Consider the following 55,821-nt stretch of genomic DNA (forward strand, 5'->3'; position numbering starts at 1 on the left):
CGATGCCTGGCCGCGCTTCCGGCAGCAGCACGTGCCAGATGATGTGCCAGCGTCGGCAGCCCATGGCCTGGGCCGCTTCGATCAGGCCGTGGTCGACCTCGCGCAGGCTGACCTCGGCGATGCGTGCGAAGAATGGCGTGGCCGCGATGGTCAGGGGCACCACGGCAGCCCACACCCCATAGGTGGTACCGACGATCAGGCGGGTGAAGGGAATCAGCGCCACCATCAGAATCAGAAACGGAACCGAGCGGAACAGGTTGACGAAGCCGCCCAGCAGCCGGTTCAGCGTGGGTGCCTGGTAGATGCCGCCCTTGCCGCTGGTCACCAGGACAACCGCCAGGGGAATGCCCAGCAGCAGCGCGATCAACGATGACACGCCCACCATCAGCAGGGTGTCCAGGGTGCCTTGCAAGAGTCGTTCAGCCCACATAGCCCAGCACCTCCACACGGTCGGCCCACAAGGCCGCGCGTTCCACCAATTGTTCACGCCCCAGGGGCGAGTGCGCCACGGCAATCACCAGTTGCCCCAAGGCCCTGCCCTGAATGCGCTCCACGCCACCCTGCAGCAGGCTTACCCGGCCACCCAGGCTGTGGAACAGGGCGGACAGGTCAGGTTCTTCGCCATCGGTACCGTTCAAGCGCAAGCTCAGTACCAGCGCCTCCGTAGGGGATGCTTGCTGTGGGTGCAGGCGCGCTTGCAGCTCGGCCGGCACCCCGTGCTGCAGCGGGGCCAGCAGGGTCTTGCTGACCTCATGTCGTGGGTCGCCGAACACCTGCCACACCGGGCCCTGTTCGACCACCTGGCCTTGCTCCAGCACAACCACGCGGTCACAGATATCGCGGATCACCGCCATTTCATGGGTGATGAGAATGACGGTCAGGCCCAGGCGCCGGTTGATGTCGCGCAACAGCGCCAGGATCGACTCGGTGGTTTCCGGGTCCAGTGCGGAAGTCGCCTCGTCGCACAGCAGAATCTGCGGGTCGTGCACCAGTGCCCGGGCAATGCCCACCCGCTGTTTCTGCCCGCCGGACAACTGCGCCGGGTAGACATGGTGCTTGTCGGCCAGGCCCACCAGGTCGAGCAATTCGGTGACCTTGCGGTGCCGTGCGCCCTGTTCCACGCCGGCTACCCTCAACGGCAGTTCGACGTTCTGCCACACGGTCTTGGCTGACATCAGGTTGAAATGCTGGAAGATCATGCCGATGCGTCGGCGCAGTTGCACCAGGCGGTCTTCGTCGAATTCGCCGATGTCCACCTGGTCGATCAGCACTCGGCCGCTGCTGGGTTGCTCCAGGCGGTTGATGGTGCGGATCAGCGAAGACTTGCCAGCACCGCTGCGGCCGATGATGCCGAAAATCTCGCCCCGCTGGACGCTCAGGTCAATGCCGTGCAGGGCCTGCACGGGCCCCTCCTGGCCCTGGTAGGTCTTGCCCACGCCAATGAAGCGCACGTGGGCGTTGGCCAGTTCCGGGTGAAGCTCGGTGCGCTCGGCGCTGGCCGGGCGCTTGGGCGTACTGTCAGGCAGGCGCTGGGCTTGGCTCATGGTCAACTCCCCCAGCCGGTCTGGTAGAGCTTGCCGTAGGTCTTGTCCAGGGCCGCACGCACCACGGGCGAGTGCTGGTAGATATCAATGAACCTGGCCAGGCGCGGGTCATTCTTGCTCTTGGGCTGAATCACGAACTGGATGACGTATTCGGGGTGGTCGACGCCGTCGAACAGCAACGCCGACTCGGCGTCGAAGGTCTTGGCCAGGCGGATGTAGGCGGGGTAGCCCTGCACCAGGTCGGCGTCATCGTAGGCACGCACCAGTTGCACGGCTTCCACCTGCAGCAGTTTCAGGTGCTTGGGGTTGGCGGTGATATCGTCTTCGGTGGCCTTGTAGCCTACCCCTGGCTTGAGGGTGATCAGCCCGGCCTTGGCCAGCAATTGCAGGCCACGGCCGCTGTTGATGGGGTCGTTGGCGATGGCCACGGTGGCACCGTCAGGCAGCTCGGCGAAGCTTTTGTACTTTTTCGAGTAGAGGCCCACGTTGTTGATGATGCCCGGGGCGTAGGGCACCAGGTCGAAACCGGCGGCCGCCTTGGCGTTTTCCAGGAAGGGAATGTGCTGGAAGTAGTTCACGTCGATGTCGCCGGCGGCGAGGCTGACGTTGGGGGCGATCCAGTCGGTGAACTCCACCAACTGGACTTTCAGGCCCTGTTTGTCTGCTTCGGACACCGCGGCTTCCAGGGGAATGGCGAAGGCGGCGGTGGTGCCGACTTTCAGCGGCGCGTCGGCGGCCTGGGCCAGGCCGGTGGCCAAGCCCAGGGTGAGCAGTAAGGTGGCGATCTTTTTCATGCTGTTCGTTCCAATGCGATACGGTTTGGCCTGGTTGCGTGTGGGGCCAGGCAGTGCGCGATACCCGGCATACCGCGGCGTTGCGTTCCTGCGCCCGGATCAGGCGGTCAGGTGTCTGAATTCGTTGGCGATGTGGCGCTGGGGTAGCCGTGCGCCTTGCTCGAACAGCTTCTGGCGCAGTGGCCCTTCGGCGTACTCGGTCTTGTAGCGCCCACGGCGTTGCAGCTCCGGCACCACCAGGTCGATGAAGTCCACATAGCTTTCCGGGGTCACGGTGCGCGCCAGGTTGAAGCCGTCCAGGCCGGTCTCGTCGAGCCAGGCGATCAGTTCGTCCGCCACCTGTTGCGGCGAGCCCACCAGAGTGATGTAGCGCCCGCCCAGAGCGTGCTGGTCGAGCAGCTTGCGGCGGGTCCAGTCGTTGTTCTGCAAGTGCTTGGTGGCTGACTGAATGGCGTTGCTCTTCACGTACTGAATGGGCTCGTCCAGCTCGTATTGGGCGAAGTCGATGGCTGTGGAACTGGCGAAATGCGCGACACCAGCTTCGGCACTGGCGTATTCGAGGTACTCGGCATGCTTGGCGCGAGCCGCTTCTTCGGTGGCCGCGACGATCACCGTCAGGCCCATGAACACCTTCACGTCGTCGGCCTGGCGCCCGGCGGCCACAGCACTGGCGCGTACCTTGTCGACTTGGGCGCGAGTGCTGGCCTTGTTCTGGCCACTGATGAACACGCACTCGGCATGGCGCCCGGCGAACAGCAGGCCGCGGTCCGACGCACCGGCCTGGAACAGCACGGGTGTGCGCTGTGGCGAAGGCTCGCACAGGTGGTACCCCTCCACCTGGTAGAACTCGCCCTGGTGGCGAACCTTGTGCACCTTGCCCGGCTCTGCGTACACCCGCCGAGCCGGGTCGTTGGCCACCGCATCGTCGGCCCAACTGCCTTCCCACAGCTTGTACAGCACTTGCAGGTACTCGTCGGCCTGGTCGTAGCGGCGGTCGTGCTCCACCTGCTCGCTCAGGCCCATGGCCTTGGCGGCGCTGTCCAGGTAGCCGGTAACGATATTCCAGCCCACCCGGCCGCGGCTCAGGTGGTCCAGGGTCGACATGCGTCGGGCAAACAGATAGGGCGGTTCATAGGTGAGGTTGGCGGTCAGGCCGAACCCCAGGTTCCTTGTCACCGCGGCCATGGCCGAGACCAGCAGCAGCGGGTCGTTGACCGGCAACTGAATGGACTCGCGCAACGGCACGTCGATGCTGTTCTGGTAGACGTCGTACACACCGACGATATCGGCGATGAACAGGCCGTCGAACAGGCCTCGTTCCAGGGTCTGGGCCAGCTCGGTCCAGTACTCGAGGGTCTTGTACTGGGTGGAGGTGTCCCGCGGGTGGGTCCAGAGGCCGTGGTTGATGTGCCCGACGCAGTTCATGTTGAAGGCATTGAGCAGGATTTTCTTCGCGGTCATCAGATGGTCCCCCGCAGCGGCGGCTTCTCGTCGTTGAGGTAATAGTTGCCGATGGCGTGGTACTTCCAGCGCACCGGGTCGTGCAGGGTGTGCACCCGGGCATTGCGCCAGTGGCGGTCCAGGCCATGTTCGGCGAGGGTGGCCTGGCTGCCGGCCAGCTCGAACAAGGTGGAACCGGCGGCCAGCGAAATCTCGGTGTTGATGGCGCGGGCCTCGGCCACGGCGATGGAGGCGGCCGCCACGCTGTCGGCGGTGCTCTGGGCCTGGGCGCGGTCCAGGTACTCGCCGGCACGCTCCAGCAGGGCTTCAGCGGCGTGCAGGCGGATGGCCAGGTGGCCGATGGTCTTCAGGCTCAACGGATCGTCCACGGCTTTCTCGATGCCGGAGTCGATCCACGGCCGGGTGCGGGTGCGCACGAAGTGCAAGGCGTCCTCGTAGGCCGCCCGGGCGATGCCGGTGTCGATGGCGGCATGGAGTATCTGCGCCAGCGGGCCTACCGGGGTCGGGCGTTCGAAGGCGGTCTGGAAGGGAACCACGTCGCGGGCCTCCACGTAGACATTGTCGAACACCACTGAACCGCTGCCCGTGGTGCGCTGGCCGAAGCCACTCCAGTCGTCGATCACTTCCAGGCCCGCGCTGGCCCGGGGCACGAAGGCCAACTGCTGCACACCTTGCTCGTCCACCACCGAGGTGGGGATGCGCTGGGCATACAGGGCGCCGGTGGCGTAGAACTTGCGGCCGTTGATGCGGTAGCCATCGCCGTCACGGCTCAGGCGGGTGGTGCGGTCGTGGGCAGTCCTGGTGCCCAGTTCCGCCAGGGCATTGCCGAAACGCTGCCCGGCCAGCACCTCGGCGTACAGGCGCTGCTGCTGTTCAGGGCTGCCGTTGGCCCGCAGCACTTCCAGGGCGTAATAGTGATTTTGCGGGATCTGCCCCAGCGAGGCATCGGCCTGAGCAATCAGGGCTACGACCTGGGCCAGGGTGACGTTGGACACCCCAGCGCCGCCAAAGGCTTTCGGCACGCTGATGCCCCATAGCCCCGAGCGGCTGAACAGCGCCAGTTCGTCGTGGGGCAGGCGCCGCTCGCGGTCGCGCGCAATGCTGTCCTGGCGCAGCGTTTGAGCCAGCGCGCGGGCCACGTCCAAGGCTTGGGCATCGGACTGGATAAGGGCCACCGGCCCCAGGTTGGGGGTGAATGCGTTCATTGCGTTCTCCAGTGGTCTGGTCAAATCCAGGAATGGCGTGCAGGGCGGCTGCCGTTCAGGTGGTAGGCGCCCACCGCGTGGTATTTCCAGCGCACCGGGTCGTGCAGGGTGTGCACCCGGGCGTTACGCCAATGGCGGTCGAGGTTGAATTCGGCAAGGGTGGCGCGGCTGCCGGCCAGTTCCAGCAGCTTCTCGCTGGCCAGCAGGGCGATTTCGGTGGTCAGCACCTTGGCCTCGGCCACGGCAATGGAGGCAACGGCGGCAGCGTCGGCGTCGATGACCCCGGTGCTGATCCGGTCCAGCACCTGCCCGGCTTTGCGCAGCAGGGCCTGGGCGGCGTGCAGTTCGAGCTTGAGGCGGCCGATGTCGGCGATCACGTACAGGTCGTCGCTGGCACGTTCCACGTTGGCGTCGACCCAGGGGCGCGCGCGCTCGCGGACGAAGGCGATGGCATCGTCGATGGCGCCTTCGGCAATGCCTGCGTCGATGGCGGCCTGGATCAATTGCGACACGGCGCCCTGCAGGGTCGGGGTGTCAGCGGCGCGCCAGCTTTGCACAACCAGTTCCGCGGCTACTGGCACGTTGTTCAGCAACACCGTGCCACTGGCGGTAGTGCGCTGGCCGAAACCAGACCAATCGTCGACGATGCGCAACCCAGCGGTGCCACGCGGCACGAACGCCAGCACTTGGCGGCCGTCGTCGTCCAAGGCTTTCACCGCCACCCAATGGGCGAACAGGGCGCCGGTGGAATAGAATTTCTGGCCGTTGATGACATAGCCGTCGCCCTGGCGGGTAATGCGCGCCTTGATTTCCAGGGTGTTGCGCGTGCCTTTTTCCGGGCCCGCGTTGCCGATGCGTGCCCCTTGCAGCACCGAACCGAACAGCTGCTGTTGCTGAGCTTCGGTGGCTACGCCCGCCAGCGTGTGCAGCAGGCCGAACTGGTTCTGCGGAATTTGCCCCAGCGCCGGGTCGGCAGCGGAGATGATGCGGAACACGTCGGCGATGGTGACGAATGAAAGTTGTGGCCCACCGAAGCGGCGGGGAATGGAAATACTGCCCAGGCCGCTGCGGCTGAATTGTTCGAGCTCGGCCCAAGGCAGCTGCCGCTCACGGTCGCGGGTGGCGGCGCCGGTTCGGGCAAGGGCGGCCAGTTCATGGGCGGCCGCCAGGGCCTCGGCGTCGCTGCCCAGCACGTGGGCGGGCAGCAGCGGTGGAGGGGTGTCCAGATCCGACTGGATATCGTTGTTGCTGACCATACCGTCCTCACGTCATGAATAGCGCCGCGTTGTCGCGGCGGAAAATGCGTTGGTCCGGTGGTCCGGTTCATATACCCTAATCGTGTATAAATTTTAAATATACTAACGTTTGGGAATATCAATAGAAGCTGAGTCGCGGTGCACGCGTACCTGCCTGGCGGGGGCCCAGCCAGACGGGTTGCCGACCCGATCGAGGACGCAATAGGTGGCTTCCTGGTAATCATCCAGCCCTGCTTCGCGGATCAGCGCCTTGGGAATTCGACCATTCACGGGCAGGCCGACCTGGCCCGGCAGCAGGGCTGGCAGGTCCAGGCGCAAGTCGCCCCAGCGCAGGGTCACGCGGTCCTCGGCGGTCATGTTCAGCCAGGGTTCGATGGTGAATGCCATGCCGCGCTTGATCCGGTTCAGGCACAGGCCTTCGTGCAGTACTCGCTCGGGCAGGTGCAGGGGGGCGAGGAACTGGTTCACCGGGTCGTGCGCCAATGGTGCGCCGGGGCACAGCAGTTTCACGGGCACGCACAGGCTGGGTGACTTCTGCGCGCGGTGGCCCACCCGCAGCACGCGGTAATGCAGGTGCGCTTCACCGTCCTCGATGAAGCTGGGTGGCAGCGGCAGGCGCAGTACCTGCCCGGCCATGGCCGAGCGGGCGCAGACAAAGGCATCGTTGCAGAACAGTTCGACCAGGTCGCCGTCGTTCATGGCGGGGTAGGGGGCGATGGTGGCGCTCAGGTGCCCGGCGGTGTGCACGCCTATGCCGTGGGGGCACTGGGGCAGGGTGGGCGGCGAGAGTTCAGATCCGTTGAACAGGCGCATGGCAAATCTCCTTCAAGGCATGGCGGCAAATGGGCCGCGGTCCTTGATAGGGGGTTGCTGGCGAGGGTTCAAGGTGGGAACGCTGCCGTCGCTCGAACTCAGACGCGTCCTACAGCAACGACGGGATGCTGCCGGGGGAGCTTGAGAGTCGCCTGTAGGAATGGGCAACGCTCGGGAACGGCCACCGCACCGGCTCGGGTACACCGAGGCCGCCGGTTCCCGAGCTGCGCCCGGTCCTGCAGGGAGTCCTGTTGCGCGATTGCATCAGCCCGCCAGGAACTTGCTGAGGAACTGCCGGGTACGCTCCTCCCTGGGGTTGGCGAACAACGCCTTGGCGTCACCCTGTTCGACGATCACGCCCTTGTCGAAGAACACCAGCCGGTTGGCCACGTCCCGGGCAAAGGCCATTTCGTGGGTGACGATGATCATGGTGCGCTTCTCCTCGGCCAGGCCGCGGATGGTCGCCAGCACTTCGCCCACCAGCTCCGGGTCCAGCGCCGAGGTCGGTTCGTCGAACAGAATCACCTGGGGCTCCATGGCCAGAGCGCGGGCGATGGCCACCCGTTGCTGCTGGCCACCGGACAGCTTGCGCGGGTAAGCGCCTTCCTTGCCCGCCAGCCCGACCTTGGCCAGCAGCTTGCGGCCCAGGGCCTCGGCTTGGGCGCGCGGGGTCTTCTTGACCACCACAGGGCCCTCAATCACGTTTTCCAGCGCCGTGCGGTGCGGGAACAGGTTGAAGTTCTGGAACACGAAGCCAACCTGCTGGCGCAGGCGGCGGATCAGGCCCTGCTGCTGGGCGACCTTGCTGCCGTCGATCTCGATGTCGCCCATGCGGATACGGCCGCTGTCCGGCGTTTCCAGCAGGTTCAGGCAGCGCAGGAAGGTGGTCTTGCCCGAGCCGCTTGGGCCGATGATGGCGACGACTTCGCCGGCCTCCACCCGCAGGTCGATCCCCTTGAGCACCGTGGTGCCGTTGAATTGCTTGGTCAGTTGTTCCACCACGATCATGGCGTCAGGACTCCTGGTCATGGCGGTTTACGCGTTCTTCGAGGCGGTTCTGCAGGATCGACAAGGCGCTGGCCAGCACCCAGTAGATCAAGGCAGCGGCCAAGTACATGGTGAACACTTCGAAGGTGCGGGCAGTAATCAGCTGAGCCTGGCGGAACAGTTCCGGCACCTGGATGGTGGCCGCGAGCGCGGTGTCCTTGACCAGGGAAATGAAACTGTTGCCCAGCGGCGGCAACGCGGTACGGGCGGCCTGGGGCAGGATTGCCCGGCGCATGGTCTGGCCGCGAGTCATGCCGATGCTGGCGGCTGCTTCCCACTGGCCGCGGTCTACCGAGCTGATCGCCGCGCGCAGGATTTCACAGACATAAGCAGCCATGTTCAGCGAAAAGCCGATCAGGGCGGCCGGCAGCGGGTCCAGTTCCACACCGATCTGCGGCAGGCCGTAGTAGATCACGAACAGTTGCACCAGCAACGGCGTGCCGCGGAAGAACGACACGTACACCCGGGAAATTCCCCGCAGCAGCATGAACCGCGACAAGCGCATCAGCGCCAGGCCGAAGCCCAGCAGCAAACCGAAGAACATGCCACCCAGGCTCAGGGCGACGGTGAAGTACGCGCCCTTGAGCAAAAAAGGCGCTGAATCCAGCGCCAGTTTCAGACTGTCTTCAATCATTTGGTGACATCAGCGTTGAAGTACTTCTGCGACAGCTTGGCCAGGGTGCCGTCGGCGCGCAGTTTGTCGATGGCCTTGTTGATGGCGGCCAGCAGTTCCGGCTCACCCTTGCGCAGGGTCACGCCGGCTTCCTGGCGGGAGAACGCCGGGCCCGACACGGCCAGGGTGTCGTTGGTCTTGCTGATCAGCTCGAAGGCGGCCAGGCGGTCGACCAGAATGGCGTCGATACGGCCCACGCGCAGGTCCTGGTACTTGGTAGGGTCATCGTCGTAGGTCTTGATGACGGCGCCGGGTACGTTTTCCTTCAACCACTGCTCGTAGTTGGTGCCCAGGCCCACGCCGACTTTCTTGCCGGTCAGGTCGTTGGCAGAAGCAATCTTGCCGGCGTCTTTCTTCTGGGTCAGGGCCTGGATGCCGGACACGGTGTAGGGTTCGGAGAAGTCATACTTCTTCTTGCGCTCTTCGGAGATGGTCACCTGGTTGATGGCCACGTCCAGGCGCTTGGAGTCGACGGCCGCGAGGATACCGTCCCACTTGGTCGGCTCCAGTTTGGCCTTCACACCCAGCTCCTTGGCCAGCGCCTGGGCGAACTCGACCTCGAAACCGCTCAGCTTGCCGCTTTCGTCGACGAAGCTGAAGGGTGGGTAGGTGCCTTCAAGGCCGACGCGAATCTCGCCGTTCTTCTTGATGGTATCGAGTTCATCGCCGGCCACGGCCTGGCCGATCAGTGCCGAGCCCATGACCAGGCCCATGCTGGCGATGAGGAGGTTGCGACGCAATGAAGAGAAAGTCATTTGATGCCCCATATGTTGTTTTGGCGGGAAGGCAAAAGCGTCCTGGCGATTGCTGCGGCGAGATTATCGCCGCGTCTATTTATGGCTGAAAATACTAAAAAAATCACAAGTATTACTTTTTGCTATATCAATTGTTCCATACGCTTGGGTAAGCGAACAACGCCGGGGCACCGCCCGTGTGCAGGAAAATCACTGGGCCGTCGTCCAGGCGCTGGCGGCCGATGCCATCGAGCAAACCGGCCATGGCCTTGCCTGTATAGACTGGGTCCAGCAGCAGGCCCTCCTGATTGGCCACCAACTTGATGGCCGCGAGCGTACCGGCGTTGGGTTCACCATAGCGCGGGCCGAAGAACTCATCCCACAACTGCACCTTGAAACTGTCCGGCAGCGGCACGTTGAGCAACTGCGCGGTGCGCTCGGCCAGGCCTTGTACCTTGGGGCGCTGGGCTTCATCTGTGCGCGACACGGTGACGCCGATCACCGGAAGGTCGGGCAGCGACTCGCTGAGCCCAAGGGCCAGGCCGCTGTGGGTGCCAGCGCTCCCGGAGGCCAGCACCACGGCGGCGAAGTCCAGCCCGCTGGCCTTGATCTGCTCGGCCAGCTCCAGGCCCGCGCGCACGTAACCCAGGGCGCCCAGGGCATTGGAGCCCCCGATGGGCACCAGGTACGGCTTGCGGCCGCTGGCGATCAGGCGCTGGGCCAGGGCTTGCAGTTGTTCATCGGCATTGTCGAGGTTCTCCACCTGTTCGACCTTGGCGTCGAACAGGTCCAGCAGCAGGCGGTTGCCGTTGCCCAGGTAGCTGCTGTCGTCAGTGGCGATGGGGTTCTCCAGCAAGGCGACGCAGCCCAGGCCCAGTTTGGCCGCGATGGCTGCCGTCTGTCGCACGTGGTTGGACTGGATGGCGCCAGCGGTGATCAGGGTGTCGGCGCCTTGGGCCAGGGCGTCGGCGGCCAGGTATTCGAGCTTGCGCAGCTTGTTGCCACCCATGGCCAGGGGGGTCAGGTCGTCACGCTTGACGTAGATATCGCGGCCTACCCATTGGGACAGTCGCTCGAGCTTTTCCAGCGCGGTAGGGGCGCCGAGCAGTTCGAGGCGGGGAAAACGGGCGAGCGATTGCGTGATCATGGGGATTCCGGCAGTGGTGGGAAAGGGGACTATAGGCAGGCGCCGTGCCTGCGGCAAGCCTGGCACGGTGGGCTGCGTGGAACGCAGCCCTGCGCATATGTTCAGATGTTCACCGCCGCGCAGAATCCGTTCTTTTTGCGGTGCGACAATCTACCGTAGAGTGGGCGCCGATCAGGCGGCCATATCAGGAGAACCCAACGTGAGCGACAAACCCCAAGGGGCCAACGGCCATTGGCAATTGCAGTCCATCGTCGGCCAGTTGCGCGGCGCGCGCGAGCAGTGGCGCAGTGCGAACGGGCGCAGCAGTGGTGAGCAGGGCGGGCGGCAGCTGCCTTCGCGCGAAGCGGTACGCGGCATTCTCGAACACCTGTGTGGTGCGCTGTTTCCCATGCGCCTCGGCCCGGTGGACCTGCGCGAGGAGAGCGAGGACTTCTACGTTGGCCATACCCTGGATGCCGCGCTCAATGCGCTGCTGGTGCAAGCGCGCCTGGAACTGCGCTACGCCGCCCGCCACCAGCAACGCCAGGAAGACGTGGATGCCCACGCCCTGCAACTGATCCAGGGGTTTGCCGCGGCGCTGCCACAGTTGCGCAGCTTGCTCGATACCGATGTGCTGGCCGCCTACCACGGCGACCCGGCGGCGCGCAGCGTCGACGAGGTGCTGCTGTGCTACCCCGGTATTCTGGCGATCATCCACCACCGGCTGGCGCACCACCTGTACCGCGCCGGCCTGCCGTTGCTTGCGCGCATCAGCTCGGAGCTGGCGCATTCGGCCACGGGTATCGACATTCACCCGGGCGCGCAGATAGGCCCCAGCTTCTTCATCGACCATGGTACCGGCGTGGTGATCGGCGAAACGGCGATCATCGGCGAGCGCGTGCGCATCTACCAGGCTGTGACCCTGGGCGCCAAGCGCTTTCCCGCGGATGAGTCGGGCAACCTGCAGAAAGGCCACCCGCGCCACCCGATCGTCGAGGACGACGTGGTGATCTACGCAGGGGCTACCATTCTGGGGCGCATCACCATCGGCAAGGGGTCGACCATCGGCGGCAACGTCTGGCTGACCCGCAACGTACCCGCGGGCAGCAACGTGACCCAGGCCAACCTGCAGCACGATGACGGCACCCAGAAGTAGCGCCGCAACCCGGGCGCTGATTTGGTAGGGGAACGGTTGTGTGGTTAAATTGAACGGCTGTTCAATTTAAAAGATGTTCGCGATTCGCGTTCTACAGGAGGTCAACCCTTGCTGAAAACGCTCTATTCAGCCCATTCCCCGTCCATCGAGGTGCACTGCAAATGAGTGCCTCGTCTTCTCCCGCCAGCGGCAATGTCCGCATGAACCCACCGGTGTTCTACTTCGCCGCCAGCTTCATCCTGCTGTTCGGCATCGTCGTCATCGCTTTCCCGCAACAAGCCGGGGCCTGGCTTACCGCCGCGCAAGCCTGGGCCGCCAACACCGTTGGCTGGTACTACATGCTGGCCATGACCCTGTATCTGGTCTTCGTGGTGGTCACCGCCTTGTCTGGCTACGGCAAGATCAAGCTCGGTGCCGACCACGACGAGCCCGAGTTCAGTTACCTGTCATGGGCCGGCATGCTGTTCGCCGCCGGCATCAGCATCACCCTGTTTTTCTTCTGCGTCTCTGAACCCCTCACCCACATGCTTACCCCGCCGCAAGGCCAGGGCGGCACCGAGGCGGCCGCGCGCCAGGCCATGCAGTTGCTGTTCCTGCATTGGGGCCTGCACGGTTGGGGCGTGTTCGCCTTCGTCGGCATGGCGCTGGCGTATTTCGCCTATCGCCATAACTTGCCGCTGGCCTTGCGTTCGGCCCTGTACCCGCTGATCGGCAAACGCATCAACGGCCCCATCGGCTACGCGGTGGACGGCTTCGGCATCATCGCCACGGTATTCGGCCTTGGTGCCGACATGGGTTTCGGCGTGCTGCACCTCAATGCCGGCCTGGACTACCTGTTCGGCGTTGCCCACAGCCAGTGGGTGCAGGTGATCCTCATCACCCTGATGATGGGCGCGGCGATCATCGTCGCAGTCTCGGGTGTGGACAAGGGCGTGCGGGTAATGTCCGATATCAACATGCTGCTGGCCTGTGCCCTGCTGTTGTTCGTGCTGTTCGCCGGGCCTACCCAGCACCTGCTCACCACGCTGATCCAGAACGTCGGCGACTACCTGGGCGCACTGCCGTCCAAGAGTTTCGACGTATACGCCTACGACAAACCCAGTGACTGGCTGGGTAATTGGACGGTGTTCTACTGGGCCTGGTGGATTGCCTGGGCACCGTTCGTGGGCTTGTTCATCGCCCGCATCTCCCGTGGCCGTACCATCCGCGAATTCGTCTTCGGTGTACTGCTGATTCCGCTGGGTTTCACCCTGGCGTGGATGTCGATCTTCGGCAACAGCGCCATCGACATGGTGCTGCACCACGGCATGACGGAACTGGGCCAGTCGGCCCTGGCCGACCCCGCCAAGACGCTGTACCTGTTACTGGAAACCTACCCCTGGAGCCGCACGGTGATCGCCGTCACGGTGTTCATCAGCTTCGTGTTCTTCGTCACCTCGGCCGACTCCGGCACCGTGGTGCTGTCGACGCTGTCTGCCCGTGGCGGCAACGCCGACGAAGACGGGCCAAAATGGCTTCGGGTGTTCTGGGGCGTGATGACCGCGCTGGTCACCAGCGGGCTGTTGTTCGCAGGCAGCATCGACTCGCTGAAATCGGCAGTGGTGCTGACCTCCCTGCCGTTCTCGCTGATCCTGCTGGCGATGATGTGGGGCCTGCACAAGGCGTTTTACCTGGAGTCCCAGCGCAAGATCGCGCAGATGTACTCCCTGGCCCCGGTCGCCACCAACGCCCGTCGCGGCCGCGGCGGCTGGCGCCAGCGCCTGAGCCAGGCCGTGCACTTTCCGTCGCGCGACGAGGTGTACCGCTTCATGGACACCCTCGTGCGCCCGGCCATCGAAGAAGTGTCGGCGGTGTTCACCGAGAAAGGCCTGAAGGTGGTGACGCAGGAAGACCTCAGCCACGACCAGGTCAGCCTGGAAATCGGCCATGGCGAAGAACGCCCGTTCATCTACCAGGTGCTGATGCGCGGCTACTTCACCCCCTCGTTCGCCCGCGGTGGCATGGGCACGAAGGAACTGAAGAACCGCCGCTACTACCGCGCCGAGGTGCACCTGGCCGAAGGCAGCCAGGACTACGACCTGGTGGGGTACAGCAAGGAACAGGTGATCAACGACATCCTGGACCAGTACGAGCGGCACATGCAGTTCCTGCACATGGTTCGTTGAGGTCGGGAATCGATTGACCTGGGCGCGCGCGGCCGACACTTGCAGCGAATCTGGCCGCGCCCCAGGCACCATGCACCGGGCGCCGGAGTCAGGCGCTTTCTCGCTCGATCAACCGGCATTGCAGCAGGTTCAGACGCTCCACTGGCGCTTCCCCCAGGCTCTCCAGCACCCGGGTGGCCGCCAGCACACCGATTTCCAGCGCGGGCGGTTTGATGGTGGTGAGGCTGGGCATGAGCATTTCGGCAAAGGGGTAGTCGCCGAAACCTACCACCGCGCAGTCCTGGGGAATCCTGAGCCCCGCGCGCTGGCCGGCCAGCAGGCCACCGGCCGCCAGGTTGTCGTTGGCGAAGATGATCGCCTGGGGCGGCTTCGCGCTGGCCATCAGCGCCTGCATGGCCTGCTTGCCGGCCTCGAAGGGCGCCAGGTCTGCCTGCGGGGCGAACACCTGCGGTTCGAGCCCCAGTTCGTTCATGGTCGCGGCATAGCCGTCACGCCGTTCCAGGGCGCTGAAGTCCCCGGCCGCGCTGTTTTGCACGAAGGCGATGCGCTGGTAGCCCTTGCCATGCAGGTAGCGGGTAGCCGTGACGCCTACCTGGTGGTGAGAGAAACCAATCTGCACCGGGCTGCGCTCAGGCCGGTAGTCCCAGGTCTCGATCAACGGGATGTCCGCTTCGGCAATCATCTTTTCCGTCGCCGCACTGTGGAAATGGCTGGTGAGCACCAGTGCCGCCGGTGCCCAGCCAAGGAAGGCGCGCACTGCGCTCTCTTCCTGTTCCTCGGAAAAATAGCTCGATGCCAACAGTACCTGGTAGCCATGGCGGCTGAGGGTATCGCTGAAGCCCTGGATGGTGTTGGCGAAGATCGGCCCTGAGATGTTGGGTATCACCATGCCGACGATCTTGCCCCGCGCCGACGCCAGCCCGCCCGCTACCAGGTTGGGCACATAACCCAGTTCCGCCACCGCCGCGGCAATGCGTTCGCGGCGCTCGGGCGACACCTGCTCCGGCTGGTTGAAGTAGCGCGACACGGTGATGGCCGAGACCCCGGCGTGGCGGGCCACGGTATCCAGGGTGACGCGGCCGGCGCCACGGCGTTTGCGCTTGTCATCGGTCATGGGCAGCTCATAAAACCTAAAAGAATATAAAAGTAATTTTTCAGTATTGGACGGTCTATTCACCCATTGCTGATACTGACGATGTTAGCGCTAACAAAGTGCTTTGTCTGCTACTCGCTCGAGCGAATGCCCAAGACACCTTTTCTGCGAACAACGACAGACGCAGTGGCCGTAGAGCCACGGCCAGGGCACAACCTTCGAGCAGGGCATCCGACATGTACAACCGATTTGGGGATCGTTTCAAGACCACCGCGCTGGTTCAGGCCTTTGGCTGGACCCTGGCCGCCTGCGCGGCCATGCCACTGGGCGCGGTACAGGCAGCGGATGCCACCACCACGGCTGACAGCAGCGCCGAGCCGGTGCTCAAGTCGGTCACCGTGACCGCCACCCGCCGCGAAGAGTCGTTGCAGAAAGTGCCCGTGGCTGTGACCGTGTTGGACGGCGAACAGCTGGGCCGCGAGAACCGTACCAATATTGAAAGCATCGTCCAGCAGATCCCCACCGTGAACTTCCGCACCGGCGCCTCGAACAAGGACACCTCGCTGTTCATTCGTGGCGTGGGCACCATTTCCACGTCGCCGGGCGTCGAACCCACCGTGGCCACCGTGGTCGATGGCGTAGTCTACGGCCGCCCCGGCATGGCCACCCTCGACCTGCTGGACCTGGAACGCATCGAAGTGCTGCGCGGCCCCCAGGGCACCCTGTTCGGCAAGAATGCCTCGGCAGGCGTGCTCAACATCACCACCAAGGCGCCTACCGACGAGACCCACGGCTATGTGGAGCAGTCCTACTACCAGGGCAACGAAAGCCGGACCCGCTTCGGCATCGGCGGCACGCTGATCCCCGGCACGCTCAAGGGCAACCTCACCACCCTGGTCAGCAGCTACGACGGTAACGTCGACAACAAGGCCAACGGCCAGGAAGTGAACGGCTATAACCGCAAGGGCGTGCGCGGCAAGCTGGAGTTCACCCCCAATGACGACGTCAAGCTGACCCTGTCGGCCGACTACATGAACTCGGGCAGCGATGCGCCCAACGGCGTGGTCAGCAGCACCAGCAGCACCGCCTTCGCCAATGCCCTGTCGCCGGTCAACGCCACCTCGCACAACCGTGACATCAACAGCGATTACCGCACCCATGTCGATGACATCAACAAGGGCCTGTCGGCGCAACTGGACTGGAACCTGGGCGACTACACCCTGACCTCCATCACCGCCTGGCGCGGCTGGAACAACGACCAGTGGCAGGATGCCGACCGCCTGTCCACCGTCAGCACCGCGTTCCCGGGCATCGAAGACAAGGGCACCCTGGACTACGACCAGTACAGCCAGGAAATCCGCCTGGCTTCGCCCAAGGGCGAGTTCATGGAATATGTGGGCGGCCTGTACTACATGCACGCCAAGGACAAGGAAACCTACGGGCGTACGCTGATCACGCCGACCGCCACCAACAACGGCCTGGCCAACTACAGCACCACCAGCGACAGCTATGCGATCTTCGGTGAGAACACCTTCAACTTCACCCCGTCGTTCCGCGGCATCGCCGGCTTGCGCTGGACCCACGACGAACTGAAATACGATCACGACCGCGTGTCCTCCTCGGCAGTGGCCGTGAACGGTATCAACCCCAGCACCAGCAGCTCCGGCGACACCAACGCCGAAGGCTGGTCGGGCCGCCTGGGCTTTCAGTATGACCTGAGCGACAACGTGACCAGCTACGTCACCTATTCGCGCGGCTACAAGGGCCCGGCCTACAACGTATTCTTCAACATGCAGCCGCGTGACACCCAGGCGCTCAAGCCGGAGACCTCCAACACCTGGGAAGTGGGCCTGAAGGCCACCAGCTGGAACAACCGCCTGACCACCAACCTGGCCGTGTTCCACAGCGACTATGACAACTACCAGGCCAACTTCTACGACACCGTGGCCGGCCAGGTGGTGACCCGTTTGATCAACGCCGGTACCGTCAGCACCGAAGGTGTGGAGGGCGACTGGGCCTTGCAAGCCACGCGCAACCTGAAACTGTCCGGTGCCTTCGCCTACACCCATGCACGCATCGACCAGTTCAGCTGCCCGGCCGGCGCCGCCGCATCCTGCGACGTCAACGGCAAGACCCTGCCGTTCAGCCCGGACTGGAAGACCTACGTGCGCGCCGATTACGACATCCCGCTGGACAACGGCATGGATATCGAGCTGGGCACCGACTACAACTGGCAGAGCGAAGTGCAATACGACATCAGCCAGAACCCCGACACCAAGCAGGGCGCCTATGGCATCTGGAACGCCAGCGTCGCCCTGGCCGACTACAACAGCGGCTGGCGCGTATCGCTGGAGGGCAAGAACCTGCTCGACAAGTCTTACTCGCCACTGCTGGCCAGCGGCACGGGTTACGTCTACCGCGCTGTACCGCGCGATGACCAACGTTACTTCGGCATTCAAGTACGCAAGGACTTCTAAAGCATGAGCCAGGCACCACGACAACTGAAACTGGGCGCGTTCCTGATGGCCACCGGGCACCACGTGGCGGCCTGGCGGCATCCTGACGTACCGGCCAATGCGGGCCTTGATTTCAAGCACTACAAGCACTTGGCCCAGGTGGCGGAGCGGGCACGGTTCGACACCCTGTTCGTGGCCGACAGCGTGGCGGCGGCCACCGGCGATATCGCCAGCCGCATGGCCCGCTCCGATCACTTCGAGCCGCTGACCCTGCTGTCGGCATTGAGCGCGGTGACCGAGCACATCGGCCTGATCAGCACGGTGACCACCAGCTACAACGAGCCCTACCACGTGGCGCGCAAGTTCGCTTCGCTGGACCACCTGTCGGGCGGGCGAGCGGGTTGGAACCTGGTGACTTCCGATGCCGCCGCCGAGGCGCAGAATTTCGGCCGTGACGAACACATCGGCCATGCCGAGCGTTACAGCCGTGCGCGGGAATTCCACCAGGTGGTCACTGGCCTGTGGGACAGCTGGGCTGATGACGCTTTCACCCGCGACAAGGCCAGCGGCCAATACTACGACGCCGCCAAGTTGCACGTGCTCAACCACAGCGGCGAACATTTCAAGGTCAAGGGGCCGCTCAACGTCGCCCGTTCCCCGCAAGGGCGGCCAGTGATCGTGCAGGCCGGCTCTTCGGAAACCGGTCGCGAGCTGGCGGCGCAAACCGCCGAAGTGGTCTTTACTGCCCAGACTTCGCTGGCCAATGCCCAAGCCTTCTACAGCGACCTCAAGGGGCGGTTGGCCAAGTTCGGCCGCACGCCTGACTCGTTGAAGATCATGCCAGGCGTATTTGTGGTCGTCGGTGAAACCGAAGTCTTGGCGCGGGAGAAATTCGAAGCGTTTCAGGCTTTGGTCGAACCCGAAGTCGGCGTGGCGTTGTTAGGGCGTATGCTCGGTAACTTCGACCTGTCTGGCTACCCGCTTGACGGCCCGTTGCCCGAATTGCCGCTGACCGACAGTGGCCAGCAAAGCCGGCAGAAACTGCTGACCGAGCTGGCCGGCCGCGAGAACCTGAGCCTGGCCGAGCTGGGCCGCAAGATCGCCGGTGGCCGCGGGCATTACAGCCTGATCGGAACCCCGGTGCAGATCGCCGATCAGTTGCAGGAGTGGTTCGAACAAGGCGCGGCGGATGGTTTCAACGTGCTGGTGCCACATTTGCCGGGCGGGCTGGAGGATTTTGCCGATCATGTAGTGCCCGAGCTGCAACGCCGCGGGCTGTTCAGAACCGAATACGAAGGCACCACGTTGCGCGAGAACCTTGGCCTGGAAAAACCTGCCAATCAGTTTGTGTGAGCGTTGCCCCGGCCCCCACAAGTGCCTTATCGAAAAAGAGAGGAATCGATGACTTACCTTGCTGCCCAGGACCGCTACGAGTCCATTCCCTACCGCCGCGTCGGCCGCAGCGGCCTGGTGCTGCCGGCCCTGTCCCTGGGCCTGTGGCACAACTTCGGCGACAGCACCCCCATCGACACCCAGCGCGCGCTGCTGCGCACCGCGTTCGACCTGGGCATCAACCACTTCGACCTGGCCAACAACTACGGCCCGCCCTACGGCAGCGCCGAGATCAACTTCGGCCGCCTGCTGCGTGAAGACTTCAAGCAGTACCGCGACGAACTGATCATCTCCAGCAAAGCCGGCTGGGACATGTGGCCAGGCCCATACGGGCAGGGCGGCGGCTCGCGCAAATACATCCTGGCCAGCCTCGACCAGAGCCTGCAGCGCCTGGGCGTCGACTATGTGGATATCTTCTACTCGCACCGCTTCGACCCCGACACCCCGCTGGAAGAAACCGCGGGCGCGCTGGCCACTGCCGTGCAACAGGGCAAGGCGCTGTACATCGGCATTTCCTCGTATTCCGGGGTCAAGACCCGCGAAATCGCCAAGCTGTTGCAGGAATGGAAAGTGCCACTGCTGATCCACCAGCCGGCCTACAACCTGCTCAACCGCTGGGTGGAGAAGGACCTGCTGGACGTCACCGAAGACCTGGGCGCCGGTGTCATCGCCTTCACTCCGCTGGCCCAAGGCTTGCTGACCGACAAATACCTCAACGGCGTGCCGAAAGACGCCCGGGTGAACAAGCCCGGCGGTGGTTCGCTGCTGCAATCGCACCTTTCGGAAAGCAACCTGGCGCACATCCGCTCGCTCAACGAAATTGCCCAGCAGCGCGGCCAGAGCCTGGCGCAACTGGCGTTGGCGTGGACCCTGCGCGACCCGCGTGTGACCTCGGCCCTGATCGGTGCCAGCCGCCCCGAGCAGATCATCGAGAACGTCGGCGCCTTGAAAAACCTGTCGTTCACCCAGGAAGAACTGGCGGCCATCGACCGCTTCGCCGTCGAAGGCGGCATCAACCTGTGGGAAAAGCCATCGCTGGCTGAGTGACCTTTCCAAGCCGGGGAATTTTTCGTTCCCCGGCCCTGCCTTGCGAGATTCCAGATGAAACCACTAGCACGCCTGGCGGCCGGCCTGTCCCTGCTCGCCCTGACCTTCAACGCCCTGGCCGACCCGGCCGCGCTGCGCATCGGCTACCAGAAGGGCTCCATCGCCCTGGTGCTGGCCAAGGAACACGGCCTGCTGGAAAAGCAGTTCCCGCAAACCAACGTGCAGTGGATCGAATTCCCCGCTGGCCCGCAGATGCTGGAAGCGCTCAACGTGGGCGCCCTGGACGTAGGCTCCACCGGCGACATCCCGCCGCTGTTCGCCCAGGCGGCCGGTGCGGATCTGGTGTACATCGGCGCGGAACCTTCCAAGCCTGCCGCCGAAGTCATCCTGGTGAAAAACGACAGCCCGTTGCATAGCGTGGCCGAGCTGAAGGGCAAGAAAGTCGCCTTCCAGAAAGGCTCCAGCTCCCACAACCTGATCCTGCGCGCGCTGAACAAGGCCGGCCTGACCTACAAGGACATCCAGCCCATCTACCTCAGCCCCGCCGACGCCCGCGCCGCGTTCGAGCAAGGCAGCGTAGACGCCTGGGTGATCTGGGACCCGTACTCCTCGCTGGCGCTGAGCGAAGGCCACACCCGCAAGCTGGCCGACGGCACCGGCCTGGGCCTGTCCGGCCCGCTGTACACCGCACGGCGCCAGTACGCCGAGCAGAATGGCCCCTTCATTCACAGCCTGCTCGACGAACTCAGCCAGGCCGAAGCACTCACCCGCAGCCAGCGTGACGAGAGCATCAACGTGCTGGCCGGCAACATGAGCCTGCCCAAACCGGTAGTGGCGCAGTACATCGACAACCGCCCGCCATCGCCGATCTCGCCGATCGACGACACGATCATGGCGGCGCAGCAGGTGACGGCGGATCTGTTTTATCAGAACCGGTTGTTGCCCAAGCATGTGGATGTCAGCAGCGCTGTCTTGAAATAGGACCGCGTCGTCCCCTTCCCGAGCTTCGCCCGGTCCCACAGGATTGAACTGACCCCCAAAAGTTGGACACCCACATCCAACTTTTTGGGGTCAGTTCAAGATGGGTGTGCGCGCCCATGTGGGACCGGGCGAAGCTCGGGAAGCGGGCACCACAAATGTTGGGATTTTTCCCACGGTGTTATCGGAAGTGGCCGGGTAGTGATGCCTGGGGCATCGCCCTATAGTCCTCTGCGTTGCTGAGCATCAGCGACCGGGCGTGCAAGCCTGTCCAGAAACTTAGTCCCGTCATCGCACAGCAGGCAGTAGAATTGCCTGCTGTGTTCGTTATGGTGGCTATGTGTGGGAGACCTTCGGGTCTGCCGGCTCTGGACCGGTCTTGCACACCTGCGCATAGCTGCCACCTTAATCGCGTGCAAGCGAAGGTGGCTCTCAACTGTCCAGAGTATTTGCCATGACCAACCAAGACGCCTCACCCCCGATCTTCCTGATCAACCCCGACTGCCCCGACCTAGACCTCTTTGAATTCGCCACCCGCCGCTTCCAGGCCGTGCGCAATCTCATGGAATGCCTTTCCTGCATGAATTCATGCTCGATCGAGGGCAAGGACCTGAATGTGGTTGCCGACGTGGCCTGTCACCTGCTCCAGGAAGGGTGCGACGTACTGGAGCGTATGCATGGCTTGATTGGGGTTGAAAGGTAGCCGCACGCCGGCTCTGACTGATCGTGGGAGAGTAATCCTCATGGTCGTGAGGATTTTAGGTTTTCAGCAAGCAATTTGATTAAAAACCTCATGATCGTGAGGATTTTTCCTTGCATACCGGGAGGGCGAATCGCCTGAGGTGTCTCAGAACGGCGCATCACCCAGAATCGTCGCCCGCTGCATCACCCGCCGCGCTGGCCGGTAATCATCCACCGCGTAATGCTGCGTGCTGCGGTTGTCCCAGAACGCCACGTCGTTCTCCTGCCAGCGCCAGCGGACGAAGAACTCCGGGCGGGTGGCGTGGGCGAATAGCAACTTCAGGATGGCGTCGCTTTCCGCCGGCTCCAGCTCGTTGATGCGGGTGGTGAAGCCATCGCTGACGAACAAGGACTTGCGCCCGCTTACCGGGTGGGTGCGAATCACGGGGTGGCTGATCGGCGGGTTCTTGCGGCGGGCTTCTTCCCAGCGCGCCAGGTCTTGCGGGGTGCTGCCAAAGCGCTCCAGCGGGAAGGACTTGGTGAAGTCATGGGTAGCGGTCAGGCCGTCCAATAGCCGCTTCAATGGCTCGGAAAGCGCCTCGTAGGCCGCGATCCCGCTGGCCCACAGGGTATCGCCACCATACGGCGGAATCAGTTTGGCACTCAGTACCGCGCCCATGGCCGGGGTGGGCAGGAAGGTCACGTCGGTGTGCCAGATGGCGTTGTCGCGTACGTCTGTCACGGCGGTGTCCAGGATCAGCACTTCGGGCTGTTCCGGCACGTTGGGGTAAATGGGGTGAATGTGCAGGTCGCCGAACTGGGCGGCGAAACGCGCTTGCTGTTGGGGTGTGATCGGCTGGTCGCGGAAGAAGACCACGTGGTGCTTGAGCAGCGCCTGCTCGATGGCATCGCGGTGCTCGGCCGTGATCGGCTGGGCGATGTCGATGCCGCTGATGACGGCGCCAATGGCAGGGCTGATAGGGGTGATGGTCAGGCTCATGGCTATCTCGTTATTCAAGGTAAGCGGCGATCGATCAATGACTTTGGCCGTGCCAGGGCACCAGTTTGCGTTGCAGGGCGCGCAGGCCCATTTCCAGGGCGAAGGCGATGACGGCGATTACCAGGATGCCCAGGATCACCACGTCGGTGACCAGGAACTGCGCCGCTGACTGCACCATGAAACCCAGGCCGCTGGTGGCGGCGATCAGTTCGGCGGCCACCAGGGTCGACCAGCCCACGCCGAGGCCGATGCGCACCCCGGTGAGGATATCGGGCAGGGCGCTGGGCAGGATCACGTGGCGGATCAATTGCGCACGGGTGGCGCCCAGCGACTGCGCGGCACGCAGCTTGGCCGGGTCCACGGTGCGCACGCCGGTGGCTGTGGCGATGGCGATGGGGGCGAAGATGGCCAGGTAGATCAGCAGTACCTTCGACAACTCGCCAATGCCGCACCAGATCACGATCAGCGGCAGGTAGGCCAGTGGCGGAATCGGGCGGTAGAACTCGATCAGTGGGTCGAAGATGCCGCGGGCGATGCGGTTGGTGCCGATGGCGATGCCGATGGGAATCGCGGTGAGGATGGCGAAACCCAGGGCCAGGCCGATACGGCCAAGGCTCGCGCCCAGGTGCTGCCACAGGGTGGCGTCCATGTAGCCTTCGGTTGCCAGCAGCCAGCCTTTCTGCAGCACGGCGATGGGCGAGGGTAGGAACAGTGGCTCGATCAGGCCGGTGGCCGTGACCGCCCACCACAGGGCCACCAACGTCAGCAGGGTCAAGGTGCTGATGGCACGAGTGCTCAGTTGGCGGCGCGTTTTCACCGGCCTGGTTACTGCGGGCTGAGCGGTGGCGGGGATGTCGTAGCTGCTCATGCCGGCTCCTGTTGCAGTGCGGTACGCTGGGAAAACACGCGGGACAACACGTGTTCGCGGGTTTCGATGAAGCGCGGGTCGGACTTGATCGACCGCGCCGATTCGCCGGCGCCGTAGCGTTGGCCGAAATCCAGGTGCAGGCGTTCGACCACCTGGCCCGGGTTGGGCGCCAGCAGGATCAGGTCGGTGGCCAGGAACACCGCTTCTTCGATGTCGTGGGTAATCAGGAACACCGGCTTGGCGGTGCGCTTCCATACTTGCAGCAGCAGCTCTTGCATCTGCTCGCGGGTGAAGGCGTCAAGGGCGCCGAAGGGTTCGTCCATCAGCAGCACGCGTGGGTCTGCAGCGAGGGCGCGGGCCAGGCCTACGCGCTGTTTCTGGCCGCCCGAAAGCTGCCAGACCCGCCGGCTGCCGAAGTCGGCCAGGTCCACCAGGGCGAGCATTTCCCGTGCCCGCTGTTCACGTTTCTCGCGGGGCACGCCGGCCAGCTCCAGGCCGAAGGCAACGTTGGCGAGGACGTCCTGCCAGGGCAGCAGGGCATCGTCCTGGAATACCACGCCGCGTTCGGCGCTGGGGCCCTTGACCGGTACACCGTCGAGGGTAATGCGCCCGGCGCTGGGCTCCACGAAACCGGCGATCAGGTTCAGCAGCGAGGTCTTGCCGCTGCCCGAGGGGCCCAGGGCCACCAGCAGTTGCTGCGGGCCGAGGGCCAGGTTGATGTCGGCCAGCACCGGCGTGCTGGCGCCGGGGTACTGTGCGCTGATGCGCTCGAGTTGCAGCAGGGCCATCGATATGGACTCCTTTTGGCCAGTGGCATTTCAGGCAAGCGGCCGGATTATTGAACGAACTGCGCGCTTACGTACGGGGCGTAGTCGGGCAGCACGGCGTCGACCTTGCCTTGTTCCTTGAGAAAGGTGGCGGTATCGGTGATGGCCTGGGTGGTCGGCGCGCCCAGGGCGGTGACCTGGTCAGCCGCCAGCGGGTAGACGTTGCCCTGCAACAGCAGCGGAATATCAGCGGCCTTGGCACCGGACAGCTTCACCAGCTTGGCGACGTTGCCCTGGTTGGCCAGCCAGGCGTTCGGGTCTTTGCGGTAGTCGGCGTAGGCGTCCAGGGTCACCTTGGCGAAGGCCTTGACGATCTCGGGGTGCTTGGCGGCGAAGTCCTTGCGCACTATCCAGGCGTCGAAGGTCGGTGCGCCGACCTTGGCCAGCTCACCCGAGGTAATCAGCACCTTGCCGCTCTCCTTGGCCACGCCCAGGGCCGGGTCCCAGACGTAGGTGGCGTCGATGTCGCCACGCTTCCAGGCGGCAATGATGGCCGGTGGATCAAGGTTGAGAATGGTGACTTTCGACGGGTCGATCTTCCACTGCTTCAGCGCGGCCAACAGGCTGTAGTGGCCGGTGGACACGAACGGCACGGCGATTTTCTTGCCGACCAGATCCTGCGGGCTGTTGATGCCCGAACCGTTACGGGCTACCAGGGCCTCGGCGGCACCGATCTGGGTGGCGATAAGAAAGGTTTCAACCGGCAGTTGGCGGGTAGCGGCGGCCGCCAGCGGGCTGGAGCCTACATAGCCGATCTGCACGTCGCCCGAGGCAACTGCGGTGATGACCTGCGAGCCGCCGTCGAATTTGCGCCAGTTGATCTTCGACTGCGTGGCCTTTTCATAGGCACCATCGGCTTGGGCCACTTTGGCCGGGTCGACGGTGGTCTGGTAGGCGACGGTGAAGTCCGTTGCCTGAGCCATGAACGCGGCGCCTGCCAGGGAGAGGGCCGCCAGCAGGCGAAGGGGGTTGAGCACAGACATGGTGTAGCTCCTCATCAGGCGGCCGGACGGCTAGGGTGATGAGGAAGACTAAATGATCTAAGAATCGCCAAATAAATAACGTTTTAGCATTAGCTTATGTTTGGTTCTTCTTGCGCTACCCCTGTACTCAGGGGTGCCAGATACCTACGGCGCGGGTATCGACCGCTTTGGGCAACAGCCCGGCGGCAAAGAACGCGTCGGCGATTTTCTGTTGTTCGCCCAGTTGGTCGGGCTGCACCGCTTGTACCTGGTAGGTGCGGTGCAGGTTGGCAGCCTCTACCGTGGCGCTGTCGAGGTTGCCCCACAGCGGCCCGAGAATGGTGGCGGCCTTGTCAGGGTTGGCCTTGGTCCATTCGCCAGCCTTCTGCAACTCGGCGAACACGAGTTTGAGCACTTCAGGGTTGGCCTTGGCATAGGCAGTGCCGGTCAGGTAGTAACGCTTGTATTGGGCCAGGCCGGTGCCATCGGCCAGGGTGCGGGTAGGCAACTGGCGCTGCACGCTGGTGAGGAAGGGTTCCCAGGTAACCCAGGCGTCGACCTTGTTGTTTTCAAACGCTGCGCGGCCATCGGCGGGGGTCAGGTACGCCGGCTGGATGTCACTGAACTTCAGGCCTGCCTTGTTCAGGGCGGCGATCAGTAAGTAGTGGGTGCCAGCAGCCTTGGTCACCGCTACTTTCTTGCCCTTCAGGTCGGCCAGCGACTGCACGGGGCTGTCCTGGCGCACCACGATGGCTTGGGCCTGGGGCGACGCCGTCTCCTGGGCGAAGTAGGTGAGGGTGGCACCCGCGGCCTGGGCGAATACCGGCACGGTGTCGGCGACGTCGGCGCTGATGTCGACGTTGCCCACGTTCAGCGACTCCAGCAGTGGCAACCCGCTGGGAAATTCATGCCAGCTGACCTCGATGCCTTGCCGGGCCAGATCTTTCTCCAGCGTGCCTTGCTGCTTGAGCAAGGTGATCAGGGTCGAGGACTTCTGGTAGCCAATACGCAGCGTTTCCACCGCCTGTGCCGAGGGGGCCAGGATGAACAGGCTGAGGGCGGCGATTAAAAGATTTTTCATATATGGACGCTGGCCGGACATGGGCACCTCGAAGCGCACTGGCAGTGCAGGTGGGGAGGGTGACGGAATGTCCGGTGGTCCGGTGTTTTGAAAGCTAAACGATCTAAAAAATATTTTGCAAAGACTGTTTAGTCATTAGCTTAGAGGTCGATACAGCATCGAGACCGCAGGTTTGGGTAAAGCCATGGTGTTATTCCAAAATGGTCTGATAAAAGATGAAACAATTCATTTTGGACTTATGAAATATTATTTACCCTTGGGCGTCACAAAATGGACATAGACCATCGTCGTAAAGCGACCTAGAGCGATTGACGCGGTGTTCACAACCTGGCGCTAATCGCCACAACTCCAGCGCAATGGGCAGCAGATCCATGACTGGGGCAACACAAGAATTAGAATCATTACAGGAGCAACCCATGTACAAGTCCTCCCTGGCTCTGGCCGTGGCTGTCGGCGTGTTGGCATCTCAAGCCAACGCTGAAGGCTTTCTCGAAGACAGCAAGGCCACGTTGAAGCTGCGCAACTACTACATCAACACCGACAACCGCGACGCAGCGGCGAAAACCGCGACCGGCGTACAGAGCAAGAACTCTGAGTGGGGCCAGGCGTTCCAGCTGGAGTACCAGTCGGGCTATACCGCGGGTACCGTCGGCTTTGGTATCGATGCGCTGGCGCTGCTGGGCGTGCGCCTGGATTCGGGCGGTGGCCACAACGGTGCTACCTCGACTTCCTACGGCGGCACGGTATTCCCGAGCAAGTCGGATGGCGATGCAGTGGATGATTTCACCAGCCTGGGCCTGACCGCCAAGGCCAAGATCTCCAAGACCGAGCTGAAGGTCGGCACCTTGCTGCCCAAGCTGCCGGTCATCCAGTACAACGACGGTCGTCTGGTGCCACAGACATTCCAGGGCGAGCAGATCACCTCCAACGACATCAAGGATCTGACCTTGATCGGTGGCCAGGTCGAGGCTGTGAAGGGCCGTAACTCAAGCAACGACGAAAACCTGGCGATCAATGGCGCTTCGCCACGCACCGCCAGCAGCAACAAGTTCTACTACGCCGGTGGTGACTACAAGATCACCAAAGACCTGCTGTTCCAGTACTACTACGGTCAACTGACCGATTTCTACAAGCAGCACTTCGTGGGCCTGACCCACAACTGGGCCATCGGCCCGGGCGTGCTGAAGTCTGACCTGCGTGCGTTCCACAGCACCGACGATGGCAACAACGCCAACGACCCGCTGTTCTACTCGTCCGGCCGCTACGTGGGCAACGTGTCGGGCAAAGGCCCGGTCGACAACAACCTCTACAGCGGCCTGTTCCTGTACACCGTTGCCGGTCACACCTTCGGCGGTGGCTACCAGGTCAGCAACGGCAACTCCGACTTCCCGTGGCTGAACCAGGGCGATGGTTCGTCCAACGGTACCATCACCGACATGCAGATCCAGAAGTTCGGCCGTTCCGGCGAGCGTACCTGGCAGGCACGCTACTCGTATGACTTCTCGGCCATCGGCTTCCCTGGCGCGACCGCCGGCCTGGTCTACCTGCGTGGCGACAATATCGACACCGTCGGCACCAACCGTGCCGTCAGCGGCAGCGGCCGTTCCGAGTGGGAACGCGACCTGACCCTGGCCTACGTCGTACCGCAAGGTACCTTCAAGGGCCTGGGCCTGATGTGGAAAAACGCCATCTGGCGCAACGACATTCCTGGTCAGCGCGACCAGGACGAGAACCGCGTGATCGTCAGCTACTCGATCCCGCTGTTGTAAGCCTGGCTTGAAAGCGAAGCCCGCCCTTTGGCGGGCTTTGTTTTGCGCAAAATTTCATATTCCTTTCAGTGCTTAATAAATCGATATTTATTCTTTTTATTTGGTCTACGCTGAGTGCACAGTGGAACCCATAAACGCACCCTTGAAGGAGCAAGTACACATGAGCATCCGCCTCGGCGATATCGCCCCCGACTTCGAACAGGATTCCAGCGCCGGCAAGATCCGCTTTCACGAGTGGCTGGGCAACAGCTGGGGCGTGCTGTTTTCCCACCCGGCCGACTTCACCCCGGTGTGCACCACCGAACTGGGCTTTACCGCCAAGCTCAAGGACGAATTCGCCAAGCGCAATGTCAAGGCCATTGCCCTGTCGGTAGACCCGGTGGACTCGCACCACAAGTGGATCGAGGACATCAACGAAACCCAGAACACCATCGTCAACTTCCCGATCCTGGCCGATGCTGACCGCAAGGTTGCCGACCTCTACGACCTGATCCACCCCAACGCCAACGACACCCTGACGGTGCGCTCGCTGTTCGTGATCGACCCGAACAAGAAAGTGCGCCTGACCATTACCTACCCGGCCAGCACCGGCCGCAACTTCCACGAAATCCTGCGGGTAATCGATTCCCTGCAACTCACCGACAGCCACAAGGTGGCCACCCCGGCCAACTGGCAGGACGGTGACGAGGTAGTGATCGTGCCGTCGCTCAAGGACGAGGAAGAGATCAAGCAACGCTTTCCCAAGGGCTACCGCGCCGTGAAGCCTTACCTGCGACTGACCCCGCAGCCCAACCGCTGATTCATCCTCCCACGACAGGGTTTCGAGCCGTTGATGACGGCTCTTTTTTTGCCTGAAAAATCATATTCATTTAGCGAATAACCAAATGAAAAAATATGATTTATAGATATATAAAAGGCCTGTTATGGTCACTCCCATCTCGCCGACCGCGAGGCCTTTTGGACGGTTAAAGGAAGCGTAACCCATGCTGGTTGTATCTCTTGGTGGCAGTCCCAGTGTGCGCTCGCGTTCTGGCGTATTGCTTGAACAGACCCGCCAGTGGCTGCAACGTCACGGCGTTGAAGTGGTGACTTTCCAGGTTCGCGATTTTGCCGCCGAAGACCTGCTGCACGCCCGCTTCGACAGCCCCAAGGTACTGGACTTCCTGGAACTGGTGCAGAAAGCCGATGGCCTCATCGTCGCCACCCCGGTATACAAAGCGTCGTTTTCGGGCGCGTTGAAGACCCTGTTGGACCTTTTGCCTGAACGGGCCCTGGCCAACAAGGTGGTATTGCCAATCGCCACGGGCGGCAGCATCGCCCACATGCTGGCGGTGGATTACGCCCTGAAGCCGGTATTGGCCGCGCTCAAGGCGCAGGAAATGCTGCAGGGGATCTTTGCTGACGACAGCCAGATCGCCTACGGCGAAGGCAGCGCCGCCGCCCAACTGGCGCCAGCGCTGGGGCAGCGCCTGGAAAATGCGCTGCAGGAATTTCACTACGCACTGAGCCGTCGGCCACAGCCGCTGGACCCGAACCTGCTGAACGAACGATTGCTGAGCGCGCGCTGGAGCATTTAAGTGCGAGCTGGCTTGCCGGCTCCCACAGGTAACACATTCAATTCACTGGCCTTACTCGCCCGCCAACGGGCAAGCAGGTGCAGCCATACACCCAATAGCAAAGGAGCGGCGCTATGCGCACAGTCTTTTTGCGTCGCGGGCTGGTCGCTCTGTTTGCTGCGGCTGTGTCGTACGGCGCCATTACCCAGGCCCAGGCTGACACCCTGCGCATCGGCTACCAGAAATACGGCACCCTGGTGCTGCTCAAGGCCCGCGGTTCGCTGGAAAAGCGCTTGGCCGCCCAAGGCGTGCAGGTCCAATGGACCGAATTTCCCGGCGGCCCGCAGTTGCTGGAAGGCCTCAACGTAGGCTCCATCGATTTCGGCGTGACCGGCGAAACCCCACCGGTGTTCGCCCAGGCCGCAGGCGCCGACCTGCTCTACGTGGCCCACGAGCCACCGGCCCCCAGCAGCGAAGCGATCCTGGTGCCCAAGGATTCGCCGATCAAGTCGGTGGCCGATCTGAAAGGCAAGAAAGTGGTGCTCAACAAGGGCTCCAACGTTCACTACCTGCTGGTGCGCGCCCTGGAAGACGCGGGCCTCGAATACACCGACATCCAGACCGTTTACCTGCCCCCGGCCGACGCCCGCGCCGCGTTCGAGCGTGGCAGCGTCGACGCCTGGGTCATCTGGGACCCCTACCAGGCGGCCGCCGAACAGCAGTTGCAGGCGCGCACCCTGCGTGATGGCAAAGGCCTGGTCGACAACAACCAGTTCTACCTGGCCACCAAGCCATACGCACAGCAACACCCGCAAGTGATCGCTACCCTGGTGGACGAAGTGCGCTCGGTGGGCGAGTGGTCCAAATCCAACCCCGAACAGGTGACCAAAGAAGTGGCGCCGCTGCTGGGCTTGCCGGCTGACATCACCCTGACCTCGGTCAAGCGCCAAGGCTTCGGCGCCGAGTTCATCACGCCTGACGTGGTCGCTGCCCAACAGAAGATCGCCGACGCCTTCTACCAACTCAAGCTGATTCCCAAGCCGCTGAGCATCAAGGATGTGATCTGGACGCCACCGGCCAAGGTCGCCACCGCCCCGTGATTCGTACTGCGGGCCGGTGCGCCGCGCCGGCCCTAGCCACCCTTAGGAGACAACTCCAATGAGCCTTAACATTTTCTGGTTTCTTCCCACCCACGGCGACGGTCATTACCTTGGCACCGCCGAAGGCGCTCGCGCTGTGGACCATGGCTACCTGCAACAGATTGCCCAGGCTGCCGACCGCCTGGGCTTCGGTGGCGTGCTGATCCCAACGGGCCGGTCCTGTGAGGATTCCTGGCTGGTGGCAGCGTCGTTGATTCCGGTGACCCAGCGGCTCAAATTCCTGGTGGCCCTGCGCCCTGGCATCATTTCCCCGACCGTGGCGGCCCGTCAGGCCGCGACCCTGGACCGCCTGTCCGGGGGGCGTGCGCTGTTCAATCTGGTCACGGGGGGCGACCCTGACGAGCTGTCTGGCGACGGCCTGTTCCTCAGCCACGAGGAGCGCTATCAAGCCTCGGTCGAATTCACCCGCATCTGGCGCCGCGTGCTGGAAGGCGAGACCGTCGACTACGACGGCGAACACATCAAGGTCAAAGGCGCCAAGCTGCTCTACCCACCGGTTCAGCAGCCGCGCCCACCGTTGTATTTCGGCGGCTCCTCCGAGGCTGCCCAAGACCTGGCTGCCGAGCAGGTGGAGTTGTACCTGACCTGGGGCGAGCCACCGGCCGCCGTGGCCGAGAAAATCGCCGAAGTGCGGGAGAAGGCCGCCAAGCTGGGCCGTACCGTGCGCTTCGGCATCCGCCTGCACGTGATCGTGCGCGAAACCAATGCCGAGGCCTGGGCCGCGGCCGACCGCCTGATCTCGCACCTGGACGATGACACCATCGCCCGCGCCCAGGCTTCGCTGGCACGCTTTGACTCGGTGGGCCAGCAACGCATGGCGGCCTTGCACGGTGGCAACCGCGACAACCTGGAAGTCAGCCCTAACCTGTGGGCGGGCGTGGGCCTGGTGCGCGGCGGTGCCGGCACGGCGCTGGTGGGCGATGGTCCGACCGTGGCCGCGCGGGTCAAGGAGTACGCCGACCTGGGTATCGATACGTTCATCTTTTCAGGCTACCCGCACCTGGAAGAGTCTTACCGCGTCGCCGAGCTGCTGTTCCCGCACTTGGACGTGCAACGCTCTGAACAGCCGCAAGGCGCCAACTACGTGAGCCCTTTCGGTGAGATGGTCGCTAACGACATTCTGCCCAAAGCCGCGTCCCAGAGCTGAGGGCTGGTCATGAACAAAATTATCCACAGGCTGGCGCCCTGGGCGCTGCCGGTATTGTTGCTGGCGGTTTGGCAGTTGTCGGTGAGTGCCGGCTGGCTGTCCACGCGCATTCTGCCGGCGCCCAGCGCGGTCGTGGCGGCCGGTGTCGAATTGGTGCGCAGCGGTGAAATCTGGACCCACCTGGCCATCAGCGGCTGGCGCGCGGGCGTGGGCTTTGTCATCGGCGGCTCGCTGGGGCTGGTACTGGGCTTCGTCGTAGGCCTGTCGAAATGGGGCGAGCGCCTGCTCGACAGTTCCATGCAGATGATCCGCAACGTGCCGCACCTGGCGTTGATCCCGTTGGTGATCCTGTGGTTCGGGATCGACGAGTCGGCGAAGATTTTCCTGGTTGCCCTGGGCACGCTATTTCCCATTTACCTGAATACCTACCATGGCATCCGCAACGTCGACCCGGCATTGGTGGAAATGGCACGCAGCTATGGTTTGAGCGGCTTCGCGCTGTTCCGCCAGGTGATCTTGCCGGGGGCACTGCCTTCCATTCTGGTAGGTGTGCGCTTTGCCTTGGGTTTCATGTGGCTGACCCTGATCGTCGCCGAAACCATTTCCGCCAGTTCCGGCATCGGCTACCTGGCCATGAACGCTCGTGAGTTCCTGCAGACCGACGTGGTAGTGCTGGCCATCGTTCTCTATGCCGTGCTGGGCAAGCTTGCCGATTTGGCCGCCCGTGGCCTGGAGCGTGTGTGGCTGCGCTGGCACCCGGCTTACCAGGTTGCCAAGGGAGGTGCGGCATGAACGCGCTGAAGCAACAACCGCCGCGCCTGCTGCAAGGCATTCCGCTGGCACTGGACCGTTTGCAGAAGAGCTTTGGCAGCCGCCAGGTGCTCAAGGACATCGACCTGCACATTCCGGCTGGGCAATTCGTGGCCGTGGTCGGCCGCAGCGGCTGCGGCAAGAGCACCTTGCTGCGCTTGCTGGCTGGGCTCGACAAGCCCAGCGCCGGCAAGCTGCTGGCAGGCTCGGCGCCGTTGAGCGAAGCCCGTGACGACACCCGCCTGATGTTCCAGGAAGCGCGCCTGCTGCCTTGGAAAAAGGTCATCGATAACGTGGGCCTCGGCCTGAAGGGTAACTGGCGGCCCAAGGCCCTGGAGGCGCTGGAAGCCGTGGGCCTGGCCGAGCGCGCCAACGAGTGGCCGGCAGCCCTGTCGGGCGGCCAGAAACAACGTGTGGCCCTGGCCCGCGCCCTGATCCACAAACCACGCTTGCTGTTGCTCGATGAGCCGCTGGGCGCGCTGGATGCCCTGACGCGTATCGAAATGCAGCAACTGATCGAACGCCTGTGGAAGCAGCATGGCTTCACGGTGCTGTTGGTGACCCATGACGTGGCCGAGGCGGTTGCGGTCGCCGACCGGGTCATTCTGATCGAAGACGGCGAGATCGGCCTGGACCTCACTGTCGACTTGCCACGCCCACGTACCCGCGGCTCGCACCGCCTGGCGGCGCTGGAAACCGAAGTACTCAACCGTGTGTTGTCGCTGCCGGGCACACCGCCCGAGCCGGAACCCACGGCCCCGTTGCCCACGCAATTGCGCTGGGCACTCTGAATCACACCCCTCGTTTGAACAGGAAGAACCTCATGACTATCAAAGCGATCAACGTGCGTAACCAGTTCAAGGGCACCGTCAAGGAAATCATCGAAGGCCCGGTGCTGTCGGAAATCGACGTGCAGACGGCTTCAGGTATCGTCACTTCGGTGATCACCACCCGTTCGGTCCGTGAACTGGAACTGGTGATCGGCAGTGAAGTGATTGCCTTCGTCAAATCCACTGAAGTGTCGATCGCCAAGCTGTAACCGCGGCTGCGTCATGTTCAACCCCGCCGGGCGTGCGCCCTGCGGGGTTTTTTCGTTTCCATTTTCAGGAAACATTTTCTCACGCGTGATGTGTTGCAGGTTTCTGCAGACGGTGTATGTTTATCACATGTGATACGGAATCGACCCGATGGCAAGCAAGGCTGGCAACGACAAGGCAACGGTAAAGAAGGCCCCCGCGGAGAAGAAAACCTCCAGCTTCTACATGAAGAAAATGCGGGCCGGGCTGGCCGATGCCGGGTATGTGAAACATGAAGCCTGGGTGCTCCCGGAGAACCGCGGGGTGCTCAAGCAGGTTGAAAAACAGCTCCGCCAGCCTGTGATGGCCGGCACTTTCAAGTTGGAGGAACACATGACCACAGCGGAGAAATGGACCCTCGACCGCCTTCACCAGGCCTTCCAGGCCCTGGATGAAGTGGCGTCGAAGGAAATCACCCTGACCCTGGTGCAAGGGGCCGAACAAAGCCTGAAGCTGGAAATGAACGAGTACGGCGGCCTGCCGATTCACATTGCCGTGGTGGGCGAGCAGATCATCGTCGACACGGTGCTGGTGGATGTCGATTCCATCAAGGACGTGGCCCGTTTCAACGACGCCGTACTGCGCAGCCGCGAGCTGTTCCCGCTGTCGTCCATCGGCCTGGAAGTGATGCCCAACGGGCAGACTGTGTACAACATGTTCGGCGCCTTGAGTGCCAGTTCGAGCCTGACCAACGTGGTGACCGAAGTGTTCACCCTGGTCGACAACGTACAACGCGCCGCCGAAGCCTTCGAAGGCTTCTTCAAGTAACGCCAAGGAGTAACGACATGAGTAATCAATCCATCTGGAGCAAGTTGTTCACGGCGCTGCGCGGTGGTGCCAGCGAGGTGGGCGAGTCCATCGTCGACCAGCAGGCCCTGCGTATCCTGGACCAGGAAATCCGTGACGCCGACACTGCCCTGGCCAATGCCAAGCGTGAACTGGTGACCATCATGGCCAAGCACAAGCTGGCCACCGACCGCGTCGCCCAGTACGACGCCCGTATCGGCGACCTGGAAAGCAAGGCGCTGGCTGCGATGAAAGCCGAGCGCAACGACCTGGCCCACGAAGTGGCCGAAGCCATCGCCGTGCAGGTCAACGAGCGTGAGGCCGAGCACAAGCAGGCCGTGGAGTTCGGCGGTTACGTCGAGAAGATGCGCAAGGACATCACCAAGGCCGAGGCCCGTATCAAGAGCCTGCGCCAGCAGGTAGACGTGGCCAAGGCGCGTGAAAGCGTGCAGAAGGCCCAGGTCAGCGCTTCCATTGCCAGCGGCGGCGCCAACGGCAAGCTGGAAACCGCCGTGGGCACCCTGAACCGCCTGCAGGCCAAGCAGGAGCAGCGCGCTGCCGAACTCGAGGCCCAGGACCAACTGGCCGAGGCCTCAACCGGCAATGACCTGGAGCGCAAGCTCAAGGAAGCCGGCATCGTCCCGGACGCCGGCAGCGCCGACGCCATCCTGGAGCGTCTGCGCAAGCAGCAGGCCGGCCAGTAACTTCCTTCTGCAGGACCGGGCGAAGCTCGGGAAAAGAGCCCCGCATGATCGCTGATACAGCGCGGTGCCTTCTTCCCGAGCCTCGCCCGGTCTTGCGGGGTTTGGCATCACAGGGAGAGCGCAGTGATCACTGCCAAGGATTTCCAGCCGGTACTCTGGCTCGCCGGGGTGATGTGTGGGGTGCAGGTGCTCAACCTGCTCTCCGGCTACAGCCTGAACACCTACGGTCTGTTGCCGCGTTCGGCCCAGGGCCTGCTGGGTATCATCAGCGCACCGTTCCTGCATGGCTCGCTGTGGCACCTGCTGGGCAACCTGGTGCCGTTCATCGTCCTGGGTACGCTGGTGGCCAAGGATGGTGTCGGCCGGTTTCTCGCCGCCAGCGGCCTGATCATCGTGGTCGGTGGCCTGCTGGTGTGGCTGTTCGGCCGTGGCTATTACCATGTAGGGGCCAGCGGCTGGGTGTTTGGCCTGTGGGTATACGTCGTGGCCCGTGCCTGGTTCCACCACAGTTGGGCCAATCTCTTGTGTGCCGCGGCCGCGATGCTGCTGTACGGTGGGCTGGTCTACGGCTTTCTGCCACGCTATGGCGTTTCGTTCGAATCCCATATCGCCGGTGCGGTGGCGGGGTTCGTGGCGGCACGGGTGCTTTTGCGCAAAGAAGAAGGAGTCTGAAGATGGGTTGGTTCAAACAGTTCATGGGCCTGGAAGCACCCGCCGGCAAGCCGCAGGCTGCGGTGGAGGGCGCCCTGGGCCTGGCCCAGGGCCGCTCGGTTAGCTTCGACGGCACCCTCAAGCTGCTGCTCGACGGTGCCAGCAAGGTGATCATTCCGCCCACCCAGCAGATCTTCAGCGTGGGCACGGTGGACCTGGGCCAGTCCCAGTGGTTGAACCGCTATTACATGGACGACGAGGACTACTGGCTGCAGGTGCATACCACGGGTGACCGCGATGGCCAGGTCGAATCGGTGATCCTGTTCAACTACCTGCGCTACGCCACCATCAGCAGCAACGACGAGCTGCAGCGGTTGGCGGGCCCCAACAGTGACATCGGCCTGCCCACCTATAACCTCGACGGCGTGCAATACACCCGCGAGTGGGGCACCGAGGCTGGGCAAACCGAACTGACCGACCTGCGTGAACGGGTCGTCAACCCCAACGAGTCCTACGTGGTCGAGCACCGCGCCATGCTGTACGCCCGTGACACCGGGCTGACCGACCGCCGCGAATTCCTGCTGTTCTCGGTGGAACAGGACGAGGAGGGCACCGTCAGCCTGAGCGCCTCGCTGGGCATTTCGCTGTACCCCACCGACTTGAACATCCTCTGACATCCATAGGGACATGCCATGCTAGAAGCACTTTCGATTTCGCTGAACCCCACCGCCGTGCTGGGGTTCCTGTTGTACGTGGTGGGGGCGGGGATCTTCCTCGTGCTGTTCCAGTTCATCTACACGCGCATGACCCCGCACAAGGAGTTCGAGCTGATTCGCGAGGGCAACGTCGCCGCTGCCATCGCCTTGGGCGGCGCCATCATCGGCTTCGCGATTCCGGCCAGCAACGTCATTGCCTACTCCATCAGCCTGCTGGACTTTGTGGTCTGGGCACTGATCGCCGGTGTGGTGCAGCTGTTGGCATTCTTCGCCGCCAGCCTGGTGCTCAAGGGCGTATCGGCGCGCATCCAGCGCGGTGAGGTAGCTACCGGTATCTACGTGGCCGCCGTTGCGATCAGCGTCGGCATGCTCAATGCCGCCTGCATGACGCCCAACACCAACTGATCGCGGAGCCAGGGATGAAACGAAGCAAGTACGTACAACTCTCACTGGCTGCCTCGGTGGCGCTGGCGGTGGCCGGCTGTGGCGCGCCGGAGAAGACTTACCAGGTGAAGAAAACCTTCGACTTCAAGACGGTGGCCGAATGCACGGCGCAGAAGTTTCCCGTGGACGTGTGCTCGGATGCCTATATCGCCGCGCTCAGCCAGCACCGCAAGATTGCCCCGGTGTACGACAACAAGGCGGACTGCGAAGCCGATTTCGTGCCGGACTACTGCCAGGTCGACTCGGCCGGCAAGTACATGCCCCAGCTGGGCGGTTTCGAGGTGGATGCCGACGGCACCGTTACCCAGTCGCAGCTGGATTCGGCCAAGGCCGAGGTGGCCCGCAGCGGCGGTGACAGCAGCGGGGGCGGCTTCAATGGCAGCGGCCTGCTGACAGGTCTGCTCATCGGCCACATGCTGAGCAGCAGCACCGGCAATTTCAGGTCGGCGCCGGTGTACCAGTACCGTGACGACCGTGGCAATTACGCCAGCTCCACCCTGGGGTCGCGCATCAACAGCGGCGCCACGTTCTCGCGCTCCCGTCAGAGCGAGTCTGGCAACGGCTATAGCAGTGGTGGCGGTAGCTTCGGGCGTATCAACGCCAACCCGGTGTCGGTCCGCCAGGCCACCACCCGCGGCGGTTTCGGCAGTTCGGCCACGGCCCGCAGTGGCTGGAGCGGTTCGTCGTCGCGCAGCAGTTTCGGCGGTTGAGGGCAGCATGAAGAAAATAGCCATCGCCGAACGCCCCGACTGGAAACAGACCGCCGAACGCCTGGGCTTCATGTTCCATACCATCGATGGCGAGCCCTATTGGGATGAAAGCGCCTACTACCAGTTCACCCTCAAGCAGATCGAGGACGACCTGGAAGACCCGACCCAGGCCCTTCATGAACTGTGCATGGACCTGGTCAGCGAGGTGGTGAACAGCGAGGAGAAACTGGAACGCCTGGCCATCCCTCCGGCGTTTCACGACCTGGTGCGCACCTCCTGGCGCGAAGGCCACCCGCACCTTTACGGGCGCATGGACTTCTCCTACGACGGTACCGGCCCGGCCAAGTTGCTGGAGCTGAACTACGACACCCCCACCAGCCTGTACGAGGCAGCGGCTTTCCAGTGGGGCTGGCTGGAACAGTGCCTCGAGCGCGGCATGCTGCCGGCTTCGGTGGACCAGTTCAACAGCATCGACACGCGCCTGCACGAGGCCTTCGCCGCGCTGAACATCCAGCGGCCGTTCTATTTCGCGTCGATCAAGGGCTCGGTGGAGGACAAGGCCACCACCGACTACCTGCGGTTGGTGGCCGAGAAAGTGGGCATCGAGTCGCGGCACATCGACCTGGAAGACATCGGCTTGCTCGACGGCCGCTTCGTCGACCTGCAGGACCGCTGGATCCCCCACCTGTTCAAGCTGCACGCCTGGGAGTTCATCTTCCACGAGCCTTTCGGCGCGGCCATCGCCCAGTGCGACACCCAGTTCATGGAGCCTGCCTGGAAGGCGATTCTCTCCAACAAGGGCATCCTGCCGATGCTGTGGGAAGCTCACAAAGGCCACCCGAACCTGCTGGAAAGCCACCTGGATACCAACCCGCGTTCACCGGTGCCCAAGGGCTGGGTACGCAAGCCGTACTTCTCCAGGGAAGGGGCGAACATCGAGCTGCGCACGCCTGATGACCAGTTGCACGTGGTGGATGGCCCGTACGACGATGCGCCCTATATCTTGCAGCGATTAGCACCACTGCCCAAGTTCGGTGACAGCTACACGCTGGTAGGTTCATGGGTGATTGGCGACCGCGCCGCGGGAATCGGTATTCGCGAAGATGACAGCCTGATCACCAAGGATACCAGCCGGTTCCTCCCGCATTTGATCCTGGACTGAAGCCCGGCAACGGCGCTACGCCGATCTTTTAGGCAGGAACGGCGGCAGGTACAGCCCCAGGTAAGCATCGAACACCCGCATCCCTTCCTCCGCCATGCGTGGGGTAATCTGCCCATGCAGCTGCACCGACCGCGCGTATACCCGGTCGCCCAGCTCCATGGCCAGGGCAAACACATCCACGTCTTGCGGCAAGCTCGGCAGCTGGAAATGCCGGTCGAATACCTGGTGCATGAGCACCCCCAGTTCCAGGTCATGCTGGCGGTCAGCCTGGGTGACCTCGGCCAGCCCATGCTGGGCCAGAATCAACTGGCGGGCCGCGGCGTCCTGGCTGTAGATGACCAGCATGCGCTCTTCCACCAACCGCGACAGGTCGCGCCATTCACGCAGTTGCTCGTGATTTACGGGCTCCAGCAGGCAGGCGCGGAAAGCGGCATGAACATCTGCCGTCAGCGCTTCCAGCAGCGCCGGGACGCTGGCGAAGAAGTGGTAAACCGATGACGGCGGGATCTCCGCGCGCTCGGCGACGCTGTAGATCGACAGGCTGCCCACCCCCTCACTGGCCAGCAGGGCGCGCGCCGCCTCGAGAATCGAGTCGATCCGTGCCTGGCTGCGGGCGCGGGGTTTGCGGGGCGTGGCGGTGCGGGTCATGAGGTTCTCCATTTCGGCCACGCATTGTAGGGTTTTGAACCGGCGTCGTCTGCTTCCCGAGCTTCGCCCGGCCCCACGCCGGGCAAGTGCTCTGTGGGAATAGCCAATCCCGAGGCAAAAAAAACCGCAGGCCTTGGCCTGCGGCGTTTTTTTGCACCGGCTTACACCGTATGCAGATACCAGTTGTACTCAAGGTCGGAGATGGAGTGCTCGAACTCCTCCAGCTCGCTTTCCTTGCACGCCACGAAGATATCGATGTACTTCGGATCGATATACCGTGCCAGGATCTCGCTGTCGTCCAGCTCGCGCAGGGCGTCGCGCAGGTTGTTGGGCAGGCTCTGCTCGTTCTGCTCGTACGAATTGCCTTCCACCGGCTCATTGGGCTCGACCTTGTTGGTCAGGCCGTGGTGCACGCCCGCCAGCACGGCGGCCATCAGCAGGTACGGGTTGGCGTCGGCACCGGCCACACGGTGTTCGATGCGTACGGCGTCCGGGGTGCCGGTAGGCACGCGCAGGGCCACGGTGCGGTTGTCCAGGCCCCAGCAGGGCGAGTTCGGCACGTAGAACTGGGCGCCGAAACGGCGGTACGAGTTGACGTTCGGGCACAGGAACGCCATCGACGCTGGCAGGGTCTCGAGCACACCGCCGATCGCGTGACGCAGCGCGGCGTTCTGCTCGGGATCCTCACTGGTGAAGATATTCTTGCCGTCCTTGTCCAGGATCGAGATATGCACGTGCAGGCCATTGCCCGCCTGGCCCGGGTAGGGCTTGGCCATGAAGGTGGTGTCCATCTCATGGTCGTAGGCGATGTTCTTGATCAGGCGCTTGAGCAGCACGGCGTAGTCGCAGGCCTTCATCGGGTCGGCCACGTGGTGCAGGTTCACTTCGAACTGCGCCGGAGCACTTTCCTTGACGATGGCGTCTGCCGGGATGCCTTGTTCCTTGGCGCCTTCCAGGATGTCCTGCAGGCAGTCCACGTACTCGTCCAGGTCGTCGATCAGGTACACCTGGGTCGAGTGCGGGCGTTTACCGGAAATAGGTGAGCGCGGCGGTTGCGGGCGGCCGTTCACGTTCTCCTGGTCGATCAGGTAGAACTCAAGCTCGAAAGCGGCACAGATGGTCAGGCCCAGCTCGTCGAACTTCGCGACCACTTGGCGCAGCACTTCGCGCGGGTCGGCAAAGAAGGGTTCGCCTTCCAGTTCGTGCATGGTCATCAGCAGCTGCGCGGTAGGGCGTTTCTGCCAGGGCTCGTTGGAGAGGGTGTCGGGAATCGGAAAGCAGATACGGTCTGCGTCGCCGATGTCCAGGCCCAGCCCGGTGCTTTCCACCGTAGAGCCGTTGATGTCCAGGGCGAAAAGCGAGGCGGGCAGGTTGATGCCTTTCTCGTAAACCTTGTGGAGGCTGGTGCGTTCGATGCGCTTGCCACGCACCACACCATTCATATCTGCAATCAGAAGGTCGACGTACAGAACCTCAGGATGTTCCTTAAGGAATGCGTTCGCTTCGTTGAGCTGAACGGCACGCGGGGGTACCGACATGATGCAACACCTTTGTTGTTAAAAATATCAATCATTGGGCTTTTGCTGTTTCAGTCAATCCGAAAGCCATCATGAAGTCAAGCGAGCCTCGGTTTGCCCTGAAATGGCGCCTGAAAGCCATTTTTGCCGCTTATTGGGGCGTTTTTTACGTCCGTGAACGCCCTCAAATGAATTATTCAACAGCCCGTGTTGTATTTTTTACGGGGGTGTTGTGAAAAAAAATGAACAACGCTAAGCTCGTTTGCAACCCATAACGCCAATAATACCGGGGGACTTCATGGCACGCCTGCCGACAATCGGCGTCACCGCCTGCATCAAGCCAGTCGGGCTGCACGCCAGCCATACCTGTGGTGACAAATATGTCCGCGCGGTCGCCGTGGCCGCCGAAGGCTTGCCGATGATCATTCCCGCGCTCGGCGAACTGTTCAAACCGACCCAAATACTTGACGGGTTGGATGGCATTCTCTTTACCGGCTCGCCTTCCAACGTGGAGCCGCGCCATTACGCCGGTGCCGACAGCGCGCCCGGCACGCTGCACGACCCTGAACGCGATGCTACCACTCTACCGCTGATTCGCGCGGCCGTGGCCGCTGGCGTGCCGGTACTGGGCATTTGCCGAGGTTTCCAGGAACTGAACGTGGCCCTGGGCGGCTCGCTGCACCAGAAGGTTCACGAAACCGGAACCTTCATGGACCATCGTGAGCCCAAGGACCAGCCGGTCGAGGTCCAGTATGCCCTGCGCCATGCGGTAGCTGTCCAGCCCGGCGGTGTTTTACAGGCCATTGGCTTGCCCGCGCAGTTGCAGGTCAACTCCATCCACGGCCAGGGTATCGACCGCGTGGCCCCGGGTTTGCGTGTGGAGGCCGTGGCGCCCGATGGCCTGGTCGAGGCGGTTTCGGCCGAAGGGGCCAAGGGTTTTGCACTAGGCTTGCAGTGGCATCCCGAATGGCAGGTGCTGGATAACCCGCACTACCTGGCCATTTTTCAGGCCTTTGGCCAGGCCTGCAGACAGCGTGCGACCCAACGCGACGCAGCCGCGTCCAGGACTGCTATCTAGCCCCTGAGGTATTTATGCGTACCAGCCTCGACCAGCTCACCGATTGGTTGAAAGAGCACAAGATCACGGAAGTCGAATGCCTGATCGCCGACCTGACAGGCATCACGCGTGGCAAGATTTCACCCACCAACAAGTTCATCGCCGAGAAAGGCATGCGCTTGCCGGAAAGTGTTTTGTTGCAAACCGTTACCGGCGACTACGTAGAGGATGACATCTACTACGACCTGCTGGACCCAGCCGACATCGACATGATCTGCCGCCCCGACGAAAACGCCGTGTTCGTGGTGCCCTGGGCCATCGAACCGACCGCCCAGGTGATCCACGACACCTACGACAAGCAGGGCAACCCCATCGAGCTGTCGCCGCGCAACGTGCTCAAGAAAGTCCTGAAGCTTTACAGCGACAAGGGCTGGCTGCCCATCGTGGCGCCAGAGATGGAGTTTTACCTGACCCGCCGCTGCGAAGACCCGGACTTCCCGCTGCAACCGCCCGTGGGCCGCTCGGGGCGCCCGGAAACCGGCCGTCAGTCTTTCTCCATTGAAGCGGCGAACGAGTTCGACCCGCTGTTCGAGGATGTCTATGACTGGTGCGAGCTGCAGCACCTGGACCTGGACACCTTGATCCATGAAGACGGCACGGCGCAGATGGAGATCAACTTCCGTCACGGCAACGCCCTGCACCTGGCCGACCAGATCCTGGTGTTCAAGCGCACCATGCGCGAGGCAGCGCTCAAGCACAACGTGGCCGCCACGTTCATGGCCAAGCCCATGACCGGCGAGCCCGGCAGTGCCATGCACCTGCACCAGAGCATCGTCGACATCGAGACCGGCAAGAACATCTTTTCCAACGATGACGGCAGCATGAGCCAGTTATTTCTGCACCATGTGGGCGGCCTGCAGAAGTTCATCCCCGAATTGCTGCCTTTATTCGCCCCCAACGTGAATTCCTTCCGCCGTTTCCTGCCCGACACCTCGGCGCCGGTGAACGTGGAGTGGGGTGAGGAAAACCGTACCGTGGGCCTGCGGGTGCCCGATGCCACCCCACAGAACCGCCGCGTGGAGAACCGCCTGCCGGGCGCCGACGCCAACCCGTACCTGGCCATCGCGGCCAGCCTTCTGTGCGGCTATATCGGCATGGTCGAAGGCATCGAGCCCAGCGCGCCAGTGCAGGGCCGTGGTTACGAGCGGCGCAACCTGCGCCTGCCGCTGACCATCGAGGACGCCCTGGAGCGCATGGAAAACTGCAAGACGGTAGAGAAGTACCTGGGCAACAAATTCATCATCGGTTACGTCGCGGTCAAGCGCGCCGAACACGAGAACTTCAAGCGCGTCATCAGCTCATGGGAACGTGAATTCCTGCTGTTCGCGGTGTGATCAACACGGGGCGTGCCCCGTTGAGGAGAAGGCAATGAGCAACAAGAATTCGCAAACCCAAGCGTGGCAGGCCCTGAGCGGCGAGCACCACCTGGCGCCTTTCAGCGACTACAAGCAGCTCAAGGAAAAAGGCCCGCGCATCATCACCAGGGCCAAGGGCGTGCACCTGTGGGACAGCGAAGGCAACAAGATCCTCGACGGCATGGCGGGCCTGTGGTGCGTGGCCGTGGGCTATGGCCGCGATGAGCTGGCCGAGGTCGCGGCAAAACAGATGCGCGAACTGCCGTACTACAACTTGTTCTTCCAGACCGCCCACCCGCCGGCGCTGGAACTGGCCAAGGCCGTTTCCGAAGTCGCGCCAGCGGGCATGAGCCATGTGTTCTTCACCGGCTCCGGCTCCGAAGGCAACGACACCGTGCTGCGCATGGTCCGCCACTACTGGGCGCTGAAGGGCAAGCCAGAGAAGAAGGTCATCATCAGCCGCATCAACGGCTACCACGGCTCCACCGTCGCCGGCGCCAGCCTGGGTGGCATGGTGGGCATGCACGAACAGGGCGACCTGCCCATTCCGGGCATCGTCCACATCGCCCAGCCCTACTGGTTCGGCGAAGGCGGCGACATGTCCGAGGCGGAGTTCGGCACCTGGGCCGCCGAACAGTTGGAGAAGAAGATTCTGGAGCTGGGCGTGGACACCGTCGGCGCCTTCATCGCCGAGCCGATCCAGGGGGCGGGCGGCGTGATCATTCCGCCACAGACCTACTGGCCGAAGATCAAGGAGATCCTGGCAAAGTACGACATCCTGTTCGTCGCCGACGAGGTGATCTGCGGTTTCGGCCGCACCGGTGAGTGGTTCGGCAGCGATTACTACGACCTCAAGCCCGACCTGATGACCATCGCCAAGGGCCTGACCTCCGGCTATATACCAATGGGCGGGGTAATCGTGCGCGACGAAGTGGCCAGGACTCTCTCCGAAGGGGGCGATTTCAACCACGGCTTCACCTATTCCGGCCACCCCGTGGCGGCTGCGGTGGCCCTGGAAAACATCCGGATCCTGCGCGACGAAAAAATTATCGAGCGGGTTCGCGAAGAAACGGCACCGTATTTGCAGAAACGTCTGCGTGAGCTGAATGACCACCCGCTGGTGGGCGAAGTTCGCGGGCTGGGGCTGCTGGGGGCCATTGAGCTGGTCAAGGACAAAGCCACGCGCCAACGTTACGAGGGGATGGGTGTGGGCATGATTTGCCGCAACTTCTGCTTCGACAATGGCCTGATCATGCGCGCCGTGGGCGACACCATGATCATTGCACCGTCGCTGGTGATCACTCGCGAGGAAATCGACGAGCTGGTGACCAAGGCGCGCAAGTGCCTGGATCTGACCTTGCAGGCTTTGAATAGCTGAGTGCTAGTCTTTGCCTGGTTCGGGGGGCTGAAGAAGGTTGCTCTTTTAATTGAAAGGGCGCCTTGGACCTTGCCAGACTAGCAGCTGTTGCAGTTGCCCCGGCTACTGGACAGACGGAATTAAAAAAATACTGGAGCTGACGCATGAAGATATTTGGCAAGACCCTCCTCGCCATGTCCCTGATGGGTGTGATGGCTGGTGCTGCGCACGCCGATGACAAGGTTCTGCACGTGTACAACTGGTCCGACTACATCGCGCCGAACACCATCGCGGACTTCGAGAAGGAGTCGGGGATCAAGGTCGTCTACGACGTATTCGACAGCAACGAGACCCTGGAAGCCAAGCTGCTGGCTGGCAAGTCGGGGTATGACATCGTCGTGCCTTCGAACAACTTCCTGGCCAAACAGATCAAGGCGGGCGTCTACCAGGAGCTGGACAAGTCCAAGCTGAGCAATTATGGCAACCTGAACAAGGACCTGCTCAAGGCAGTTTCCGTCAGTGACCCGAACAACGCCCACGCCTTCCCGTACATGTGGGGCACCATCGGCATCGGCTACAACCCGGAGAAGGTCAAGGCCGCCCTGGGCGCCGACGCCCCGGTCAACTCCTGGGACCTGGTGTTCAAGCCGGAGAACGCTGCCAAGCTCAAAGGCTGTGGCATCAGCTTCCTCGACTCGCCGACCGAAATGATCCCGGCCGCGCTGCACTACCTGGGCTTCAAGACCGACACCCAGAACAAGGACGAGATCAAGAAAGCCGAGGACCTGTTCCTCAAGATTCGCCCATCGATCGCCTACTTCCACTCCTCCAAGTACATCTCGGACCTGGCCAATGGCAACATCTGCGTCGCCATCGGCTACTCGGGTGACATCAAGCAGGCTGCTTCCCGTGCCAAGGAAGCCGGTGACAAGGTGCACGTGAACTACAGCATTCCGAAGGAAGGCGCAGGCAGCTTCTACGACATGGTCGCCATCCCCAAGGATGCCGAGAACGTCGAAGGCGCCTACAAGTTCATGAACTTCATCCTGCAACCGAAAGTGATGGCTGAAATCAGCGACGCCGTGGGCTACCCCAACGGCAATGCCGCGGCCACGCCGCTGGTGGCGAAGGAAATTTCCAGCGACCCGGGCATTTACCCGCCGGCTGACGTACAGGCAAAACTGTACGCCATCGCCGACCTGCCGGCCGCCACCCAGCGCATCCTGACGCGCACCTGGACCACCATCAAGTCGGGCAAGTAAGCCGGCTGTGATGCCCTGGGTACTGCGCCGAGTTATCCGGCGCAGTACCGCAGGCCTCTGAATTTGAAATAGTTTTTGCGACTCAGCGTTATCAAGGGTAAGTTGCGCGCCGGTTTTTTCAAACGGTTGGCACGATGCCGCCTGCCATGGGCAGGCATGAATGTAGTCACTTGTTGCATTTTATTTTGCAAGGCCGTGCCCGCCGGGCCTCGCCAGAGGCCTATCGTGCACATTTGTAATGGAGCCGACGTCGTTGGCCGTTTCATACGACCTGAAGGAACAGGCTGCAAGAATCCAAGGTCTGCCTATCCGGGGCGGGCTGTAAAATTTTGTTGGGAGTTTCGTTAATGGCAGTTGCCTCCGGTGCCTATAAGAAAGCCCTCGAGGGCGATCAGCAACCTAAACAGGTGCTGGTCAAAATCGACCGGGTCACCAAGAAGTTCGACGAGACGGTTGCGGTCGACGACGTGTCGCTGCAAATCAACAAGGGTGAAATCTTTGCCCTGCTCGGCGGCTCCGGCTCGGGTAAATCCACCTTGCTGCGCATGCTGGCCGGTTTCGAACGGCCGACCGAGGGGCGTATCTACCTCGATGGCGTGGACATCACCGACATGCCGCCCTATGAGCGGCCGATCAACATGATGTTCCAGTCCTACGCGCTGTTCCCGCACATGACCGTGGCGCAGAACATCGCCTTCGGCCTGAAGCAGGACCGGATCCCGGCGGCCGAGATCGACGCCCGCGTGGCCGAGATGCTCAAGCTGGTACAGATGACCCAGTACGCCAAGCGCAAGCCACACCAGTTGTCTGGGGGCCAGCGCCAGCGCGTGGCCCTGGCGCGCTCGCTGGCCAAACGCCCGAAACTGCTGCTGCTCGACGAGCCCATGGGCGCGCTGGACAAGAAACTGCGTTCGCAGATGCAGCTTGAGCTGGTAGAGATCATCGAGCGCGTGGGCGTTACCTGCGTGATGGTGACCCACGACCAGGAAGAGGCCATGACCATGGCCCAGCGCATCGCCATCATGCACCTGGGCTGGATTGCCCAGATCGGCAGCCCCATCGATATCTATGAAACGCCTACCAGCCGCCTGGTGTGCGAGTTCATCGGCAACGTCAACCTGTTCGAAGGCGAAGTGGTGGACGATGCCGAAGGCCACGCGTTGATCCACAGCCCGGAGCTGGAGCGCAACATCTACGTGGGCCACGGCATCAGCACCTCGGTGCAGGACAAGCACATCACCTACGCCATTCGCCCGGAAAAACTGCTGGTCACCGTCGAGCCGCCTGCCGGTGAGTACAACTGGTCGCGCGGCAAAGTGCACGACATCGCCTACCTGGGCGGCCACTCGGTGTTCTACGTGGAGCTGCCGTGCGGCAAGCTGGTCCAGTCGTTCGTGGCCAACGCCGAACGCCGCGGTGCGCGGCCAACCTGGGATGACCAGGTATACGTGTGGTGGGAAGACGACAGCGGCGTGGTACTGCGCTCATGAATACAAAAAACATCAAACGCATCTTGCATCGAATAACGCCCGGTGGCCGCCAACTGGTGATCGGCGTGCCGTTCCTGTGGCTGTTCCTGTTCTTCATGCTGCCGTTCTTCATCGTGTTGAAGATCAGCTTCGCTGAAGCGGACGTGGCGATCCCGCCGTACACCGAGATCTACACCTACGTCGACCAGAAGATCCAGTTGCTGCTGAACCTGGCCAACTACGCGATGCTGGGTGATGACGACCTTTACATCTCGGCGTACCTGGGTTCGCTGAAAATGGCCTTCTTCAGCACGCTGTTGTGCCTGGTGATCGGCTACCCCATGGCCTACGCCATCGCCCGTGCCCGCAAGGAAGCACAGACGGTGCTGCTGCTGTTGATCATGATGCCGACCTGGACGGCCATCCTGATTCGCGTGTATGCCTGGATGGGTATCCTGAGCAACAACGGCCTGCTCAACGCCTTCCTGATGTGGCTGGGGCTGATCGACCAACCGCTGCAGATCCTGAACACCAACCTCGCGGTGTACATCGGCGTGGTCTATTCGTACCTGCCGTTCATGATCCTGCCGTTGTTCGCCAACCTGGTGAAGCACGACGAAAGCTTGCTGGAAGCCGCATCCGACCTGGGTTCAAGCACCTTCAACAGCTTCTGGAAGATCACCGTGCCGCTGTCCAGGAACGGCATCATCGCCGGCTGCATGCTGGTGTTCATCCCCGTAGTGGGCGAGTTCGTGATCCCCGAACTGCTGGGCGGCCCGGAAACCCTGATGATCGGGCGCGTGCTGTGGCAGGAATTCTTCAACAACCGTGATTGGCCGGTGGCGTCTGCCCTGGCGGTAGTGATGCTGGCGATACTGATCGTGCCCATCCTGCTCTTCAACCGTAGTCAGGCCAAAGAGATGGAGGGCAAGGCATGAAGCGTTTCAGTTTTTCCAGCCTGATGCTGGTGCTGGGCCTGGTGTTCATCTATGCGCCCATGGTCATCCTGGTCATCTACTCGTTCAACGCCTCCAAGCTGGTGACGGTATGGGGCGGCTGGTCAGTGAAGTGGTACGTGGGGCTGGTGGACAACACCCAATTGATGGGCTCGGTGGCCCGGTCGCTGGAAATCGCCTGCTACACGGCGATTGCCGCGGTCATACTGGGTACCCTGGCGGCGTTTGTGCTGACCCGCGTGGCGCACTTCAAGGGCCGCACGCTGTTTGGCGGCCTGGTGACCGCGCCGCTGGTGATGCCCGAGGTAATCACCGGTCTGTCGCTGTTGCTGCTGTTCGTGGCCATGGCCCAGGCCATCGGCTGGCCGCAGGAGCGCGGCATCGCCACTATCTGGATCGCCCACACCACGTTCTGCGCCGCCTATGTGGCGGTGGTGGTGTCGGCGCGCCTGCGCGAGCTGGACCTGTCCATCGAGGAAGCGGCCATGGACCTGGGGGCGCGCCCCTGGAAAGTGTTCATGTTGATCACCATCCCCATGATCGCGCCTTCACTGGCGGCGGGTGGCATGATGTCGTTTGCCCTGTCGCTGGACGACCTGGTGCTGGCAAGCTTCGTATCGGGCCCGGGCTCCACTACCCTGCCCATGGAAGTGTTCTCGGCCGTGCGCCTGGGCGTGAAGCCGGAGATCAATGCCGTGGCCAGTCTGATCCTGCTGACGGTGTCGATCTTCACCTTCCTGGTCTGGTTCTTCACCCGCCGAGCCGAAGAGCGCCGCAAGCGCGCGATTCAGGCGGCCATCGAAGAAGCCGCGGCCGACGGCTGGAAACAGCCCGACCCGCGCCGCGCGCAAGCGCCGGCAGCCGCATGACACAAGGCCCTTCGGGGCCTTGTTCGTTACAAGGCATTGCCATTTCCTGTGGAACCGGCAGGTCGTGGATAGCGTTCTACCTCGCCGGTACCAGGTTCAGGGTACTGACCGTTCCGTTGGCCACATCCGCCGGGTCAATCAGCACCTGATGGTATTTGCCATCGATGTAGTCCTGGGCCTGATCGTTGTAATGCGCATCGAACAGCACCCCGCTTTGCCCCACCGGGTTGATGGTGGTGGCATGGGCCGGGTCGGCGAAGTCGATGACACGACGGGTCGAAGGCCCATAGCTGACGTGCCACGGCGCAGGTCCCAGCCGCCCGGAAAGGTTGTTCGGTACCTCGTGGCTGCCCGGCGCCGCGAACGGGCCGATGTTGAACAAGCGGTCCAGCGGTTTCTGGCTGCCAAGCGGGTGTTCATGGGTCAGGGTATGAGCCTTGCCCCATTGCCATTGGCCAGGATCGTCGCCCAGGGTGGCCTTGAGTTGGCGAAGGGCATTGCCCCAGGCCAGTTTGACGATATCGGCGCGGGTCGCGTGGGCCGCCGAGGCGCGGTCAGTCCACCAGGGTGAATTGGCATCCGCTGCCAGGCGTGGCAGGGCCGTGTCCAGTTCACGGGTTGACAGCAGGGTATCGAACATTGCATCGCCAAGTTCATCATGCATGGCGGCATAGGTGAGGTCGTACAGAAATTCGCTGAAGACCGTGGCCGGGACCGAGTCCAGCGGGTAGTCGCCCTGCCAGCGCCCCAGTTGCTCCACCAGCACCTTTTCCCCGGGGTCGGTCACTACCTGGCGCAGCACGGGCAGCAATGGCGTCAGCACGCGCTGGGCGTAACCTGTGCGGGTGCCCAGTTGCAGGGCCTGGGCGTGGGCGCTATCCCATTTCACGCTGTTGTCGCTCAACTGGCTGGACAACTGCTGGCCACGATCGGCCAGGTTGTAATAACCGGGAATCTCGATGCCCTGCGGCGACACCGGCTGGAAGTTGGCGGAAACGATGAAGCCCCGGGCCGGGTTTTCTTCCTGGGGGTTTGCCGTGAAGGGGTAGAAGCCCAGCTTGTCGGCATCGTGGCCGCTGCCATCGAGAATGAACATCGGCTGTACCCCGGCCGGGCGGATGGGCAATTGCGCCGCCGCCCACCAGCCGATATCGCCCTTGGCATTGGCCCAGATGAAATTCAGGCCTGGCGCCTGCACCTTGACCGCCGCGCCGCGCATCTTGGCCAGCGTGTCGGCGCGGTTGATTTCGTAGAAACCTTCCAGAATGGGGTTCTCCGACTCCAGGAAGGACCACCACATGGCGATCGGCGTGGTGGGCGCGACTTTGCCCAGCGCATCGTTGACGATTGGCCCGTGGGGCGAACGACGCAGGGTGATGCTGACCGGTTCCTGGCCCTTGACCGCTATCTGTTCGCGGGTGGTCTGCAGGTCCACCCACTGGTCGTGGTACCAGACCTGGTTGGGGTTGGCCGGGTTGACCTTTTCGGCCACCAGGTCCAGGTCATCATTCTGGAACATGGTCAGGCTCCAGCCGAAGTCCTTGTTCTGCCCCAGAGTGGCGAAGGCCCCGAGGGCCTGATGGTAGCCATACAGGTCGAAGCCCGGCGCCGACAGGTGTGCCTCATACCATACCGACGGTACCGAAAAGCGGATGTGCGGGTCGCCCGCCAGCAGCGGTTTGCCGCTGGCGGTGCGCGTGCCGGCAATGGCCCACGCGTTGCTGCCTTCGAACTGTGGCAGGCCGGCTTCTTCCAGTACTTGCTGACTGACCCGGGCCACGCTATTCAGGCTTTTCCAGTCATCGGCGGCCAGCGGCAGCGCGCCCTGCGGGTGCCAGTCGATGTCGAAGACCTTCAGGTAATCGGCGCCCAGTTGGTCACGCACGAACGTCAGCATCGGCTCGGTGCGAAAGGCGGCGGCGAAGCTGTAGGCCATGTAGCCGGTGACGCTGAAGATGTCCTGGGCAGTGAACGGCCGCGGCGTGATGCCCAGCACATCGAACTCCACCGGCCGGGGGTGGCTGGCCTGGTACTGGTTGATGCCGTCCAGGTAGGCCTCGATCGCCAGCCAGCTGGGGGAGTTGCGGTCCTCACGGGCCAGGGCGACCTCGGCCTGGTCGCGAATGCGCAGGCTGCGGAACAGGGTATCGGTGGGCACCAGCTTGGGCCCCAGAACTTCGGCCAATTCGCCGCGGGCCAGGCGGCGCATCATTTCCATCTGGAACAGCCGGTCCTGAGCCTGCACGTAGCCCAGGGCGCGATACATGTCCGCCTGGTTCTGCGCCTGTATATGCGGCACGCCGCGCGCGTCATAGCGCACGCTGACGGCCGCCTGCAGGTGCTGCAGGGCCATTTCGCCGCTGCGCTGTGGCTGTTTGCCGTGGATGTACCAGCCAGTGCCGGCGGTTGCGGCCGTGATCAGGACAGCGAGGACGGTGAGGCTGCGTTTCATTGGAAATCCTTTTGATGCCGCGTCAGGGCCCGGCGCTATCCCACGCGCAGTAACAGCCTTGGGCCAGGGTGTGAGTGGCATTCACCGTGCGCCCTTCGGTCAGCGCCTTGAGAATGGGCTCGATGAAGCTGTTGCTTGAATCGCAGGTCGCGCCTTCGCTGTAGGGGCCGAAGTAGGCGAGCTGGCCTTTCTGGTCCCAGATTGCCACGGCGGGGCTGGCCGGCACGCCTTCGCTGCCATGGATGGCCGCAAGCGCCTTGAAACTGTCCAGATCGGCCGGTAGCTGGCCATGGCTGCCGGCTTTCTGCACGCTGTAGAAGCTCACGCCCTGGGGGCCAAAGTGAGCCTGAAGTTCGCTCAGGTGCTGCTGGTTGGCCACATTGCACGGGCAGGCGGGGTCCCAGAAATGCACCAGGCGAACCGGGCCTGGGCCGGCCAGCGCCGGGGGCAGTCGCAGGCGGTCGCCCTCGAAAAGTGTGGCGTGTTCGCTGAACGCTCGGATGTAGCGGGACTCGAACCACTCATAGGCCAGCCACAGGGTGGCCACGCAGATCAGGGCCAGCAAGGTGAGGAGCAGGGTTTTGCGGCGCGAGGCAGACATAAAGGCTCGACCCGGAACAGGACACCCAGCTTGCCATGCCCGGCCATACAGAAGAATATCGGAGGTGTGTTTATTCGCTTACCGCTGCGAGACCTTATGCCTGCCACGTTTCGGCCAGACGCGCTCCGCGCTGGTCTCAAGCCCCTGGCCGCCCGTGTGCCACTGTCCGAGGAGGCCAGGGCGTACCAGCGGTTCTATGGTATCGACCTGCCGTGCCAGACCTGGCTCGGCCGTTTCGAGGCGGCCGGTTATGAGCTGGTAAGCCAGGTATGGCTACCGCCATCACCGGTCGCGACATTGGTGTTGCTGCATGGCTTCTACGACCACATGGGCCTGTACCGGCATGTGATCCGCTGGGCGCTGGACCATGGTTTCGCGGTGATCTCCGGCGACCTGCCCGGCCACGGGCTGTCCAGCGGCGAGCGCGCGCGTATCGATGACTTCGACGACTATCAGGCCGCGCTGCATGGCCTGTTCGCGGAAGCCGCCAGCATCGGCCTGCCACAGCCCTGGCACCTGCTGGGGCAGAGCACCGGGGGCGCCATTGTCCTCGACCATTTGCTGTACCACGGCCTGGACAGCCCGGCCCAGGGCCAGGCGATTCTGCTGGCGCCGCTGGTGCGCCCGCGTGGCTGGCGCTGGTCCCAGGTCAGCTACCGGCTGCTCAGCCCCTTCGTCAGCGGCATTGCCCGGCGCTTCAGTGAAAACACCAACGACCCTGAATTCATGCCCTTCCTGCAGGCTGACCCGCTGCAGCCCATTCGCCTGCCAACTGCCTGGGTAGGCGCGCTGGTCAACTGGGTGCCGCGGATAGAAGCCGCGCCCGTCAGCACGCGCTCGCCGCTGATTGTGCAGGGCGATGCAGACATGACGGTGGATTGGGAGCACAACCTTGGTGTGCTGCAGGCCAAGTTTCGCAGCCCCCAGGTATTGATGCTGCCGGGGGCACGGCATCATTTGGCCAATGAAGTGGTGCCGATCAGGGAGCGATATTTTTCATTCGTGGATGAGTGGCTGGGGCGCTGACCCAATCATTTGGCTCCGCTCCTGAGTGGTCTCACGTTCCAGGCTTTGGCGGAGTGAGACTCGACGTACTCTGCCCCACCGCCAGACTGGCCCGCACTGCCGCCAACGCCGCCTTGTAATAGGCCTGCCCTTCGGGCGATTCGGCGAAGTTGGCGAATTCTTCCAGCTCCGGGTCCGACAGGTCGCGGTACACATACAACAGGGTGTTATCCAGTTCGGTACCGATCTGCCCCATCAGGCGCTGGCGCTGGCCGTCGAGCATGCCCTGGGCCTGGTCGCTGCCCAGCAGGCCGGGGATCATCTGGCTGAGGCTGTCGGCGGCGACGCCGGCGATGGCCAGGCTCACTTCGGCGCCGGCTTCGCGGGCGGGCAGGGCGCGGGACAAGTGGCCAATGATCAGTGCGCGGGTATCACTGACCTGCATATGGGGCAGGCCCTGGGCGTTCTTGGCCAGTTGGTCGCGGCGGGTGGCCAGCAATTCGGCGGCCACCACTTTGCGCCCCAGCGGCGACTGGAAAAAGGCCAGGGCCGGGCTCGGGTCGGCGAGGGTCTGGCGCAGCCGGGCCTCGGCGCGCTGGTCCATGGCCTGCGGGGCGAAACGCTGGTCGCTGTTATTGACCAACGCCTGGAATACCGCAGGGGGCAAACTGTTCTGGTAGCGCTGCTGGGCTGCTTTCAGGGCGTCGGTGAAATGCGCCCGCTGCTCTGGCCAGCCAGCGACCTTGTACAACTGGTCGTGACTGTCTGCCCACGCAGGCAGGGTGCAGCACATGATCAAAAGGAAAAACAAACGGCGCATCAGGGACTCCTGTCGGCAGGCCGCCATTGTCCGTGGCCGGGCAGGGCTTTGTCGAGAATTCGTGTCAAGCGTTGCAACATAATCGACGTGCTGCGCGTCGGGGGCCAAGTGGCTCTGTCCGTTTCGCAGGCACATGGATACTATGCGCGGCATGCAAATATCCTCTGATCATCCGCTGCTGCTCTCTATCGTCGACGACCTGGCCGAGCGCGGTTGGTCGCAACAGGATTTGTTCCTGCCCCACGACCTGACCGCAGCGCTGGCGGCCGAATGCCGGCAGCGCTCTGCCCAGGGCGAACTGGCGCCTGCCGCCGTCGGCCGTGGCCCTGCGCAGGAAATTCGCGAGGGTATTCGTGGCGACCGAATCCAGTGGCTGGAACCGGGCGAGTCGTCTGCCTGCGACCAATACCTGGAACTCATGGGCGCCCTGCGCGAGGCCCTTAACCGTGGGCTGTTCCTGGGGCTTGAGGATTTCGAGTGCCATTTCGCCCTCTACCCACCGGGTGCCTTTTACCGCAAGCACCTAGACCGCTTCCGCGATGATGACCGGCGCATGGTGTCGGCCGTCGTCTACCTCAACGAGGCCTGGGCCCCGGGGCATGGGGGCCAACTGCGTATGTACCTTGACCAGGAGCGCGAGCACGACGTTGCGCCGAGCGGCGGTTGCCTGGTGGTGTTCCTGTCGGGCGAAGTACCCCACGAAGTACTGCCGACCACGCGTGACCGCCTGTCGTTGACGGGCTGGTTCCGCCGCCGTGGCAACGAGCCATTCTGATATGCACAAGATTCTTGTCAGCCGCTGCCTGCTGGGCCACCGGGTTCGTTACGACGGCGGTGCCAGCGGCCCCTTCGACCAATTGGACCTGTGGCTGGCTGAAGACCGGGTGGTTGGCCTGTGTCCGGAGGTGGCCGGCGGCTTGCCGACCCCGCGCCCTGCTGCCGAGATTCCAGGTGGCCAGGGTGTGCGGGTGCTTGAAGGGCAGGCGCTGGTGCTGACAGAGGCGGGCGAGGACTTCACCGCTGCCTTCGTGCGCGGTGCCCAACTGGCGCTGCAAGCAGTGCGCCGGCATGGCATCCGCATCGCGGTACTGAAGGCCAACAGCCCGTCGTGCGGAAATGTGCTGACCTACGACGGGACGTTCACCGCCACCAAGGTGCAGGGGGAGGGGGTTACCGCGGCACTGTTGCGACGCGAAGGTGTGCAGGTGTTCAGTGAGTTGCAACTGGCTGAAGCGGCCCAGGCGCTGGCAGCCTTGGAAAAGTAGATGAAACCTGCTCTGGCACAGGCCTTACAGCGCGCCGCACCCTGACAAAATGGGCTAAGGTGTTTCCATACCAAACCG

General features: G+C 63.1%; 54 protein-coding genes. 32 read left to right on the plus strand and 22 right to left on the minus strand.

All coding sequences use genetic code 11. The annotated features are described in order from the left end of the window. The 11 genes from QBK88_RS00005 to QBK88_RS00055 all read right to left on the minus strand — a co-directional run. Nucleotides 1–430 (minus strand): methionine ABC transporter permease (locus QBK88_RS00005; RefSeq protein ID WP_277960410.1); only part of this gene is annotated, 430 nt, incomplete at its 3' end. Further along, nucleotides 420–1,544, minus strand: a complete 1,125-nt coding sequence (locus tag QBK88_RS00010; RefSeq protein WP_277960411.1) for an ATP-binding cassette domain-containing protein — start codon at nucleotides 1,542–1,544, stop codon at nucleotides 420–422. The genes QBK88_RS00010 and QBK88_RS00005, both read right to left, overlap by 11 nt. Nucleotides 1,545–1,546: 2 nt before the next feature. After that, entirely contained in the window at nucleotides 1,547–2,338 is a 792-nt protein-coding gene (locus QBK88_RS00015; protein WP_277960412.1) for a MetQ/NlpA family ABC transporter substrate-binding protein, read from the minus strand. A gap of 99 nt (nucleotides 2,339–2,437) precedes the next feature. Continuing rightward, nucleotides 2,438–3,799: an LLM class flavin-dependent oxidoreductase gene (locus QBK88_RS00020; protein ID WP_277960413.1), complete on the minus strand. Its 1,362-nt coding sequence runs from the start codon at nucleotides 3,797–3,799 to the stop codon at nucleotides 2,438–2,440. After that, on the minus strand, nucleotides 3,799–5,004 hold the full coding sequence (locus tag QBK88_RS00025) for an SfnB family sulfur acquisition oxidoreductase (protein ID WP_277960414.1): 1,206 nt from the start codon (nucleotides 5,002–5,004) through the stop codon (nucleotides 3,799–3,801). Before QBK88_RS00025 ends, QBK88_RS00020 begins: the two co-directional genes overlap by 1 nt. Before the next feature lie 20 nt (nucleotides 5,005–5,024). Next, on the minus strand, nucleotides 5,025–6,260 hold the full coding sequence (locus QBK88_RS00030; protein WP_277960415.1) for an SfnB family sulfur acquisition oxidoreductase: 1,236 nt from the start codon (nucleotides 6,258–6,260) through the stop codon (nucleotides 5,025–5,027). Nucleotides 6,261–6,362: 102 nt separating this feature from the next. Next, entirely contained in the window at nucleotides 6,363–7,073 is a 711-nt protein-coding gene (locus QBK88_RS00035) for a hypothetical protein (RefSeq protein WP_277960416.1), read from the minus strand. Between the two features lie 264 nt (nucleotides 7,074–7,337). Then, a complete protein-coding gene (tcyN, locus tag QBK88_RS00040) occupies nucleotides 7,338–8,081 on the minus strand; it encodes an L-cystine ABC transporter ATP-binding protein TcyN (protein WP_277960679.1) in 744 nt (247 codons plus the stop codon). 4 nt (nucleotides 8,082–8,085) lie between these two features. Then, nucleotides 8,086–8,754 carry a cystine ABC transporter permease gene (gene tcyL / locus QBK88_RS00045; RefSeq protein ID WP_445764870.1) on the minus strand — a complete coding sequence of 223 codons (669 nt, stop codon included), beginning with the start codon at nucleotides 8,752–8,754 and terminating at the stop codon, nucleotides 8,086–8,088. After that, nucleotides 8,751–9,548, minus strand: a complete 798-nt coding sequence (gene tcyJ, locus QBK88_RS00050; RefSeq protein ID WP_277960417.1) for a cystine ABC transporter substrate-binding protein — start codon at nucleotides 9,546–9,548, stop codon at nucleotides 8,751–8,753. The genes tcyL and tcyJ overlap by 4 nt, the downstream gene beginning before the upstream one ends. A 127-nt stretch (nucleotides 9,549–9,675) precedes the next feature. Next, nucleotides 9,676–10,674 (minus strand): D-cysteine desulfhydrase, encoded by a 999-nt coding sequence (locus tag QBK88_RS00055; protein ID WP_277960418.1) that lies wholly within the window; start codon nucleotides 10,672–10,674, stop codon nucleotides 9,676–9,678. Between the two features lie 199 nt (nucleotides 10,675–10,873). Here QBK88_RS00055 and epsC point away from each other — a divergent pair, with 199 nt between their 5' ends. Both epsC and betT read left to right on the plus strand, forming a co-directional pair. Further along, nucleotides 10,874–11,809, plus strand: coding sequence for a serine O-acetyltransferase EpsC (gene epsC / locus QBK88_RS00060; RefSeq protein ID WP_268147175.1), 936 nt, complete (start codon nucleotides 10,874–10,876; stop codon nucleotides 11,807–11,809). Nucleotides 11,810–12,009: 200 nt separating this feature from the next. Beyond that, nucleotides 12,010–13,974, plus strand: coding sequence for a choline transporter BetT (gene betT, locus QBK88_RS00065; protein WP_268151282.1), 1,965 nt, complete (start codon nucleotides 12,010–12,012; stop codon nucleotides 13,972–13,974). 88 nt (nucleotides 13,975–14,062) lie between these two features. On the opposite strand, the gene QBK88_RS00070 is transcribed toward betT, so the two are convergent. Next, entirely contained in the window at nucleotides 14,063–15,088 is a 1,026-nt protein-coding gene (locus tag QBK88_RS00070) for a LacI family DNA-binding transcriptional regulator (RefSeq protein WP_277960419.1), read from the minus strand. A 215-nt stretch (nucleotides 15,089–15,303) separates the two neighbouring features. Between QBK88_RS00070 and QBK88_RS00075 the strand changes: the two genes are divergently transcribed. The 5 genes from QBK88_RS00075 (at nucleotide 15,304) to QBK88_RS00095 (ending at nucleotide 21,643) form a co-directional block, all read left to right on the plus strand. After that, complete coding sequence (locus tag QBK88_RS00075) at nucleotides 15,304–17,544, plus strand: TonB-dependent receptor (protein WP_277960420.1); 2,241 nt, start codon at nucleotides 15,304–15,306, stop codon at nucleotides 17,542–17,544. 3 nt (nucleotides 17,545–17,547) lie between these two features. Beyond that, complete coding sequence (locus tag QBK88_RS00080; RefSeq protein WP_277960421.1) at nucleotides 17,548–18,876, plus strand: LLM class flavin-dependent oxidoreductase; 1,329 nt, start codon at nucleotides 17,548–17,550, stop codon at nucleotides 18,874–18,876. Nucleotides 18,877–18,924: 48 nt separating this feature from the next. After that, nucleotides 18,925–19,962, plus strand: a complete 1,038-nt coding sequence (gene mgrA / locus QBK88_RS00085; RefSeq protein ID WP_277960422.1) for an L-glyceraldehyde 3-phosphate reductase — start codon at nucleotides 18,925–18,927, stop codon at nucleotides 19,960–19,962. A 54-nt stretch (nucleotides 19,963–20,016) separates the two neighbouring features. After that, nucleotides 20,017–20,943, plus strand: a complete 927-nt coding sequence (locus QBK88_RS00090; RefSeq protein WP_268147186.1) for a sulfonate ABC transporter substrate-binding protein — start codon at nucleotides 20,017–20,019, stop codon at nucleotides 20,941–20,943. Nucleotides 20,944–21,394: 451 nt separating this feature from the next. Then, nucleotides 21,395–21,643, plus strand: a complete 249-nt coding sequence (locus QBK88_RS00095) for a hypothetical protein (RefSeq protein WP_158152836.1) — start codon at nucleotides 21,395–21,397, stop codon at nucleotides 21,641–21,643. Nucleotides 21,644–21,787: 144 nt separating this feature from the next. Here QBK88_RS00095 and tauD read toward each other — a convergent pair whose 3' ends face one another. The 5 genes from tauD to QBK88_RS00120 form a co-directional block, all read right to left on the minus strand. After that, complete coding sequence (gene tauD / locus QBK88_RS00100; protein WP_277960423.1) at nucleotides 21,788–22,621, minus strand: taurine dioxygenase; 834 nt, start codon at nucleotides 22,619–22,621, stop codon at nucleotides 21,788–21,790. 34 nt (nucleotides 22,622–22,655) lie between these two features. After that, a complete protein-coding gene (gene tauC / locus QBK88_RS00105; RefSeq protein WP_277960424.1) occupies nucleotides 22,656–23,489 on the minus strand; it encodes a taurine ABC transporter permease TauC in 834 nt (277 codons plus the stop codon). Further along, entirely contained in the window at nucleotides 23,486–24,277 is a 792-nt protein-coding gene (gene tauB, locus QBK88_RS00110; protein WP_277960425.1) for a taurine ABC transporter ATP-binding subunit, read from the minus strand. Before tauB ends, tauC begins: the two co-directional genes overlap by 4 nt. A 47-nt stretch (nucleotides 24,278–24,324) precedes the next feature. Then, the gene (gene tauA / locus QBK88_RS00115; protein ID WP_277960426.1) at nucleotides 24,325–25,299 is read right to left on the minus strand and encodes a taurine ABC transporter substrate-binding protein; all 975 of its coding nucleotides are present in this window, start codon (nucleotides 25,297–25,299) and stop codon (nucleotides 24,325–24,327) included. A 127-nt stretch (nucleotides 25,300–25,426) separates the two neighbouring features. Continuing rightward, entirely contained in the window at nucleotides 25,427–26,359 is a 933-nt protein-coding gene (locus QBK88_RS00120) for an aliphatic sulfonate ABC transporter substrate-binding protein (protein ID WP_277960427.1), read from the minus strand. A 416-nt stretch (nucleotides 26,360–26,775) separates the two neighbouring features. On the opposite strand from QBK88_RS00120, the gene QBK88_RS00125 reads away from it, so the two are divergent. The 15 genes from QBK88_RS00125 (at nucleotide 26,776) to QBK88_RS00195 (ending at nucleotide 39,050) form a co-directional block, all read left to right on the plus strand. Beyond that, nucleotides 26,776–28,128: an OprD family porin gene (locus tag QBK88_RS00125; RefSeq protein ID WP_277960428.1), complete on the plus strand. Its 1,353-nt coding sequence runs from the start codon at nucleotides 26,776–26,778 to the stop codon at nucleotides 28,126–28,128. A gap of 160 nt (nucleotides 28,129–28,288) precedes the next feature. After that, entirely contained in the window at nucleotides 28,289–28,927 is a 639-nt protein-coding gene (locus QBK88_RS00130) for a peroxiredoxin (RefSeq protein ID WP_158154541.1), read from the plus strand. A gap of 184 nt (nucleotides 28,928–29,111) precedes the next feature. Then, nucleotides 29,112–29,705 carry an NADPH-dependent FMN reductase gene (gene ssuE, locus QBK88_RS00135; protein WP_277960429.1) on the plus strand — a complete coding sequence of 198 codons (594 nt, stop codon included), beginning with the start codon at nucleotides 29,112–29,114 and terminating at the stop codon, nucleotides 29,703–29,705. A gap of 113 nt (nucleotides 29,706–29,818) precedes the next feature. After that, nucleotides 29,819–30,784: a sulfonate ABC transporter substrate-binding protein gene (locus tag QBK88_RS00140; protein WP_277960430.1), complete on the plus strand. Its 966-nt coding sequence runs from the start codon at nucleotides 29,819–29,821 to the stop codon at nucleotides 30,782–30,784. Nucleotides 30,785–30,842: 58 nt separating this feature from the next. Then, nucleotides 30,843–31,991: an FMNH2-dependent alkanesulfonate monooxygenase gene (gene ssuD / locus QBK88_RS00145; protein ID WP_277960431.1), complete on the plus strand. Its 1,149-nt coding sequence runs from the start codon at nucleotides 30,843–30,845 to the stop codon at nucleotides 31,989–31,991. A gap of 9 nt (nucleotides 31,992–32,000) precedes the next feature. After that, a complete protein-coding gene (gene ssuC, locus QBK88_RS00150; protein ID WP_277960432.1) occupies nucleotides 32,001–32,783 on the plus strand; it encodes an aliphatic sulfonate ABC transporter permease SsuC in 783 nt (260 codons plus the stop codon). Continuing rightward, nucleotides 32,780–33,592, plus strand: coding sequence for an aliphatic sulfonates ABC transporter ATP-binding protein (ssuB, locus tag QBK88_RS00155; RefSeq protein WP_277960433.1), 813 nt, complete (start codon nucleotides 32,780–32,782; stop codon nucleotides 33,590–33,592). Before ssuC ends, ssuB begins: the two co-directional genes overlap by 4 nt. A 32-nt stretch (nucleotides 33,593–33,624) precedes the next feature. Continuing rightward, nucleotides 33,625–33,840 carry a TOBE domain-containing protein gene (locus tag QBK88_RS00160; RefSeq protein ID WP_027980095.1) on the plus strand — a complete coding sequence of 72 codons (216 nt, stop codon included), beginning with the start codon at nucleotides 33,625–33,627 and terminating at the stop codon, nucleotides 33,838–33,840. Nucleotides 33,841–33,988: 148 nt separating this feature from the next. Further along, nucleotides 33,989–34,645 carry a YjfI family protein gene (locus QBK88_RS00165; protein ID WP_277960434.1) on the plus strand — a complete coding sequence of 219 codons (657 nt, stop codon included), beginning with the start codon at nucleotides 33,989–33,991 and terminating at the stop codon, nucleotides 34,643–34,645. Between the two features lie 17 nt (nucleotides 34,646–34,662). Further along, complete coding sequence (locus QBK88_RS00170; RefSeq protein ID WP_277960435.1) at nucleotides 34,663–35,367, plus strand: PspA/IM30 family protein; 705 nt, start codon at nucleotides 34,663–34,665, stop codon at nucleotides 35,365–35,367. Nucleotides 35,368–35,490: 123 nt separating this feature from the next. Then, on the plus strand, nucleotides 35,491–36,039 hold the full coding sequence (locus QBK88_RS00175; protein ID WP_445764871.1) for a rhomboid family intramembrane serine protease: 549 nt from the start codon (nucleotides 35,491–35,493) through the stop codon (nucleotides 36,037–36,039). Nucleotides 36,040–36,041: 2 nt separating this feature from the next. Beyond that, entirely contained in the window at nucleotides 36,042–36,692 is a 651-nt protein-coding gene (locus tag QBK88_RS00180) for a DUF2491 family protein (protein ID WP_277960436.1), read from the plus strand. Nucleotides 36,693–36,710: 18 nt separating this feature from the next. Then, entirely contained in the window at nucleotides 36,711–37,139 is a 429-nt protein-coding gene (locus tag QBK88_RS00185; RefSeq protein WP_277960437.1) for a DUF350 domain-containing protein, read from the plus strand. A 14-nt stretch (nucleotides 37,140–37,153) separates the two neighbouring features. Beyond that, on the plus strand, nucleotides 37,154–37,888 hold the full coding sequence (locus tag QBK88_RS00190; RefSeq protein ID WP_277960438.1) for a DUF1190 domain-containing protein: 735 nt from the start codon (nucleotides 37,154–37,156) through the stop codon (nucleotides 37,886–37,888). Nucleotides 37,889–37,895: 7 nt separating this feature from the next. Next, nucleotides 37,896–39,050, plus strand: a complete 1,155-nt coding sequence (locus tag QBK88_RS00195) for a glutathionylspermidine synthase family protein (protein WP_277960439.1) — start codon at nucleotides 37,896–37,898, stop codon at nucleotides 39,048–39,050. Nucleotides 39,051–39,065: 15 nt separating this feature from the next. Here QBK88_RS00195 and QBK88_RS00200 read toward each other — a convergent pair whose 3' ends face one another. Beyond that, nucleotides 39,066–39,698 (minus strand): TetR/AcrR family transcriptional regulator, encoded by a 633-nt coding sequence (locus tag QBK88_RS00200; protein WP_277960440.1) that lies wholly within the window; start codon nucleotides 39,696–39,698, stop codon nucleotides 39,066–39,068. Nucleotides 39,699–39,859: 161 nt separating this feature from the next. Next, nucleotides 39,860–41,236, minus strand: a complete 1,377-nt coding sequence (locus tag QBK88_RS00205) for a glutamine synthetase family protein (protein WP_158154527.1) — start codon at nucleotides 41,234–41,236, stop codon at nucleotides 39,860–39,862. 277 nt (nucleotides 41,237–41,513) lie between these two features. Between QBK88_RS00205 and QBK88_RS00210 the strand changes: the two genes are divergently transcribed. The 7 genes from QBK88_RS00210 to QBK88_RS00240 all read left to right on the plus strand — a co-directional run bounded on the left by QBK88_RS00210 (nucleotide 41,514) and on the right by QBK88_RS00240 (nucleotide 49,600). Further along, nucleotides 41,514–42,293 carry a gamma-glutamyl-gamma-aminobutyrate hydrolase family protein gene (locus tag QBK88_RS00210; RefSeq protein WP_268147222.1) on the plus strand — a complete coding sequence of 260 codons (780 nt, stop codon included), beginning with the start codon at nucleotides 41,514–41,516 and terminating at the stop codon, nucleotides 42,291–42,293. 14 nt (nucleotides 42,294–42,307) lie between these two features. Beyond that, a complete protein-coding gene (locus QBK88_RS00215) occupies nucleotides 42,308–43,666 on the plus strand; it encodes a glutamine synthetase family protein (RefSeq protein ID WP_268147224.1) in 1,359 nt (452 codons plus the stop codon). Nucleotides 43,667–43,700: 34 nt separating this feature from the next. Further along, nucleotides 43,701–45,065, plus strand: coding sequence for an aspartate aminotransferase family protein (locus tag QBK88_RS00220; protein ID WP_277960441.1), 1,365 nt, complete (start codon nucleotides 43,701–43,703; stop codon nucleotides 45,063–45,065). Between the two features lie 143 nt (nucleotides 45,066–45,208). Continuing rightward, the gene (locus tag QBK88_RS00225) at nucleotides 45,209–46,306 is read left to right on the plus strand and encodes a polyamine ABC transporter substrate-binding protein (RefSeq protein WP_158154523.1); all 1,098 of its coding nucleotides are present in this window, start codon (nucleotides 45,209–45,211) and stop codon (nucleotides 46,304–46,306) included. A gap of 347 nt (nucleotides 46,307–46,653) precedes the next feature. Beyond that, nucleotides 46,654–47,796 (plus strand): polyamine ABC transporter ATP-binding protein, encoded by a 1,143-nt coding sequence (gene potA, locus QBK88_RS00230; protein WP_268147228.1) that lies wholly within the window; start codon nucleotides 46,654–46,656, stop codon nucleotides 47,794–47,796. Then, nucleotides 47,793–48,713: an ABC transporter permease subunit gene (locus tag QBK88_RS00235; RefSeq protein ID WP_277960442.1), complete on the plus strand. Its 921-nt coding sequence runs from the start codon at nucleotides 47,793–47,795 to the stop codon at nucleotides 48,711–48,713. The genes potA and QBK88_RS00235 overlap by 4 nt, the downstream gene beginning before the upstream one ends. Next, nucleotides 48,710–49,600: an ABC transporter permease subunit gene (locus QBK88_RS00240; protein WP_277960443.1), complete on the plus strand. Its 891-nt coding sequence runs from the start codon at nucleotides 48,710–48,712 to the stop codon at nucleotides 49,598–49,600. The genes QBK88_RS00235 and QBK88_RS00240 overlap by 4 nt, the downstream gene beginning before the upstream one ends. A gap of 76 nt (nucleotides 49,601–49,676) precedes the next feature. On the opposite strand, the gene QBK88_RS00245 is transcribed toward QBK88_RS00240, so the two are convergent. Together QBK88_RS00245 and QBK88_RS00250 are read right to left on the minus strand one after the other, a co-directional pair. After that, nucleotides 49,677–52,052 (minus strand): penicillin acylase family protein, encoded by a 2,376-nt coding sequence (locus tag QBK88_RS00245; RefSeq protein WP_277960444.1) that lies wholly within the window; start codon nucleotides 52,050–52,052, stop codon nucleotides 49,677–49,679. A 22-nt stretch (nucleotides 52,053–52,074) separates the two neighbouring features. Continuing rightward, nucleotides 52,075–52,653, minus strand: a complete 579-nt coding sequence (locus tag QBK88_RS00250) for a DUF6436 domain-containing protein (protein ID WP_277960445.1) — start codon at nucleotides 52,651–52,653, stop codon at nucleotides 52,075–52,077. A gap of 96 nt (nucleotides 52,654–52,749) precedes the next feature. Between QBK88_RS00250 and QBK88_RS00255 the strand changes: the two genes are divergently transcribed. Beyond that, complete coding sequence (locus tag QBK88_RS00255; protein WP_277960446.1) at nucleotides 52,750–53,679, plus strand: alpha/beta hydrolase; 930 nt, start codon at nucleotides 52,750–52,752, stop codon at nucleotides 53,677–53,679. A gap of 31 nt (nucleotides 53,680–53,710) precedes the next feature. Here the strand turns inward: QBK88_RS00255 and QBK88_RS00260 are convergent, their stop codons facing one another. Beyond that, the gene (locus QBK88_RS00260) at nucleotides 53,711–54,478 is read right to left on the minus strand and encodes a DUF2059 domain-containing protein (protein WP_277960447.1); all 768 of its coding nucleotides are present in this window, start codon (nucleotides 54,476–54,478) and stop codon (nucleotides 53,711–53,713) included. A 142-nt stretch (nucleotides 54,479–54,620) separates the two neighbouring features. On the opposite strand from QBK88_RS00260, the gene QBK88_RS00265 reads away from it, so the two are divergent. After that, nucleotides 54,621–55,253: a 2OG-Fe(II) oxygenase gene (locus tag QBK88_RS00265; RefSeq protein ID WP_277960681.1), complete on the plus strand. Its 633-nt coding sequence runs from the start codon at nucleotides 54,621–54,623 to the stop codon at nucleotides 55,251–55,253. A 1-nt stretch (nucleotide 55,254) separates the two neighbouring features. Next, the gene (locus QBK88_RS00270; protein WP_277960448.1) at nucleotides 55,255–55,743 is read left to right on the plus strand and encodes a DUF523 domain-containing protein; all 489 of its coding nucleotides are present in this window, start codon (nucleotides 55,255–55,257) and stop codon (nucleotides 55,741–55,743) included. The last annotated feature ends 78 nt before the right edge of the window (nucleotides 55,744–55,821 follow it).

The organism is Pseudomonas sp. RIT-To-2, assembly GCF_029623465.1.
Classification (GTDB): domain Bacteria; phylum Pseudomonadota; class Gammaproteobacteria; order Pseudomonadales; family Pseudomonadaceae; genus Aquipseudomonas; species Aquipseudomonas silvicola.

What these genes read in the sequence shown, in the direction of transcription:
- QBK88_RS00220 (WP_277960441.1), top strand. Translation starts at nt 43,701, where the DNA reads ATGAGCAACAAGAATTCGCAAACCCAAGCGTGGCAGGCCCTGAGCGGC.
- tcyL (WP_445764870.1), bottom strand. Translation starts at nt 8,754, where the DNA reads ATGATTGAAGACAGTCTGAAACTGGCGCTGGATTCAGCGCCTTTTTTG.
- QBK88_RS00015 (WP_277960412.1), bottom strand. Translation starts at nt 2,338, where the DNA reads ATGAAAAAGATCGCCACCTTACTGCTCACCCTGGGCTTGGCCACCGGC.
- QBK88_RS00240 (WP_277960443.1), top strand. Translation starts at nt 48,710, where the DNA reads ATGAAGCGTTTCAGTTTTTCCAGCCTGATGCTGGTGCTGGGCCTGGTG.
- QBK88_RS00210 (WP_268147222.1), top strand. Translation starts at nt 41,514, where the DNA reads ATGGCACGCCTGCCGACAATCGGCGTCACCGCCTGCATCAAGCCAGTC.
- tauA (WP_277960426.1), bottom strand. Translation starts at nt 25,299, where the DNA reads ATGTCTGTGCTCAACCCCCTTCGCCTGCTGGCGGCCCTCTCCCTGGCA.
- QBK88_RS00010 (WP_277960411.1), bottom strand. Translation starts at nt 1,544, where the DNA reads ATGAGCCAAGCCCAGCGCCTGCCTGACAGTACGCCCAAGCGCCCGGCC.
- tcyN (WP_277960679.1), bottom strand. Translation starts at nt 8,081, where the DNA reads ATGATCGTGGTGGAACAACTGACCAAGCAATTCAACGGCACCACGGTG.
- QBK88_RS00140 (WP_277960430.1), top strand. Translation starts at nt 29,819, where the DNA reads ATGCGCACAGTCTTTTTGCGTCGCGGGCTGGTCGCTCTGTTTGCTGCG.
- QBK88_RS00170 (WP_277960435.1), top strand. Translation starts at nt 34,663, where the DNA reads ATGAGTAATCAATCCATCTGGAGCAAGTTGTTCACGGCGCTGCGCGGT.
- QBK88_RS00095 (WP_158152836.1), top strand. Translation starts at nt 21,395, where the DNA reads ATGACCAACCAAGACGCCTCACCCCCGATCTTCCTGATCAACCCCGAC.
- QBK88_RS00030 (WP_277960415.1), bottom strand. Translation starts at nt 6,260, where the DNA reads ATGGTCAGCAACAACGATATCCAGTCGGATCTGGACACCCCTCCACCG.
- QBK88_RS00180 (WP_277960436.1), top strand. Translation starts at nt 36,042, where the DNA reads ATGGGTTGGTTCAAACAGTTCATGGGCCTGGAAGCACCCGCCGGCAAG.
- QBK88_RS00270 (WP_277960448.1), top strand. Translation starts at nt 55,255, where the DNA reads ATGCACAAGATTCTTGTCAGCCGCTGCCTGCTGGGCCACCGGGTTCGT.
- QBK88_RS00020 (WP_277960413.1), bottom strand. Translation starts at nt 3,799, where the DNA reads ATGACCGCGAAGAAAATCCTGCTCAATGCCTTCAACATGAACTGCGTC.
- QBK88_RS00245 (WP_277960444.1), bottom strand. Translation starts at nt 52,052, where the DNA reads ATGAAACGCAGCCTCACCGTCCTCGCTGTCCTGATCACGGCCGCAACC.
- ssuB (WP_277960433.1), top strand. Translation starts at nt 32,780, where the DNA reads ATGAACGCGCTGAAGCAACAACCGCCGCGCCTGCTGCAAGGCATTCCG.
- QBK88_RS00130 (WP_158154541.1), top strand. Translation starts at nt 28,289, where the DNA reads ATGAGCATCCGCCTCGGCGATATCGCCCCCGACTTCGAACAGGATTCC.
- tcyJ (WP_277960417.1), bottom strand. Translation starts at nt 9,548, where the DNA reads ATGACTTTCTCTTCATTGCGTCGCAACCTCCTCATCGCCAGCATGGGC.
- QBK88_RS00215 (WP_268147224.1), top strand. Translation starts at nt 42,308, where the DNA reads ATGCGTACCAGCCTCGACCAGCTCACCGATTGGTTGAAAGAGCACAAG.
- QBK88_RS00165 (WP_277960434.1), top strand. Translation starts at nt 33,989, where the DNA reads ATGGCAAGCAAGGCTGGCAACGACAAGGCAACGGTAAAGAAGGCCCCC.
- QBK88_RS00195 (WP_277960439.1), top strand. Translation starts at nt 37,896, where the DNA reads ATGAAGAAAATAGCCATCGCCGAACGCCCCGACTGGAAACAGACCGCC.
- QBK88_RS00235 (WP_277960442.1), top strand. Translation starts at nt 47,793, where the DNA reads ATGAATACAAAAAACATCAAACGCATCTTGCATCGAATAACGCCCGGT.
- QBK88_RS00080 (WP_277960421.1), top strand. Translation starts at nt 17,548, where the DNA reads ATGAGCCAGGCACCACGACAACTGAAACTGGGCGCGTTCCTGATGGCC.
- QBK88_RS00070 (WP_277960419.1), bottom strand. Translation starts at nt 15,088, where the DNA reads ATGACCGATGACAAGCGCAAACGCCGTGGCGCCGGCCGCGTCACCCTG.
- betT (WP_268151282.1), top strand. Translation starts at nt 12,010, where the DNA reads ATGAACCCACCGGTGTTCTACTTCGCCGCCAGCTTCATCCTGCTGTTC.
- QBK88_RS00190 (WP_277960438.1), top strand. Translation starts at nt 37,154, where the DNA reads ATGAAACGAAGCAAGTACGTACAACTCTCACTGGCTGCCTCGGTGGCG.
- QBK88_RS00260 (WP_277960447.1), bottom strand. Translation starts at nt 54,478, where the DNA reads ATGCGCCGTTTGTTTTTCCTTTTGATCATGTGCTGCACCCTGCCTGCG.
- tauB (WP_277960425.1), bottom strand. Translation starts at nt 24,277, where the DNA reads ATGGCCCTGCTGCAACTCGAGCGCATCAGCGCACAGTACCCCGGCGCC.
- QBK88_RS00255 (WP_277960446.1), top strand. Translation starts at nt 52,750, where the DNA reads ATGCCTGCCACGTTTCGGCCAGACGCGCTCCGCGCTGGTCTCAAGCCC.
- ssuD (WP_277960431.1), top strand. Translation starts at nt 30,843, where the DNA reads ATGAGCCTTAACATTTTCTGGTTTCTTCCCACCCACGGCGACGGTCAT.
- QBK88_RS00120 (WP_277960427.1), bottom strand. Translation starts at nt 26,359, where the DNA reads ATGAAAAATCTTTTAATCGCCGCCCTCAGCCTGTTCATCCTGGCCCCC.
- ssuE (WP_277960429.1), top strand. Translation starts at nt 29,112, where the DNA reads ATGCTGGTTGTATCTCTTGGTGGCAGTCCCAGTGTGCGCTCGCGTTCT.
- ssuC (WP_277960432.1), top strand. Translation starts at nt 32,001, where the DNA reads ATGAACAAAATTATCCACAGGCTGGCGCCCTGGGCGCTGCCGGTATTG.
- potA (WP_268147228.1), top strand. Translation starts at nt 46,654, where the DNA reads ATGGCAGTTGCCTCCGGTGCCTATAAGAAAGCCCTCGAGGGCGATCAG.
- QBK88_RS00035 (WP_277960416.1), bottom strand. Translation starts at nt 7,073, where the DNA reads ATGCGCCTGTTCAACGGATCTGAACTCTCGCCGCCCACCCTGCCCCAG.
- QBK88_RS00205 (WP_158154527.1), bottom strand. Translation starts at nt 41,236, where the DNA reads ATGTCGGTACCCCCGCGTGCCGTTCAGCTCAACGAAGCGAACGCATTC.
- QBK88_RS00055 (WP_277960418.1), bottom strand. Translation starts at nt 10,674, where the DNA reads ATGATCACGCAATCGCTCGCCCGTTTTCCCCGCCTCGAACTGCTCGGC.
- QBK88_RS00025 (WP_277960414.1), bottom strand. Translation starts at nt 5,004, where the DNA reads ATGAACGCATTCACCCCCAACCTGGGGCCGGTGGCCCTTATCCAGTCC.
- QBK88_RS00185 (WP_277960437.1), top strand. Translation starts at nt 36,711, where the DNA reads ATGCTAGAAGCACTTTCGATTTCGCTGAACCCCACCGCCGTGCTGGGG.
- QBK88_RS00200 (WP_277960440.1), bottom strand. Translation starts at nt 39,698, where the DNA reads ATGACCCGCACCGCCACGCCCCGCAAACCCCGCGCCCGCAGCCAGGCA.
- QBK88_RS00250 (WP_277960445.1), bottom strand. Translation starts at nt 52,653, where the DNA reads ATGTCTGCCTCGCGCCGCAAAACCCTGCTCCTCACCTTGCTGGCCCTG.
- QBK88_RS00075 (WP_277960420.1), top strand. Translation starts at nt 15,304, where the DNA reads ATGTACAACCGATTTGGGGATCGTTTCAAGACCACCGCGCTGGTTCAG.
- QBK88_RS00125 (WP_277960428.1), top strand. Translation starts at nt 26,776, where the DNA reads ATGTACAAGTCCTCCCTGGCTCTGGCCGTGGCTGTCGGCGTGTTGGCA.
- mgrA (WP_277960422.1), top strand. Translation starts at nt 18,925, where the DNA reads ATGACTTACCTTGCTGCCCAGGACCGCTACGAGTCCATTCCCTACCGC.
- QBK88_RS00225 (WP_158154523.1), top strand. Translation starts at nt 45,209, where the DNA reads ATGAAGATATTTGGCAAGACCCTCCTCGCCATGTCCCTGATGGGTGTG.
- tauC (WP_277960424.1), bottom strand. Translation starts at nt 23,489, where the DNA reads ATGAGCAGCTACGACATCCCCGCCACCGCTCAGCCCGCAGTAACCAGG.
- QBK88_RS00090 (WP_268147186.1), top strand. Translation starts at nt 20,017, where the DNA reads ATGAAACCACTAGCACGCCTGGCGGCCGGCCTGTCCCTGCTCGCCCTG.
- tauD (WP_277960423.1), bottom strand. Translation starts at nt 22,621, where the DNA reads ATGAGCCTGACCATCACCCCTATCAGCCCTGCCATTGGCGCCGTCATC.
- QBK88_RS00160 (WP_027980095.1), top strand. Translation starts at nt 33,625, where the DNA reads ATGACTATCAAAGCGATCAACGTGCGTAACCAGTTCAAGGGCACCGTC.
- QBK88_RS00265 (WP_277960681.1), top strand. Translation starts at nt 54,621, where the DNA reads ATGCGCGGCATGCAAATATCCTCTGATCATCCGCTGCTGCTCTCTATC.